Below are 56,669 nucleotides of genomic sequence, written 5' to 3' on the forward strand. Positions count from 1 at the left end.
CGACCGAGAACGACAGACCGCCGTCGACGGACCGCAGCACGGTCCCGGCACCGCCACCGCCCTCGTACCCGGCCACGAGCACGCTGTCCGGCCGCGCCGGATCGGCCGCCAGCGCGGCACCGCGCATCTCCGGGAACAGCCTCCCCTGCCGCCAGCTGCGGCCCCGGTCGTCGGACCGGAACACCTGCTGGCCCGCGCCCGGCAGCACGTAGGCGATCTTCTGGGCGAACGCCAGGTACCCGCCCGCGCCGTTCGGGCCGATGTTGTCCCACCTGGTGGACGGTCCGGCGTGCGCGGACGGAACGACCGCCAGCACCGCGGTCAGCAAGATGATCACGAATCTCACGAGATGCGCCTCCGCTCGACTCTCGAACAGGTCGGCGGCGGAGCACGATCATGGCGTGTCGGAGAGGTGCTCCTCAACCCTTCGCACCTTGGCCGTCAGCTGCCCGGTGTAGCCGGGCCGGATGTCCGCCTTGAGCACGAGCGAGACCCGCGAGGCGCTGGCCTGCACAACCTCCGTCGCGCGCTTGACCACGGCCATCACCTCGTCCCACTCCCCCTCGATCAAGGTGAACATCGCGTTCGTCTCATTGGGCAGGCCGGACTCCCGCACGACCCGGATCGCCTCGGCGACGGCCTTCGCGACGCTTCCGGATTCGTCCGAACCGGACGGAGCAACGCTGAACGCGACAAGCACACGAGCCTCCTGATGATCCTCTGGTGTACTGACTGGTAGCTTCGGGCCTCATGACACCGCTGCCGTTCGATCCGATCGCCCGCGCGGCCGAACTGTGGGACGAGCGCGTTGGTTCGGCCACGTCGATGGCCGCCGTCACGAGCGTCATGCGTGTCCAGCAAATCATCCAGTCCGCCGTGGACGCAGCCCTCAAACCGCACGGGCTCACGTTCGCGCGCTACGAGGCGTTGGTGCTGCTCTTCTTCTCCCGCAAGGGCGCGCTGCCGATGCGTGTGATGGGCGAGCGCCTGCAGTTGCACCCCACGAGCGTGACCAACATCGTCGACCGGCTGGAGAGCGACGGCCTGGTCCGCCGCACCCCGCACCCGACCGACCGCCGCACCACGCTGGTGGAGATCACCGGCGCGGGCCTGCAGCGCCGCGAGGAGGCGACCGCGGCCGTGGTCGACGTCAACCTGGGCCTCAAGGGCCTCACCGACCGGCAGACCGAGCAGCTCACCGACCTGCTCGCCAAGGTCCGCCGGGCCAGCGGCGACTTCGAGGACTGAAATCCGGTTGAGCGCGCCGCGATGATGGTCGCGTGACGGAACGGTCGATCATCGCCCTGGTCAGCGCGCCCAGCGGGTTCGCCGGCCGCACCGAGGCCGTCCCGGTCGGGAGTCCGTGGTGGGCCGACGCCGAACCCGTCAACCAGGCGCTGGAACAGCTGCTGGGCGTGCCCACGAGCGTGCTGCGGCTGGTCTCGGTGGAGGGCGGCGACGCACCCGGCGGTGGCCTGGTCACCTACCACGTCGAGGCGCACGGCGAACCCGACCGGACCCGCCTCCGGCCCGCGGAGGAACCCGAACCCGACGCCCCGCGCAGGCTGCCGTGGGCACGGCTCGGCGGACCGGCCGAGCTGATCGCGTGGGCCGACACCGAGATCGACCGCACCGGACCGGCGGTCCAGGTGAAGACCTGGAACCTGTCCTCGGTGCACCGCCTGCCCACCGCGAACGGCTCCGCGTGGCTGAAGGCCGTCCCGTCGTTCTTCGCCGACGAGGCCGCGGTGATCAGGATGGTCGCCGCGCACGACCCGACGCTGGTGCCCGAGGTGCTCGCCTCCGCGCCGTTCCGCGTCCTGCTCGGCAACGCCGCGGGCAACGACTGCTGGCGCGTCACGCCCGAGCACGTCGATCTGATCGTGCCGCGCTGGGTCGCGGTGCAGGACGCGCTGGCCGGTGAGCCGAGGGTCCGGCCGTCAGCCGTGCCGATGCCGTCCTTCGGGTTGCCGGAGACGTTGGTGCACGGCGACTTCCACCCCGGCAACTGGTTCGACAGCGGTGTGGTCATCGACTGGTCCGACGTCGTGTGGGGCAATCCGGCACTGGACGCGGGCCGGCTGATCGAGTTCTGCCCACCGGAGCTGCGCGACCACATCCGGACGGTGTGGAGCGAGGCGTGGCTGAAACTCCGCCCGGACAGCCGGCCGCTCGACGCACTCGACGCCGCCCGCGGCACCTCGCACCTGCTGAACGCGGTGAAGTACCAGGAGTTCCTGGACAACATCGAGGACTCCGAGCGGATCTACCACCGCGACGACCCGGCGAACGAACTGAGGGCTGCCTTGAAGCTGGTGCTCCGATGACGGGACGAACCGTGATCGCCCTGGTCAGCACGCCCAGCGGGTTCGCGGGCCGGACGGAGTTGTTCCCGGTCGGCTCGTCGGACTGGAACCACGTAGAGCCGGTCAACGAGGCCCTGGAGCAGCTGCTCGGCGTGCCCACGAGCGTGCTGCGGCTGATCTCGGTCAGGGGCGGCGCGATGATGACCGGCGGTCTGGTCACCTACCACGTCGAGGCACACGGCGAACCCGACCGCACGAAGCTCCACCCCGCACGGGAACCCGAGGCGGACGCCCCGAACAGGCTGCCGTACGCGCGGATGGGCGGACCGGCCGAGCTGATCGCGTGGGCCGACACCGAGATCGACCGCACCGGACCGGCGGTCCAGGTCCGCACCTGGAACCTCTCGACCGTCCACCGGTTGCCCACCAGGAACGGTCCGGTGTGGCTGAAGGCCATCCCGTCGTTCTTCGCCGACGAGGGCACTGTGATCAAGATGGTCGCCGCCCACGACCCCGCGCTGGTCCCGGAAGTGATCGCCTCGGCACCACAACGGGTGCTGCTGGGCGACGCACCGGGCGACAAGTGCTGGCCGATCAAGCCCGAGCACGTCGATCTCATCGTGCCGCGCTGGGTCGCCGTGCAGAACGCGCTGGCCGGCGAGCCGCGGATCACCCCGACGACCGTGCCGATGCCGTCGTTCGGGCTACCGGACACGCTGACGCACGGCGACTTCCACCCCGGCAACTGGCGGCAGAGCGGCGAGGTCATCGACTGGTCGGACGCCGTGTGGGGACACCCGGCGCTCGACGCGTGCCGGGTGATGGAGCGCTGCGACGCCGAGATGAGCGACCACGTCCGGAAGGTGTGGAGCGAAGCGTGGCTCGAACACCGTCCGGACAGCCGGCCGCTGGAGGCGCTCGACGTCGCCCGCCGGGCGGGACACCTGCACAACGCGGTGAAGTACCAGGTGTTCCTGGACAACATCGAGCAGTCCGAGCGGATCTACCACGAGGGCGACCCGCAGGACGAGCTCAGAGCTGTTCGGGCGCTGGTGCGGTAGCGGTCTCGTCCAGGCGGTTTGTCTTCGTGGCCCAGCGCTCGAAGATCACCGTGCCGAACGGCGGGATGCTCGACAGCAGGCCGAGCACGAGCGTGCGCACGTCCCACTTGAGCGGCTCCTTCGCCATCAGCGTGACGAGGATGAAGCCCACGAAGATGATGCCGTGGATCGGGCCGAAGATCTTGACCCCGATCTCGTTCTGCACGACCACGTACTTGAAGAACATCCCGAGCAGCAGTCCCGCCCAGGAGATCGCCTCGGCGAGGGCGAAGATGCGGAACCGTCCAGCCGCTGTGGAGAACGTCATGGCTCCCCATCATGAACCGTGACGGGGAGCACACGACTACCGACCCTGTCCTATTCCTCCCATTTGAAGACGCGACTCGCGACGAACCCGACGACGAGCGTGAACCCGACCAGGATCGCCCCCGGTATCGCGAGTGCCTCGATCCCCTTGCCCCGGACCAGCACGTCGAGCATGCCGTCGTTCATGTGCCGCAACGGGAAGATCTTCGACACCGTCTGCAACCACGCCGGTGCCTGGTCGACGGGGAAGAACGTGCCGGACAGGAACGCCATCGGCAGCACCACGATGTTCGCCGCCGCCGAAGCCGACTCCTCGGTCTTCGCGAACGCGCCGACCAGCATGCCGAGCGCGAAGAACGCGAGGGTTCCCAGCAGCAGCAACGGAATCGCGAGCCACCACGACCCGGACAGCCGCAGCCCGAACACCGGCAGCGACGCGATGCCGACGAAGATCGCGCCCTGCACCAGCGCGACCCCGGCGCTGACGAGCAACCGCGACGACAGCACCGAAGTGGCCGAGACGGGTGCCAGCCGGATCCGCCGCAGCACCTGCTTTCGCCGCCACGACACCAAGGTCAGGGCCGAACCGAACACCGCCGACACCGCCACGCCCCAGGACAGGATGCCGGGCGTCAGGAACTGGATCGGCTTGAGCGAGGCGTCCTCGACCTTCTCCGCCGCGAACGTGAACCGCGGCGGCTGGCCGGTCGCGGCGAGGTTCGCCTTGTCCACGAACCCGTTGATGATGCCGAGCACGGTCGCCGACTTGACCTGGTCGCTCTGCGCGAACCGGACGTCGAGCTGCTGGCCGCGGATGATCAGCGCCGCGGGCAGGTCGCCGTCCTTCACCTTCTGCACGGCGGAGTTCTCGTCGTTGTACGGCTCCAGCTCCAGCGCACCGCTGTCGCGCAACGCCGAGACGATCGGGCCGTCACCGACCACCGCGATCCTGGTCTTGTCGGCGCCGACGTCGCGCAGGATCAGGCCGAAGATGATCAGGAACATCAACGGGAACAGAAAGGTGAAGAACAGCGTCACCTTGTCCCGGATGAATCCTTTGAGCATCGCCACCGAGAGCGTCTTGAACGCGGTCATGCGCGGTACTCCCGACCGGTCAGGTTGAGGAAAACGTCTTCCAGGGTGGCCGTGCGGACCTGCAGGCCGTCCAGCGCACCGCGTTCGGCCAGCGCGGACAGCACGGGAGCGGGGCGGCGCGTGGAGATCGTCAGCGACACCTCGTTCTCGCGCGCCTCGTCGACACCGTCCAGTGCGGAAGCGTCCACGACGGACACCACGCCCTTCTGCAGCGTCACGTGGGTCGGCGCGTCCAGGCCGCGCACCAGCACCGCCGGCGGGTCGAGCGCGAGGATCTTGCCGGTGTCCATGATGGCCACGCGGTCGCAGAGGATCTCGGCCTCGTCGAGGTAGTGCGTGGTGTAGACGATGGTCTTGCCGCGCTCCTGGATCGCGCGCAGCACGTCCCAGAGATTGCGGCGCGCCTGCGGGTCGAGCGCCGCGGTCGGTTCGTCCAGGAACACGATGTCCGGGTCGTGCACCAGCGCGCACGCGATCGAGAGCCGCTGCCGCTGACCGCCGGAGAGCTTGCTCTCCTGCTCGTTCGCCTTGTCCGCGAGGCCGACCAGTTCGAGCATGTCGGCCGCGGTCCCGTGGCTCACGCCGTAGAGCGCGCCGAACGTCTGCAGCTGCTCTTTCGCGGTCAGTTTGTCGAAGAACGCCGTGGCCTGCAGCTGCACGCCGATGCGCGGCAGCAGCTTCACGTTGCGCGGCCACGGACTCTCGCCGAACAGCGTCACCTCGCCGCTGTCGGGCTTGCGCAGTCCCTCGATGATCTCGAGCGTGGTGGTCTTGCCGGCGCCGTTGGGCCCCAGGATGCCGAAGAACTCCCCCTCGGCCACGGTGAACGACACCCCGTCCACCGCATTCAGCTGGCCGTAGCTCTTGCGGATGTCCCGCACGACGACCGCCGACCGCTCCTCTGTCATGGCCCGGACGTTAGGTCACCGAGGATTGCTTCGCGTGGCGGAACGACGAAAGTCGGCGCGAAGTCGAGACGTTCGAAGTCAGCTGCCCACAACGAGGAGCGGACACGCGGTGTACACGTCGTTGAGCCGGCGCAGCGCCGCGGCGAACTGTTCGAAACGGGCCCGCGGGACGGCCGCGCGCACCTCACTGATCATCTGCCACAGGTAGTGGTGCTCGGCGGTCTCCATGATCGGCAACGGCTGGTCGTCGCCGACGTCGCCGGCGAACGCGAGCGCCACCGTCGCGGCGCGCAGACAGGCCGTCGCGAGCGTGACGCAGTCCTCGACCAGCGTGCGGTCGTCCTGGGCCCGCACGACGCCGCTCACGGCGAACCGGACGGCCTGCATCAGCGCGAGGTGGAGGCGCTGGCCGGCCTGGGTGCGATCGCAGGGCAGGTGGCCGGTGCCGGGGCCGGGCATCACCACGGTCATGCCGACCTGGGGGCGGCGCAGCACGTGGTCGAAGAGGGCGGTCGGTGCCCAGAGCAGGGTGCGCCAGGAGTCCTCGGAGATCGAGGTGCCCGTCCTGGCCGCGTTCTCCAGCACGTCGAGGTAGGCGATCAGGATGCCGGACAGGAACACGCCACCGCGGTCGCCGCCCACCCGCACGATGCCGAAGCGCTCGTCGTGCTCGGCGCTCCGCACGCCGTAGCCGGGCTTCCACTCGATCACGTCGCTGCTCGCGAGCACCACGCGCGCGAGCCGCTGGTGCACGGGCGGCGCGGACAGCACCGTGTCGTCCAGCCCCATCTGGACGAGCATGGACGCAGCGTGCTGCAGCGACTCGCGTCTTTGCGGCACGAGGTCGGGGTGCAGCAGACGGAACGGTTCCACGTCGCCCCCTCCCCTTCCGTTGGTTGTACCCACAATGAACGTCAGGGGGCGTGAAGTCATCCGGATGAACCGCAGCGTTACGTCTCAGTTGGACCGGACGGCCGGACGTCTCAGTTCGATTGGGCCCACGCCACGAGCTGCGCGCGAGACGAGAGGTTCAACACCGCTTTCACGTTGTGCACGTGGGATTCCACGGTCCGGTGTGAGATCCCGAGTTTGCCCGCGACCTGCGCGTTCGTCATTCCCTGCGCCACCAGTTCGACGACCATGCGCTGCCGGTCGCTGAGCACGCCGTCCCGCACGATCTCCTTGTCCAACGCGGTTTCCAGGGCGTGGCGGACGTCCATCGCCTGGCCCGCGTTCAAAGCTCGCGCGAAAGCCGTGCGGGACAGGGACTCCCGCGCGGCGTCCAGCGCGGCCTCCATCTTCCGCCGCCACCACGGTTCCGCCGGGACGACCCACGCGGTGCGCATCTGCTGACAGGCGGCCAGCAGCCGCACGCCGAGTTCGTGCCGTCCCGACAACATCGCGACCAGGCCACAGCCCTCGACCGACTCCAGCACCGCGCGCGGCAGTTTCGCCGCAATGCGCGCGCTCTCCGCGAATCGGGCACTCGCCGTCGTCAGATCACCGCGTTCCAACGCGATGCAGCCCGACGTGTGCACCGCGATGGCCACGACATCCGGCCGTGCATGTGCCTTCAGCGCCGGCAACGCGCCTTCGACCAGCTCGGCGGCACCGTCGGCGTCGCCCCGAATCAGCAACGCCCAGCCGAGGTTCTGACTGGACACAGCGACACTCACCTCGTTGCCGTTGCGTACGCCGTGCTCGATCGATTGGCGTAACGCCCACAAGGTGCTCGGCACGTCACCCGCACCCTCGTAGGCGCTCGCCAACGTGCGGTACAGCCGGCACATGACCAGGTGTTGCCCGCCTGCCTCAGCGGTCTCGACAGCGGCCATCGCGTACTTCACGGCCTCGTCGTGCCGCTGCTCGCATCCCGCCAGCAGCGACGCGTACTCCAGGGCGAGGGTCCGGTAGCGGGCATCGGCGGACGACTGGTCCAGCACCTGCATCAGCACCGCCCCCGCCTCGGCGTAGTAGCCGCGGTCGAAGCACACCCTCAGCAACATCGTGGCGAGCATCAACCGGCGCTCGTCCTGAAGTGCCACCAGATGGGCGAACGCGTACGCCACGTTGTCGTACTCCCGGTGCAGCGCCTTGAGCTGCTCGGGTGCGAGGATCGACGACGTGACGCCGGGTTCGCCCCGTTCGCACAGCCAAGCGATGATCCGTTCGGCCGTGACGTCGTACCCGTCCTGTTCCCGCAGCCGTTCCTCCGCGTAGAGCCGGACCGATTCGAGCATCCGGAAGCGGCCGTCGTTCTCCCGCACCACCAAAGACTTCGCCTGCAATGCGCTGAGCAGGCCGATCACCGGGCTGCCGTGCACGACCTGGGCGATCTCCAGCCCGAACCCGCCCGGCAGCAGCGCAAGCCGCCGGAACAGCTCCTTCTCCTGCGCGGTCAGCAGGTCGTGGCTCCACGCGATGGCCGCGCGCAGGCTCTGGTGCCGCGCCTGTTCGTCGACGTCGCTGAGCAGGTCGAGCCGGTGGTCCAGCCGGTTCGCGAGTTCGTGCGGCGGTACCGACCTGGAGAGCTTCGCGGCCAGTTCCACCGCGAGCGGCACACCGTCCAGCCGCGCGCAGACCGCCGCGATCGCGTCCTGGTCGCCGGTCGTTCCCGCGCGGTCGGTGAAGAGCCGGACCGCGTCCCCGTCCATGCCGTGCAGCGGGTAGACGGCCTCGCCGACGGCTCTCAGGGCTTCCCGGCTCGTTGCCAGGACCTGCACGTTCGGGCAGCGCGACAAGAGCGCGTCCACGACGTCGCAGCATTCCTCGACGAGGTGCTCACAGTTGTCGACGAGCAACAGGATTCTGCGGTTCGCGAGTTCGTGCAGCAACGTGGTCCTGAGCGCGACACCCGCGTGCTGGTACACCCCAACGGCTTCCGCGAACGCCTGCACCACCTGGTCGGACCGGCTCAGCTTGCCCAGTTCGACCGTGCGGACCTCGGTTCTCCTGGCGCGCAGGGAGACCTCCACCGCGAGCCGCGTCTTCCCCACCCCGGCGGCACCGACGAGTGTGAGCATCCTGTGCTTGCGCAGCAACGAAAGCAGCTCCGCCAGCTCGCGTTCCCTGCCCACGAACGCGTCGTCGTACAGAGGCACCTCGGCGACCACAGTGGACGTACCCGCGGAACGCTGACGATAGGCACGCTGACGGCACGCGTTCGAGCAATACCGCGCCCGCGACGGCAGGGGCGCGAAATCCGTGCCACAGCTCGCGCAGGTGCCCATCGCACGAGCGTACGACCGTTTTGGCGTCTCAATTGGAAACTGTGTGAAGGTCGACCTCGAGCGTGGTCCCCGACTGGAGCTGCGCGAGCTCGATCCGATCCTTCACCTTGTTCCGCCACCCACTCCGAATCCGCTCCACCACCTGCGTCTTCGTGGTGTCCGCGGCCTCGGCCTTGATCACGATGTCCTTGCCGTTCTCCAGGTGGACCACGGCCTTGGTGTAGCGGGGAGCGTGTGACACGAACTCGCCAGTTCCCGGCACGGCGGGGTACATCCCGAGCGCGCTGAACACGTACCAGGCCGACATCGTGCCGAGGTCGTCGTTGCCCGTGACACCCGCGGGTCCGTTGACGAACAACGTCTGCGCGGCACGGACGACCACCGACGTCTTCTCCGGCTTGCCGATCAGCGCGTACATCCACGGCGCGTGCAGGTCCGGCTCGTTGTTCGGGTTGTACCTGAACTGGTTGTAGTAGTCGTAAGGCCCCACAACCCACTTCTCGCGAACCGTCCTCGCGGGATCTTGCAGCAGATCCGCGTAGGCGAAGAAGTCGTCGAGCCGCGCCTCGGCCGCCGCTTTGCCGCCGAGCGCCGTGATCAGGCCGGGCACGTCGTGCTGGGCGAGCCACTGGTACTGCCAGGCAGTGCCCTCGTGGAAACCCTCGGGCCCCTGCGGGGTGAAGGGGTTCAGCCAAGCGCCGTTGCCCAGCTTCGGCCGCGGGAAGCCGGTGAAGCCGCGGTCGGTGACGCTGTGGTCCCAGAGGTTGCGGTGGTTGAGGCCGCGCTTGCGCAGGCGCTCGGCGTCCTCCTTGTGACCGAGCGCTTCAGCCATGATCGCGAGCGTGGCGTCGGCCAGCGCGTACTCGAGGGTCGCCGACGCGCCGTGGTGCGGGTCGGTGTCCTGCCCCTTCTTCGGGAAGCGCTTGTCGTACTGGACGAAGCCGTTCTTGAGGTAGTTCGGGTTGCCGGACCGGCCCTGGAACCTGGAGCTCTCCGGCGGGATGCCGTCCACGTTCTGCAGCAGTGCCCGGTAAGCCTGCTCCTCGAAGCCCTTGAGGTGGCCGAACCGCCACAGGTCCACCAGGAACGGCGTGACCGGGTCGCCGGTCATGCAGTTCGTCTCCTGGTTCGCGTAGGCCCAGCGCGGGAGCCAGCCACCCTGTTCGTGGATGGCGAGAACGCTCCTGGCGATGTCCTTGCTGCGCTGGGTGCGGATCAGCGCCAGCAACTGGTTGTGGGCGCGGTAGGTGTCCCAGAGCGAGTAGTACTCGTAGTACGTCCAGCCGTCGGCCTGGTGGACCTGGTTGTCGAAGCCCCGGTACCGGCCGTCGGCGTCGCTGCCGGTCAACGGCTGGAGCAGCACGTGGTAGAGCGCGGTGTAGAAGACCGCGCGCTCGTCCCAGTCGTCCGTCTCGATCTCGATGCAGCAGAGCTCCCGGCGCCAGGCGTCCTGGGCCTCGTTGCGGATGTCGTCGAAGGACTTGCCCGTGGTTTCCGCGGCCAGGTTGTTCGCCGCGCCCTGCTCGTCCACTTGCGACAGTGCGGTGCACGCGGTGACGGGGCCCGGGGTGAACGTCACCCAGGCACCCCTCAGCCCGGCGCCGCCCGCGGATTCCCGTTGGCCCGGCTTGGGTCCGGCCGGGGTCCAGGTGCCGAACGCCTGGAACGGGCGGTCGAACCTGGTGGTGAAGTGCGTGAGGTAGGGCCGGCCACCGCAGAACGCCTGTGTTTCCACGGTTCCGGTGATGGTGCGGTCGTCGACGACCTTGATGCTGCTGGCCGAGACCGGCTCTTTGTCGTTGGCCTGGCCGACGTTGACCAGGAGCGTGCCCTGGACGTTTTGACCCCAGGTGTACCGCTCGACGCCGCTTCGGGTGGTCGCGGTGCACTCGACGGTGATGTCGCGGTCCAGCTTGACCTTGTAGTAGCCGGGTTTGCCGATCTCGCCGTCGTGCGAGTACCCGGTGGCGTAGCGCCTGTGGTCGAAGCTCGTGGGGAGCTGCGTGACCGGGAGGATCGGGACCAGGCCGCCCTGTTCCCAGCAGCCCGCGCCGGACAGGAAGAAGTGCCCGAAGCCGCGGATCTGCTGGTCGTCGTAGCGGTAGCCCGCGTAGTGGGAGCCGATGGGGCTCGAGTGGGCCTTGCCGAACGGCATGGACGCGCCGGGGAACGTGTTGCCCTCGTCCTTTGTGCCGATGAACGTGTTGACCGACTCAATGGGATCCAGTGCGTCCACGGGTTCCACCCTAGTTGGGATGTGGGGAGTTGCGACGGGGCCGGGCGGGTGGTCGCCAGTTCGGGGGCCTGGGCGTGCGGGTCGGCTTGCGTGGGCTGGTGGCGGTTCCAGCGGAGGGGTCACCTGCCGTGCTCATCTCACCTTGCGATGGTGGTTGCGTGGGCATTACCGGGCGTGGTCACTTGTCGCGACTTCGTCGCGAAGCGATTGGGGCTTGACTTCGGGGCCCTTGCGAGATGCTTGTCGACCTTCAATAGCCGGGCACAAGGAGCCCGGCCGATCCGAACACGGTAGCACCTCGCACCCAAAGTCAAGCCCCAATCGCGCGGTGGTTGTGTCATGACCGCTGCTCAGCGGCGCACAGGTAGCGGGCTCACCCATCGCGGAATCCCGACTGTCCGGCTCGCTTCGCACGGCTTTGTCAGGGCAATCAGGCGGCGACATGAAGAAGGTTGCGCCTGGGTTTGCGTTGCGCGTCGAGCCACTTCGGCGGATAGAAGGTCGGCATGCCGTGCACCATTGTCACGTCCCATTCACTTTGGTGGATGAGCGTGTGGTGATGGCGGCAGAGCAGGACGGCATTGTCGACCGAGGTTTCGCCGCCGTCCGCCCAATGGTGAACATGGTGGGCGTCGCATTGCTTTGGTGGTCGGCCGCATCCGGGAAAAGCGCAGCCGCGATCGCGGGCGACGAGGATTCGACGAATTCCAGCGGGGAAGGTGCGGGTCTTGCGGCCGATGTTCATCGGCTGGGACTTCTCACCCAGGACCAGCGGGATGATGCCCGCGTCGCAGGCGAGCCGGCGGACCTGCTCGGCGGGCACTCGCTCGCGGTTGTCCAGCATGCCCTGGCCGACCTGCTCAGCCAGGTCCTCGTACCGCAGGGTCACGGTGAGCGTGACCGGTTCGCCGCCGTGTTCGGGCAGCTGGTCGGCACGCAGCATCAGGTCGACCAGTTCGGCCAGCGCGTCGCCTTCGCGTTCGGCGCGGGAGCGCAGGCCGGGGCCGTCCTCGGCGGTCTCGGGGCGCGGTTTGGCCAGCGGGTCGAGCAGCGCCTCGTACTTCGCGCCGGTGACCGTGTCCAGGAGCGCCCTGATCTCCAGCTGGCCGTTCTTCCAGCGCATCACGTGCTGGTTGACCTGCGAAGCGGGTTCGGGCTCGGGAGGCTCGGGGTCGTCCTGATAGAGCCGGTAGGCCAGTTCCTTGCCGAACGCGCGCACCGCACTGGGCTCGTGCTCACGAGCAAAGCCCACCACGGAGTCTTCGGCTTCGGCGGGCAACGCCTTCATCACCTCGGCGACCACCGCGACGTGCTCGACCGACAGCACACCCTCGGCCACGGCCTCGGCGGTCACCGGAAGTTCCGGGGCGAGTTCGCTGCCGGTCGGGGTGATGTCGCCACCCAGCAACCCGGCGTTCGCGACCCATTTCCTGGCCGCGCTGAGGTCCCATCGGACCGCGTGCCGCAACACCTGCGGCAAATTCTTGTAACCAAGCTCGCCCGCAGCCCCACGCCGATCCAACTCGGCGATCTTCTGCAAGACGGCATTCTCGCGAACCCGGATCTCCGTCACCTCGTCGACGAGGCTGCGCAGCAGCTCGTCGGTGGAGAGGAGTCGGGTTTCGATCACATGTTCTACTCTACCGCAAGATCACGGCAAGATAACGAATAAATGCAAACACGATAGGGTGAACAAACAAACTCATGATCAACTGCGAAGGCGAAGCCGAGCCGTAAAGGCCTAATCCCGCGCCGGGAAGCGGTATCAAGGTGACCACCGCGCGATTGGGGCTTGACTTCGGGTGCGAGGTGCTACCGTGTTCGGATCGGCCGGGCTCCTTGTGCCCGGCTTTTGAAGGCCGACAAGCATCTCGCAAGGGCCCCGAAGTCAAGCCCCAATCGCAATCGTCGCGAAGCGGCGATGAAATGACCCGTCTCGTCACTGCCTGCGCAACCACCCATGCAAGGCAACATGACCGCCGACCTGAAAGACCGGGTCTGAGCGCCGCCGCCGCCAAGTGATCGGCGCTCAGACCCGGAGCGTGCGGCCCTACCTCTTCGCGCCGAGGAAGATGTTCCCCTCGGTCGACAGGTAGTGGCTGGTGTAGTCGAACCGGCGCGCGTCACCGAAGATCAGCCAGTAGTACTTGAGCTGCTCGGACCACCAGTAACCAGGACAGAAGTCGCCCTTCGCCCCGGTCGTCACGTCCGTCAGGATCGTGTACCCGTAGTTGGTCTTCGAGGTCCGCTTCATCTCCTGGTAGTGCCGGTAGGCGCGTTCGCGGTAGACCTCGTCACGCGTGGCCAGCCACAGGAAGAACGCCCCGTCGGCGTACTCCGGCCGGAGCTGGTTGCCGACCGAGGTCGGCCGCAGCGACGTGTAGTTGATGCCCTCGGGCAGCACGCCGTAGCGGTCCTGAACGGCCGTCCAGGAGTCGTGGTACGACCGGCCGCGCGCGATGTCACCGCTCTCGGCGAACAAGCCGCCGAAGAACGCCGCCAGCTCGCTCTGGGTTCGTGAGTCGCGGCGGCCGGTGAAGGCGTCCACCTGGGAGAACCACAGCCGTCCGCCCACGACGTCCGTCTGGTGCCGCAGGATCGCCCGGAGCAGGACGTCCCACCACTGCTTGAGGTCGCGGTCGCCGAACAGGTGCCAGCCGTCCCACAGGTACTCGTAGTAGGAGTCGGCGGGCGGGCCGATCGTGGCGATGCGGTTGCGCCAGGCGCCGGTTTCGGCGTGCACGTCCCACGGCAGCAGGTCGAAGGACGTGCGACGATCGAAGGTGACCTTGAGTGCCTTCTTCGCGGCGTTGTAGTACTTGCGATCGCCGGTCCACTTCGAGAGCGAGCCGAACTCCGTGATGTACGTGCCCGTTTCGGCGAGGTTCGTCTCGGGTGAGGAGACGGCACCCGTGCGCAGATTGACGTAGCGGTAAGGGATTCCGGTCGGCGACTTGGTGAAGGCGACCAGCAGGCGGTCGCCGAGGTCGCGCGCCAGGGACAACAGGGCCGCGTCGCCGCTGACGTGGTAGGCGGAGAGCAGGCCGCCGAGCATGCGGATGTTGGTCTCGAAGACCTGGAACGACGCGTTCACGTCGAAGTTCAGGTTCGCCTTGACCCAGCGGACTCCTTCGGCGAACTCGGCATCGAGTTCCATGAGCCACAACGTGTCCAGGGCTTCGACGACGGTGAGGCCCATTGGCCTGCCGGGGACGAAGAACTCCTCGAAGCCACCTGACACCGGTTTGATCTGGTCGTGCCCGAACGCCCGGTCCACATAGGACCGCCAGGCCCAGCGGACCTCGTTGCGCACGTCCTCGGCAACGGCCCGCCAGCCACCGGGAGGCGGCGCCAGGGCCTTTGCACCGACGGAAGGAACCGCGCCGCCGTCAGCCGATGGTGGCGGCGCGGATGGAGACGGTTGAGCAGCAGCGACACCAGGAACACTCGCAAGTCCGGCGGCGCCCAGAAGGCCGAGAACGCTACGGCGTGGCAGGTCACGCATGAGCAAGCTCCCCTTTCCGCGATTTCGCGTCGGTCGTCCGGTCACCCCTTCTCGACGGATTCGGCGAAGCCCAATCCGTCGAGAAGGAGTCGGCCGGATGGCCGACTTCTCGGCGAAATCGCCGCTGTGCCGAAGGCACGGCAATAGGCACTGACAACGCTGTCTGTCATCGGATCCTTGCGGAGCGCACACGGTGGTGGTCAAGACCACCCGGGCCACCTGTCTCGTTCAGGACAGCAAGTGCGGAAATGAAGAGCCACTTGACCGGTTCCGGAACGGTTGACAAGGGCGTAAAGGCGAGGTGAGATACGCCCACTATGACAACGTTGTCCCCCATCGGACCGGTAGCCGGTCAGCGCAAGGTGCGGCGCGCGACGATGAACGACGTCGCGCGGCTGGCGGGCGTGAGCATCAAGACCGTCTCGCGCGTGGTCAACGACGAACCGGGCGTGCACCCGTCCACCGCCGAACGCGTGTTGGCAGCCATCGACCAGCTCGGATTCCGGCGGAACCTGAGTGCCCGCAACCTGCGCCGAGGCTCGTCCACCGGCACGATCGGGCTGGTGCTGGAGGACGTCGGCAACCCGTTCTACTCCGGCGTGACCCGCGCTGTCGAGGAAATCGCCCGGTTGCGCGGCAGACAGGTGATCTCGGGGTCGTCGGACGAGGATCCCGGGCGGGAACGCGAGCTGGCGCTGGAGTTCTGCAGCCGCCGGGTCGACGGGCTGCTCATCGTGCCCGCCGGGTTGCAGCACAGCTACCTGGTGCCGGAGATGCGCGCGGGCACGCCCGTGGTGTTCCTGGACCGGCCCGCCGGCGACGTCGTGGCGGACACCGTGCTGGTGGACAACATCGGCGGCACCGTGGAAGCGGTCACCCATCTGGCTGCACATGGGCACCGCCGCATCGCGTTCCTCGGGGACGCGCCGGACATCTTCACCGCCAACGAGCGCTTGCGCGGCTACCGCGAGGGCTGTGTGCGTGCGGGCATCGGCTACCACGAGGAACTCGTGGCGATGGGACCGCACGACGAGAGCAGCGTGGCCACCACGTTGCAACGGCTGCAAAGCATGCGCGAGCCCGCTACGGCGGTCGTGGCCGGCAACAACCGCATCACCGTGCACATCCTGCGCGCGCTCGCCGGTTCCGCCGAACGTCCCGCTCTGGTGGGCTTCGACGACTTCGAGCTCGCCGACCTGTTGTCGCCGCCGGTGACCGTGATCGCGCACGACGCGAGCGCGCTCGGCAAGGCGGCCACGGATTTGTTGTTCGCCCGCTTGGACGGCGACAACTCGCCACCGCGCCGCGTCGTGCTGCCGGTGCGTTTGGTGCCACGAGGATCCGGGGAGGTCCACGCGTGAGTTCTGGTGTTCTCCACCAGCCTGTCAACTTGCCCGCCAACCAGCCGAAGCAGTTCTACCGCGGTGGTGAGGCGATCGCCGCACTGCGCGGTGGCACCAGCGGCGACTTCGGCCCGGAGGACTGGGTGGCGTCGACGACAACGCTGTACGGACGCAGTGACGCGGGGTTGACAACGTTGCCCAACGGCGTGCTGCTGCGCGACGCGGTGGCGGCGGACCCGACCGGATGGCTCGGCCCCGACCACGCGGCGAAGTTCGGCGCGGACACGGCGTTGCTGGTGAAGCTGCTCGACGCGGGCCAGCGCCTGCCCGTGCACTGCCACCCGTCGAACGCCTTCGCGGCCTCGCACCTGAACTGCCGGCACGGCAAGACGGAGGCGTGGATCGTCGTCGGCACGACCGGCTCGGACCCCACCGTCTACATCGGATTCCGCGACGACGTGCCCGCCGAGACGGTCGCCGACTGGGTCGCCACGCAGAACACCGCGGCGATGCTGGACGCGCTGAACCCGGTCTGCGTCCGGGCCGGTGACACGGTTTTCGTGCCCGCCGGTGTGCCGCACGCGATCGGCGAAGGTGTGTTCATCGTCGAACTGCAGCAGCCGACGGACTTCTCGGTGACGCTGGAGTGGCAGGGCTTCCTGGCCAACGGCGACATCGGCCACCTCGGCCTCGGCTACGACGTCGCGCTCGACTGCGTCGACCGGCAGGGCTGGGCGGGCCAGCTGGACAAGCTGGTGCGCCAGACGTCCGAGAAGTGGGCGCCGTCGGTCGATCTGCTCGGCCCCGACGCGGACCCGTTCTTCCAGGCCGACCGCCTGCACGTGGAGGGTTCCTTCGCACTGGAGCCGTCGTTCGCCGTGCTGGTGGTGCTGGAGGGTGCCGGCCAGCTCGGTGAGCTGGAGGTGCACAAGGGCAGCACCGTCGTCGTGCCGCACGCGGCCGGCGAGATCGGGCTGACCGGTGACCTGGTGGCGATCCGCTGCCGACCGCCCGTTCTATCCACAGTGGAGGATGTGTCGCCATGAGCCAGCCGTTGCTGGAGGCTCGTGATCTCACGAAGAACTACGGCACCGTGGAGGCTCTCCGCGGTGCCGCGTTCAGCGCCTATCCCGGCGAGGTCGTGTCGCTCATCGGCGACAACGGCGCGGGCAAGTCCACCCTGGTGAAGTGCCTGTCCGGGGTGGAGCAGCCGACCAGCGGAACCCTGCTGTTCGACGGCAAGCCCCTCGTCCTGAGCTCCCCCAACGACGCCCGCGACCGGGGCATCGAGACGGTGTTCCAGGACCTCGCGGTCGCGCCGGACCTCGACCCGGCCGCGAACATGTTCCTGGGCAGGGAGATCCTCAGGTCCGGCCCGCTCGGCTGGCTCGGCGTGCTGGACAAGAAGGCCATGCGCCGGCAGGCCGCCGAGCACTTCAGCCGGTTCGGCGCGACGCTGCAGAGCATCGACGTGCCGATCGCGGCGCTGTCCGGTGGTCAGCGCCAGTCCGTCGCGGTCGCGCGCTCGGTGGCGTGGGCGTCGAAGCTCGTGTTCATGGACGAACCCACGGCCGCACTCGGTGTGGTGCAACGGGAACGCGTGCTGGAAGTGATCAAGCGGGTGCGTGACGAGGGCATCGCGGTGGTGCTGATCTCGCACAACATGCCCGAGGTGCTGTCGGTGTCCGACCGCGTCGAGGTGCTGCGCCTCGGTCGTCGCGTGGCCCGTTTCAAGGCCGCGGACACCAGCGTGGAAGAGCTTGTCGGCGCGATGACCGGCGCGCTGACCCAGGAGGACGCGGCGTAATGACGACCGATGAGAAGACAACGTTGTCTAGCTCTTTGTCGGACGAGCGGCGCACCCCGCTGCTGAAGCGTCTGACCGGTGCGAACACGCTGTGGATCGGCCTGGTGCTGCTGGTGCTGGTCGCCGCGTTCGGCGCGATCCGCCCGGACGCGATCTTCCAGGTGACCACGCTGCAGTTCCTGCTCGCGGAAACCGCTGTGCTGCTGGTGCTCTCGGTCGGCATGACGTTCGTGATCATCACGTCCGGCATCGACCTGTCCGTCGGCTCGGTCCTGGTGTTCGCGTCAGTCTCCTCCGCGATGGCGATGAACTCGGTGTCCGGCGGCGACGCGACGAACGCGGGCTGGGGCGTGATCGCGTTCGGCCTGCTGGTCGCCGTCGTCAGCGGAGCGGCGTGGGGACTGCTCAACGGTTTGCTGATCTCCCGTGCGAAGATCCCGCCGCTGATCGTGACCCTGGGTTCGTTCGGCGCGGCGCAGGGCGCGGCCCTGTTGCTGAACAACGGTTCCAACGTGTCCGGCATCCCGGACAAGCTGAACACCACCTTCGGCTCCGGCACGTGGTTCGGCATCCCGAACATCGTGATCGTGGCCGTGATCGTCACCGCCCTCGGCGCGTTGCTGCTGACCACCACGCGCTTCGGCCGCTACACCTACGCGGTCGGTTCCAACGAGGAGGCGGCCCGGCGCGTCGGCATCTCGGTGCGCGGCCACCTGACGAAGGTGTACCTGCTCGCGGGCACCCTGGCGGGTCTCGCGGGCTTCATGGGCAACGCGTTCTTCCGCGTCGCGGTCGTCACCGGCCACGAGACGGACAACCTGAACGCGATCGCCGCCGTCGTCCTGGGTGGGACGAGCATCTTCGGCGGCATGGGTTCGGTGCTGGGCACGGTCTTCGGCGTGTTCATCCCGGCCGTCCTGGAGAAGGGCCTCGTGATCATCGGGGTCAAGGAGTTCTGGCAGCCGATCGCCGTGGCGATCGTGCTGGTGGCCGCCGTGTGGCTGGACCAGACACGGCGGCGGGCGCGCAACCAACGTTAGGAAAGGTGCTGGACCAATGAAGATCCGCTCCGCAGTGGCAATCACCGCCGCTTTCCTGCTCACCGCGTGTGGCGGAGGCGGGCAGATCGGTGACTCGAATTCGGGCAACTCCGCCGCGAACAAGAAGCTGGTGCTCATCCCCGGCATCACGGCGGAACCGTTCTACATCTCGATGCAGTGCGGCTTCCAGGACGCGGCCAAGGCGGCGGGCTACGAGTTCGACACGCAGGCCCCCGCCAAGTTCGACGCGGCCCAGCAGACCCCGATCGTCACGGGCATCCTCGCCTCCAAGCCGGCCGCCGTGCTGATCGCGCCGACCGACGACAAGGCCATGGCCGGGCCGATGAAGCAGCTCAAGGACGCGGGCATCAAGGTCGTCGAGGTCGACACCAAGCTCCAGGACACCTCGATCGGCGTCTCCTCCATCTCGTCCAACAACGAGCAGGGCGGCAAGCTGGCCGCCGAGACGCTCAACAAGCTCGCGGCCGGCAAGACCGGTTCGGTGCTGGTGCTGAACACCAAGGCGGGCACGTCCACGACGGACGCCCGCGCCAAGGGGTTCGAGGACGCCATCAAGGCCTTCCCGAACCTCAAGTACATCGGCCAGCAGTACACCGACAACGAGCCCGCCACCGCGGCCTCGAAGGTGACCGCGACCCTGGCCGCGAACCCGGACCTGATCGGCGTGTTCGCGACCAACCTGAACACCGGTGAGGGTGCCGCGACCGGCCTGCGCAACGCCGGCAAGACCGGTGCGGTGAACCTGGTCGGGTTCGACGCCTCGCCGAAGCAGGTGCAGGACCTGCAGGCCGGCACCGTGCAGGCGCTGATCGCCCAGGACCCCGGCACGATCGGCAAGCAGGGTGTCGAGCAGGCCCTGGCCGCGATCGACGGCAAGGAGACCAAGCGCAACATCGAGACGGACCTGGTCGCGATCACGAAGGACGACGCGGCGGCCAACTCGAAGTACTTCTACAAGCAGTCCTGCTGATCCACCTCTGACGCCGAAGGGCCGTTCCCACCCCGGGGGACGGCCCTTCGGCCGTTCGGAGCCTTGATGACGCATGTCATGGCCGCTTGGCCGCGTTGGGCTAAGACCAGAGTTGTACGAGCCATCACCCTTCAGCCGATGTTCAGGATCGCCAAAAGCGATGAGCTGGTGGCACGCTGAAGGGGGATCAACCAATGCATCGCAGGAAAGTCGCGACGGCACTAGCCGTCGTCACCGCAACGTCGCTGCTCATCGCACCACAGGCCCAGGCGGCGCCCACCCAGCAGATCCAGTGGCAGAAGTGCTTCGACACGCCGCCGCCCGGCTTCCCGGCGGGTTCGGAACGGCTGGAGTGCGGCAGCTTCACCGCGCCGATGGACTGGAACAACCCGGACAACGGCAAGACCATCACCATCGCGGTCAGCCGGCTCAAGCCGCTGAACGGCACCGCGAAGAGCACCGTCTTCACCAACCCCGGCGGGCCGGGCGGGCCCGGTCGCACGTTGCCGATCGTCTACCTGGACCGGCCGAAGCTCAGCGAGAACGCCGAGATCATCGGCATCGACGTGCGCGGCACCGGCGCGAGCAGCAACGTCACCTGCGGGAACTCCAACGCCGACAGCACCGCCGATCCGCGTGACCGCGGCAAGGCGAACCTCGACCTGATCTACGGCACGATGGAGCTGCACGCCAAGTTCTGCCAGACCAAGTCCGGCGAGTTCGGCAGGTACGTGACCACCGACCAGACCGTGAAGGACCTGGACCTGTTGCGCCAGGTGCTCGGCAAGAAGAAGGTCAGCTGGCTCGGGTACTCCGGCGGCAGCTGGATGGGCGCCTACTACGCCACGTACTTCCCCAAGACGCTCGACAGGATCGTGCTCGACTCCAACGTCGACTTCACCGGGCCGTGGCAGCCGATCTTCGACGACTGGGGCATGGGCTTCGAGCGCCGGTTCCGCGTCGACTTCCTGCCGTGGGTGGCGAAGTACGACAGCGTCTACCACCTCGGCAAGACCGGCGAGGAGGTCCGCCAGTCCTACGAACGCACGCGCGCGAAGCTCGGCGAGCAGCCCGTCACGCGGCCGGAGGGCACGTACTACGCGGTGACGCTCGACTTCCTGTTGCGGGGCGCGATGTACAGCAAGGACGCCTTCGCCGGTGCGGCACAGACCATGGCCGAGCTCGCGGGCACGGCGCAGCCGCGGCTGACGGCACAGGCCAGCTACCCGGACGCGCAGACCGGCACGGCCTACTCGATCATCTGCAACGACACGCCGTACCACGGCAACAGGAAGTTCCTGGAGCGCGAGGCCGCGGTCAACGGCGCGAAGTGGCCGCTCGTCGGCTACACCCAGATCATGGGCCCCTGCGCGTTCTGGGACCGGCCGAACGTGAACCTCAAGCACCCCAACGGTGTCGGTGTCGCGCCGACGTTGATGGTGCAGTCGGTGCGCGACCCTGCGACGCCGCTCGAAGGCGCCCAGCAGGCGCACAAGAACTTCAGGAACTCGGTCCTGCTCACCGTCGAGGACGAGGGTGACCACGGCATCTACGGGTTCGGCAACAAGTGCGTCAACGACGTCGTCGAGGGCTACCTCGTCGACGGCGTCACGCCCGCGAAGGACCTGAAGTGCCCAGGGGTTCCGCTGCCCGCGCCCGGTGAGGCCGCGCAGAACCCGCTCGCGAAGGCACGTCAGCTCGCCACCCAGCTCGGTTGGTAGAAGAGGGGGAACCGATGCAGCGCAAGAGAATCGCGGCGGCGTTAGCGGTCGTCACGGCAACGTCACCGCTGATGGCACCACCCGCACAAGCCCAGAACAGTCTGGCCAGCCAGGAAATCACGTGGCAGAGGTGTTTCGACCCGGTCCCGCCCGGCTTCCCGCCCGGCGCCGAACGGTTGCAGTGCGGCAGCTTCACCGCGCCGATGGACTGGAACAACCCGCACAACGGCAAGACCATCACGATCGCGGTCAGCCGCACGGTTCCGTTGAACGGCAATGCGAAGACGACGGTCTTCACCAACCCGGGCGGACCGGGTGGCGCCGGACGCACGTTGCCGCTGATCTACCTCAACCGCCCGAAGCTGAGCGAGAACGCCGAGATCGTCGGCATCGACGTCCGCGGCACGGGCGGCAGCGACAACGTCACGTGTGGCAACTACCAGCACCGGCTCGCGACCGACTGGCGCGACCGGAGCAAGGCCAACCTCGACCTGATCTACGGCGGCATGGAGTTGCAGGCCAGGTTCTGCCAGACCAAGTCCGGCGAACTCGGCCGCTACATCACGACCGAGCAGACCGTGCGCGACCTCGACCTGCTCCGCCAGGTCATGGGCCGCGAGAAGGTCAGCTGGCTAGGGTACTCCGGCGGCAGTTGGATGGGCGCTTACTACGCCACCTACTTCCCCAGGACGCTCGACAAGATCGTGCTGGATTCCAACACCGAGTTCACCGAGTCGTGGCAGAAGGTCTTCGACAACCTCCCGGCCGGGGCCGAGCGCCGGTTCCGCGTCGACTACCTGCCGTGGGTGGCGAAGTACGACAACGTGTTCCACCTCGGCAAGACCGCGGAGGAGGTGCGCCAGAAGTACGAGACGACGCGCGCTCGGCTGGCCGAACAACCCGTCACCCTGCCGGACGGCACCGTCGTGACCCCGGTCCTGCTGGACGCCCTGTTCTTCACCGGCCTGTACGACAAGGACGCGTTCGAGGCCACGACAGTGCTCTTCGCGCAGATCGCCGGCGTCCCGCCCGCCGCACTGGCCAAGGCTCAGCCGCCCAAGCAGTACCCGGACGCGCTGATGGGCACGCAGATGTCGATCCTGTGCAACGACACGCCGTTCCGCGGCGACCGCAGGACACTGGAACGCGAGGGCGACAGGAGCGTCCGGAAGTACTCGCTCGTCGGCGGCTACCAGATCACCGGCCCGTGCGCCTGGTGGGACCGCCCTGATGTGAACCTCAAGCGCCCCAACGGCGTCGGCATGGACTCAGCGCTGATGGTGCAGTCGGTGCGCGACCCGGCGACGCCGCTCGAAGGCGCGCGACGGGCGCACCGGAAGTTCGCGAACTCGCGGCTGCTCACCGTGCAGGACGAGGGCGACCACGGCATCTACGGGTTCAGCAACGACTGCGTCAGCGGTGTCGTCGAGAGCTACCTCGTCGACGGCGTGGTGCCGGCGAAGGACCTGAGCTGTCCCGGCGAGCCACTGCCCGCGCCCGGTGAGGGCACGGGCAACCCGCTCACCAAGGCGCGCGAGCTGGCGGTTCAGCTCGGCTGGTGAACCTCCAGCACCGCCTCGGACAAGGTGGTGTACCAGGGACTCTCGGTGAACCGGGGGCCGGTCTCCTCGCCCAGATAGAGGTCGATGTGCCGGTCCCCGCCCAGCCCCGGCGTGAACTCGTCGGTGATCTCCCACGACGAGGACGCGAGCTTCTGACAGACGGCGAAGTCGACGTTCGCACCCTCAGGCGTCTGTCCACACGAGACGAGCTTGATCCGTGAGCCGGTCTTCAGCCCGTCGGCGGCCGCCGAAACGAACGGCTTCAACGGCTTGCCGAACGAGTCGCGCGGCTCCGAGTCGAGCCAGTAGCCCTTGTCGTGCGACCAGTTGAGGTACCGCCCGGAAGCGGTCCGCCCGGTACCTTCGTCCTTCACCGCCTTCGCGAACGACTGCGGAAACGTGCCGAGCAGGTCCTTGCCGTTCTCACAGTCGATGACCAGGCATCCCCGCACGGGCACCGACGGTCCACTGTGGAACGACTCGACCGCCGTGTAGTAGACGGTGACCTGCCAGCCCTCGTCCGTGCCACCGGGTGCGGGTGGGCCGACCTGACCGGCGGAACATCCGGCCAGGACCAGCACCACCCACAACCAGCGCACCAGACCTCCTGTCAACCGGCCATCACCGTGGCGACGGACGCGAACGTGTAGCCCGCGCTCTTCAGCCCGTTGACGGTGTCCCGCAGGTGCCCGGTACCGAGGTACGGGTGGTAGAAGAAGCTCGCGACACCATCATCGACCACCTTGAGCTGGTTCGCCGTCTTGACCAGGTCGGCCGGCAGGCGGGCGGGGTGGTTGTTGAACGGCTCGGGCTCGACGTTGCCCACCGCTTCCGGCGCCACGACGGAGCCGTAGATGTCGCGGACCAGGTACGGGAAGTACTGGCCGTAGATCTTGTCGTACTGCGGCGCACCGGCGCCGCACGCGCCGCCCGGGCAGTACCCGCCGAAGTACAGGCCGCGGTCGTAGCGCTTGCCGAAGTTCTGCTGGATGACCTGGTAGTCCACGGCCGACGCGGCGTAGTGCGGCGGCTCGAAGATGGTCGGGCGGGGGAAGCCCGCCAGCGCGAGCGCCGTCGACGCCGAGTTGATCCTGCCCTGCATCCACGACGCCGAGTCACCGGGGACCGGGCCGTCGTAGATCACGCTGTCGTTCTCGTTGACGTGGGCCATGTAGAACTCGAAGTCGTTGCCGCTGCGGCCGTCGTACGGGTTGATCGCCTTGCCGAACTGGTGCGTGTAGCCGTGCATCAGGATCGTGCCGCCGCGCTGGGTCATGTACCGCAGTGCGTTCACGACCTGCGGCCTCTGCGCCAGGTTCGCCGCCTCGGGCACGCCGTTGTTGTCGGCGCCCAGCGGGTTCTCGAAGCGCGGGTAGACCGCGATGCTGAACGGGATCTTCTGCGCGTACAGGTAGTCGGCGATCGCGCGCAGCTCGTTCGGGTCGGCGTCGGGGCCGACGTCCTCGATGCGCACCAGCGCCCGCTTGCGGTCGGCCATCGTCGGGTTCGACACGCGTGAGATCAGGTCGGCGGCGGCCAGGTAGCGGTCGCCGTGGTCGACGTAGCTGAACGGGATCTCGCCGATGTAGGTCAGGTTCTTGGCCTTGGTGGCCCAGTTGATCGGGCCGGCGGCGGAACCGTTCGCGATCGCCGGTGCCGACGCGATCGCCGGGTCGGTGATCGAGGTGATCATCAGGCCGGACGGGGTCGCGAGGGCGTTGCGGCCCAGGTCGGTGTTCTCGTACCGGACCGTGGTCGCGGCACCGAAGTCGTACTGCACCCAGTTCCAGCCGTAGGTCGTCTGGAAGCTCGGCGCACGGGCGGTGAGCTGCCAGATGTTGCTCGCCATCCACAACACCGGCTTGGTGGTCGCCAGCACGTCGTCGAGGAACGCCACCGGGATCGGCTCGTCGTAGGTCGAGCCGATGTAGATCACGCCGGTGTAGCCGGAGATCTCCCCGGCCGTGTAGGCCCCGACCGGGTGCATGACGTACGAGCTGCCGTGCGAGACGAGGTTGCCGGCCTGCACCGCGTACGCCTCACCGAGCCACGCCCACGGGCCGGTGTTGTCGTAGAGGACCAATGTCTTCTGCGTCGACTTCGCGCCGGGCGCACCGCCGCCGTTCGTGCCGGTCGCGGCGGCCTGGGCGGTCGCGGACAGGCCGAGCGTGCCGAGCACCGTCGAGATCACGCCTGGCTGCGTCGTGCGCTTGGCGATCCGGGTGCTCGTCGCCGAAGGCGTCGTGGGCGGCTTTGGCGGAGCGGGCAGCACGTTGTCGATGAGCTCACCAACGTTGTCGACGAGGGAGAGCGGCGCCGCCTGAGCGGGCGCGGGAACCATGGCGACCGCGAGGGCGACCCCGACGGCCAACTTGAACAGTCTGGCCTTCATGCAACATCCACCTCTCCCGACAGGCGCACAGTCGCGCTGCCGGCGTACGGAGCAAACTCAACGGGTCGCTGCTGCTGAAGGCCCAGCAGCCAGGCCAACGCCTGTTCGGTGCGCACGGACGCGAGACCATCGCCGAACGGATTGCCTTCGGCGGTCATGACTTCGCGTGCGGCGGGGTTGTCGAGCAGCTGGACGGTGAGCGACGTGATCCGCTCGCGGTCGGTGCCGACGAGCACGGCGCAGCCCGCGTTGACGGCCTCCATCCGCTCGGTCACGTCCCGCAGCACCAGGGCCGGGACGCCGAACGACGGCGCCTCCTCCTGGATGCCGCCCGAGTCGGACAGCACCAGCGTGCACTGCGCGAGCAGCCGTGCCATCTGCGCGTACGGCAACGGGTCGGTGATCGTCACGCGGGCGACTCCGCCCAGCACGTCCATCACCTGCTGCCGCACGGCCGGGTTCGGGTGGGCCGGCAGCACGATCTCGACGTCGGGCCTGGCCTCGACGATGTCGGCCACCGCCCGCAGCACGCGGTCGAGCGGCTCGCCCCACGACTCGCGGCGGTGCGTGGTGACCAGCACCAGACGCGATTGTCCGCTGTGGACCCGGTTCTCGATCTCCTGCAGCCGGGCGTCGCCGTAGGGGGCACGGCGGGCGGCCACGTCGAGCACGGCGTCCACCACGGTGTTGCCGATGGTCAGCACGTTGTTGCCCTGCAACGACTCCGCGGCGAGGTGCGCGGCGGAGTCAGCGGTCGGCGCGAGGTGCAGCGACGCGAGCTGGCCGACCATCTTGCGGTTCCCCTCCTCGGGGAACGGCGAGGTCAGGTCGTGCGAGCGCAGGCCTGCCTCCAGGTGCACGACCGGGATCTGCTGCCAGAACGCGGCGAGCGCGCCTGCCAGCGTCGTCGTCGTGTCGCCCTGGACGAGCACGGCGGCCGGCGAGCGTTCGGTGAACAGCCGGTCGAGCTCCTCGATCAGCTGGCTGGTCAGCTCCGCCTGGCCGCCCGTGACGCGGTTCAGCTTGAGTCTGACGTCGGCCGCGAAGCCGAACGACTCCAGGGCCTGGTCGACCATTTCCGGGTGCTGCCCGGAGTTCACCACCACGGGCCGGAGGCGCCCGCCCGCGAACATCGCGGCAGCGACCGGCGCCATCTTCACGGCTTCCGGGCGCGTTCCGGCGACCAGGAAAACCTCGGGAACCTCGCCCCGGTCGAACTGCCGAGGGCCGGGCACCAGGGCACTTAGTCCCATCTTTTACCTCTTTGTACTCTTCAGGCACGCGCGGCGAACGTGCGCCATCACATGTAGCGACTAGATGGTCGCTCACAATCAATTGGTACCCGCCCCGCGCAGGTACCGCCATATCGGTGATTAGCTTGACGAACTTCGTGTAACGAAGGTGCATTCATCCCCGATATGGCCGGTTGACGCTCCGCTTCACCAGCCTCTAGTCTCGCCTCGAACACCAGCTCCCGGCCTTGCTGTCTGGTATTTCGCACCGGCCCAGCGCATCGTTACCAGGAGCAGCAATGCCTCAACTTCACATCCGGTTGGCTGTTGTTGCCAGTACAACCGCTTTTGTAGACAGGTTTGTGTCATGACCGACACGACACAATTCGCGACGTTCATGCTCGTCCTGCTCGTGTTTTGGCCCAGTTACAACCTGGTGCTCGCACTGTTCGTCTGGTGGCGCCCGAAACCGGGTGGACCAGAAGTTCCGTCACGGCATCCGTTGCAGTACTGGATCATCATTCCGGCGTTGAACGAGGAACGTGTTGTAGCCAACACAGTGCGTTCCGCACTCGCGTTGGACGGCGCGCGCACACCCGTTCAAGTAGTCGTTGTGGACGACGGCTCGGACGACCGCACGCCGCACGTGCTGGCGGAGATCGACGACCATCGGCTGCACGTGCTGAGACGCAATCCGCCGGAGGCCCGAAAGGGCAAGGGTGAGGCGCTGAACCACGCGTTCCGGTACATCCGCGGCATCGCCGAGGAGGCCGGCACCGTGCACCGCACGATCGTCGGTGTGATCGACGGCGACGGCCGTGGCGAGCCCGGCATGCTGTCCGAGATCACGGCGTACTTCGCGCAGCGCGCTGTGGGGGCCGTGCAGTGCCGGGTCCGCATTCACAACCGGACCAACCTGCTGGCGTTCCTGCAGGACCTGGAGTTCAGCTGTGTCGTGGACGCCTCGCAGTCGTTGCGCGACGTCGTCGGCACGGTCGGCCTCGGCGGCAACGGCCAGTTCGTGCGGCTGTCGGCGTTGATCGGCCTCGGCGACGCGCCCTGGTCCGCCTGCCTGGTCGAGGACCTGGAGCTGGGCCTGCGCGTGCACCTGACCGGCCAGCGCATCCGCTACGCCACGCACGCGACGATCACCCAGCAGGGGCTGACCGACGTACAACGGCTGCTGCGCCAGCGAACCCGATGGGGTCAGGGCAACCTGCAGTGCCTCGGGTACGTGCCGAAGCTGATCAGGGCCAAGCACGTGGGATCCGTCGCGCTGCTGGAGTTCCTGCAGTACCTGCTGACGCCGTGGCTGGTCGCGCCCATGACGTTGCTCATCACCGCGTTGGTGGGCTTCAACTTCTACGCTCAGGTCAGCGGCCACGACTTCGGCGGGGCCACCGCCAACACTTCGAACACCCTGCTGGCGCTGGGGATCTGGTTGGTGGCACTGGTGCTGCCCGGCCTGATCTGGGGCGTGGTGCACCGGCTCAAGCACGGTGACGAGCCGCTGTTGCGGTGCCTCGCGGTCGGCTTGGCCTATCCGCTGTTCCTGATCCTGGGCTCGATCTCCACGTTGCGCGCGCTGTACCGGCACTTCGCGGGGCGCAACGCGTGGGCGAAGACGGAACGGCTGGCGGAGAAGGAAGTTCCGTCCCTCAGCGCGCAGCCGGTTCCGAAGATCGCTTAGCCGGAAGGTCTGCTAGAACGTGCCGGGGTGGGTGCGTCTGCGCCGGGCCGCGTAGACGCCCGCCTCGGTACGGCGGTCGAAGCCGAGCTTGTGCAGCAACGACGACACGTAGTTCTTCACCGTCTTCTCCGCGAGGAACAGCCGGTTCGCGATCTGCCGGTTCGTCATGCCCTCAGCGATGAGATCGAGGATGCGGCGCTCCTGCGGGCTCAACGCGGCATAGCGCGGGTCTTCCTCGGGTCCGCCGCGGAGCCGTTGCAGGACGGTCGCCGTGACCCCGGCGTGCAGCAGTGACCCGCCGGAGGCGAGCGTGCGGACGGCAGCGACGAGATCGTTGCCGGAGACCTCTTTCAGCATGTACCCGGACGCGCCCGCCATGATCGCGCCGAACAACGCCTCGTCGTCCGAATAGGACGTGAGCATCAGGCAGGCCGGCGGCGGCTGCACCGAACTGCGGATCTCCCGGCAGACGGTGACCCCGTCGCCGTCGGGCAGCCGGACGTCGATGATCGCCACGTCGGGTCTGAGACGTGGCGCCTGGGCCACCGCCGCGGCCGCACTGTCCGCCTGCCCCACAACGTTGATGTCGTCTGCCTGCGCCAGCAACTGCACCAGCCCGCGCCGCACGATCTCGTGGTCGTCCACCACCAGCACCGCTATCGCCATCTCGCCTCCTGCAGCACCAGCGGGGCGAACCAGGTGATGCCCACACCCGCACCGGGGATCGAGTCCACAGCGCAGTCGCCGTGATGACGCCGCGCACGCGCCGCCATGTTGGCGAGTCCGCCGGCGTGATGGGGCACGCCGGCGGAATCGTCAGCCAACGGCAAGCCTCTGCCGTCGTCCTTGACCGTGAGCTCCAGCCGGGTCATCGTGCGGTTCACGCTCACGGCGACAGCGACGTGCTTCGCCCTAGCGTGACGCACGACGTTCGTGAGCGCCTCCCGAAGCGTGGCCAGCAGATCGGGCCTGAGCTGGTCCGGCACCACCGAGTCCAGCGGCCCCTCCAGCGACACGTCGGGCTCGAACCCCAGCAACCGCGCCGACTCGTGCACCGCGTTGAGGATCTGCCCGCGCAGGCTCGTGCCCCCGGACGGCGGTTCCTGCAGGGAGAAGATGGTCCTGCGGATCTCGCGGATCGTGTGGTCGACCTCCTCCACGAACCCGCTGATCCGTTCGGAGAGCTGAGGCCTGGCGGTCATCCCGGTCAGCCCCTGCAACCCGAGCCCGAGCCCGAACAGCCGCTGGATGACCAGGTCGTGCAGGTCCCGCGCGATGCGATCCCGATCCTCGAGCACCGCCAGCCGTTCGGTGTCGCCCTGTGCCCGCGTGAACTCCAGGACCAGCGCGGCCTGGGCGGCGAAGGCCGCGATCAGCTCGGGGTCGTCGAAGCTGGGCCCGTTCTTCGGTCTCGCCACGATCAGCACGCCGATGGTGCGTTCGCCCACCGCCAGCGGCACGACCGCACACGGCCCGGGCACCGTTGGCACCGTGCCCTCGTCGTGGCACTCGGCCTGGCCGGACTCGTAGACGCGGTAGCTCACCGTGCCTTCCTTCGGCACGCGCATGCCCTCGGCGTCGAACGTGCCGCCATCGGTGACCTCGATGACCAGGTCGCCGTTGTGGTCGGGGAGCACCACCGCGCTGAAGTCGGCGTTGGCGGTTCTTCGTGCAGTCTTCGCGACCAGGTAGAGCGCGTCTCTACCGTTCGTGCCCGTCAGGAGGTTGGTGGTCACCTCGGCGGCGGCGCGGAGCCATACCTCACGCTTGCGAGTCTGCTCATAGCGGTCCAAGTGACCAACTGCCGATCCCGCGGCTGTCGCCAGTGCGGTGAGGATGTCCCGGTCCTGGTCGGTGAACTGGTCCTTGCCCGCCAGGAAGAGGTTGCCGAAGGTCTCGTCGTGGACCTTGACGGGCGCGCCGAGGAAGTCCGCTACGCCGATCGAGCGCGGGTCACCGGCTGTGATGTGCGTCTGGCCGTCGTGCTGGGTGAACTCGAGGAGCTCCTTGTGCCCGTTGATCACGGCCAGGGCACCGTACGGGGCTCCTACCAGGTCACATGCCGACTCGACCACGTGGCGCAGGAGGTCGGGGAGGGTGTCGTCTTCGGCGAACGACAGCACGACGTCCAGCACCCGCTGTTCCGTGCTCACGTTGCCGCCCACGGCTTCACCCCTTGGGGGGATAAAAGTGACACCGTACGAACGACCGAGGGTAACTCCCCAGCGTAGTCAAGGGGGAGACCATCACTGCAAACAGTGAAAATGGGGACTACTCAGAGTAGAGGCTGGTCTCAATTGGTGGCCGGCGGGCGATGGGAACTGCGGTTGGTCACCGCCGTGCACGGGAGCGTGACGAACGGGGTCGGCCGGGCGAGTGGATCGGTTGCGCGAGTGGGGTGCGACCGCGCCGGTGGGCTTGTGCCGGCCGGGCGAGTGGGCTTGGACGCGTCAGCTGGTCGCGTTCCACAGCTCCACGAGGTGCCCGGCGGGTGGCTCAGTGCAGGCCGACGCTGAAGCCCTCGTCGATCACGCCGCGGTAGATCTGCGGCGCGAACGTCCGCAGCCCCTGATCGATCGGCCCGATGAACCCCGCCGAGTCCCCCAACGGCAGCCGGTACCCGTTCTGCACGCGGTGGAACTCCCACAGGGGCTCCATCGTCGGGTGCGCCGGGCGGAACCGCTGCGGGTCGCGCGGGTGCAGATCGACGCGGACCAGCGTCCGCCGGACCAGCGCGTCGGCCAGTTGGACGGCGCGTTCCTGGGTTCGGGAGATCGAGATGGCGCCCAGCTCCTGCCAGCCGACGGCCCACGGCATGCCCTGCGGGTCGTCCAGGCGGATGCCCTGTTGCTCGATGATCAGTTTGCGCGGGCGGGAGATGGTCTTCCACTTCACGACGGCCATCACGCCGATGAAGGTGAACGCGATGCCGATGATCGCCGCGATGGTCCCGCCGACGGGTTCGCCGTCGATGAAGGCGGTCACGGCGCCGATCAGGGCGAGGACGCCCAGCACGCCGGCGACCGAGCCGCCTGTCAGCACCTTGCGGGTGTCGCTCTTGCCGAGGTCGATGACAACAGGTGGAGGTGCTCCCCAAGCGGTCATGGCCGCAGATTACCGCTGATCAACTGCTCCGCGGCGGCGAACGGGTCCAGCTCGCCCTCGACCACGCGCTTGGCCAGTTGGTCCACCGGGCCGAAGCGGGTGCGCACGCGTTCGACGGCGATCGCCTCGATTTCGGCGCCGGCGCGGCGCAGGCGGCGCTCGGTCAGTTCGCCGTGCTCGGCCATCCACGCCTGGTGTGAGGCGATGGCCTCTACCACGCGGTCGAGGCCTTCCATGCGGGCGGCCACGGTCTTCACCACCGGCACGCGCCACAGCGGGCCTTCGCGGTCGCGGCGGCCCAGGGAGATCATGTACTTGAGGTCGCGCGCTGTCTGGTCGGCGCCGTCGCGGTCGGCCTTGTTGACGACGAAGACGTCGGCGATCTCCAGGATGCCCGCTTTGGCCGCCTGGATGCCGTCGCCCATGCCCGGTGCCAGCAGCACCAGAGTCGTGTCGGCCAGCGCCACGATCTCGACCTCGGACTGACCGACACCGACGGTCTCCACGAGGATCACGTCGAAGCCGGCGGCGTCGAGCACGCGCAACGCCTGCGGGGTGGCCCAGGACAGGCCACCGAGGTGGCCGCGGGTGGCCATCGAGCGGATGAAGACGCCGGGGTCGGTCGCGTGGTCGCCCATCCGCACGCGGTCGCCGAGCAGCGCGCCGCCGGAGAACGGGCTGGACGGGTCGACGGCGATGACCGCCACGCGCTTGCCGTCCGCGCGGAAAGCACGCACCAGGGCGTTGGTGGACGTCGACTTGCCGACACCAGGTGCGCCGGTCAGGCCGATGACCTGAGCGTTGCCCGTGTGCGGAGCGAGGGCCGCGGCCACCAGAGGCAGCTGTGCACTCCCCTGCTCCACCAGGGAGATCAGCCTGGCGACCGCGCGCGGTTCGCCGTCACGCGCGCGGTCGACCAGTCCTGCTACGTCAACGACCTTGGCCACAGCCAAAGACACTAGGCCTTGGCAGGCACGCGGATGATCAGAGCGTCGCCCTGACCACCACCACCGCACAGAGCGGCCGCACCCACGCCGCCGCCGCGTCGCTGCAGCTCGAGAGCGAGGTGCAGGGCGATGCGGGCGCCGGACATGCCGATCGGGTGGCCCAGCGCGATGGCGCCGCCGTTGACGTTGACCTTGTCCTCGGACACGCCGAGCTGACGGGCCGACACGATGCCGACCGCCGCGAACGCCTCGTTGATCTCGACCAGGTCGAGGTCGGCGGGCTCGATGCCCTCCTTGGCGCAGGCGGCCTTGATCGCGTTGGACGGCTGCTCGTGCAGCGAGGCGTCCGGACCGGCGACGACGCCGTGCGCGCCGATCTCCGCGATCCACTCCAGGCCCAGTTCCTCGGCCTTGGCCTTGCTCATCACGACGACGGCGGCAGCACCGTCGGAGATCTGCGACGCCGAACCCGCGGTGATGGTGCCGTCCGCGGCGAACGCGGGACGGAGCTTGCCCAGCGTCTCCGAGGTCGTGTCGCCACGAACACCCTCGTCGGTGCTGAACAGGATCGGGTCGCCCTTGCGCTGCGGGATCGCGACCGGCGCGATCTCCTGCTCGAAGACGCCGTTCCCGGCGGCCTTCGCGGCGAGCTGGTGCGAACGCGCGGAGAACGCGTCCTGCTCCCCACGCGTGACGCCGTAACGGGCGTTGTACTTCTCCGTGGAGACACCCATCGCGACCTGGTCGAACGCGCAGAACAGGCCGTCGTTCGCCATGTGGTCCTGGAGCTGCACGTCGCCGTACTTGAACCCGCTGCGCGACTTGGGCAGCAGGTGCGGCGCCTGCGTCATCGACTCCTGGCCACCGGCCACGACGACGTCGAACTCACCGGCGCGGATCAGCTGGTCGGCCAGCGCGATCGCGTCGATGCCGGAGAGGCACACCTTGTTGATGGTCAGCGCCGGAACGCTCATCGGAATCCCCGCGGCGACCGCGGCCTGGCGCGCCGGAATCTGGCCGGCGCCGGCGGTGAGCACCTGACCCATGATCACGTACTGAACCTGCTCGGGAGCCACGCCCGCGCGTTCCAGTGCCGCCTTGATCGCGACGCCACCGAGCTGGGCGCCGGAGAAGTCCTTGAGCGATCCGAGCAGTCGACCCATCGGGGTGCGCGCCCCGGCGACGATGACGGAACCGGACACAGCTGCCTCCATGGAAGAGCGAACGGTCGTTAACTAGGCACCATACCCGTGGCTACTGGGCGGTAATCGTGTGAGCCCACGCACAGACGCACCTGCACCGATCAGGTAGTTACCCTTGCCCGCTATGAACGCAGACCTCGCTCGATTCGTGACCGCGATCGACCACGTGGGCATCGCCGTGCCCGATCTGGACGTGGCGATCGCGTTCTACCGCGACAACTTCGGCCTTGAGGTTGCTCACGTTGAGGTGAACGAGGAGCAGGGCGTTCGTGAAGCGATGCTGCACGCGCCCGGCGACCACGACGGCACCGCGATCCAGCTGCTGGCGCCGCTGAACGAGGACTCGACGATCGCCAAGTTCATCGGCCGCTCCGGCCCCGGCCTGCAGCAGCTCGCCTACCGGGTGTCCGATGTGGACGTCGCGGCGGACGCGCTGCGGAACAAGGGCCTGCGCCTGCTCTACGACCAGGCGCGGCGCGGCACGTCGAACAGCCGCGTCAACTTCGTGCACCCCAAGGACGCCGGCGGTGTGCTCATTGAGCTGGTCGAACCTGCGGCTGGCCCAACGCACTAGCCACGAACGACAGCTCGCGATCGATCGGGTCCTCCTCGTCGCTGTGCCGCGCCACCGAGTGCCGGTAGCTCACGGCCAGCGCGAGGAGAGCCGCGGCCGCTTCGACGTCCTTGAGCGCCACCGCCGCCCCGCCCGCGGCGAGGATCACCTGCTTGATCTGCGCCGCGACGTTGTCGTAGCGCGCCTGCATCGCGTCACGCACCGCTGAATGCGTATCCGCTTCACGCCACAGCAGGTGCGACAGCAGCGGTGAGGCGTTCAAGCGCGCGTCGAGTGCCGCGACGAGCCTGCGCAACGACTCCGCGATGTCTCCCACGACGACGACCCTGCGGTGGTCAACCGTGCTGTCCGGGAGCCGTGCGACCAGTGCGGCCAGCAGGTCCCGCTTGCGGTTGAAGTAGTAGTGCACCAGGCCCTTGGGCACGCCGGCGCGTTCGGCGATGCGCGAGGTCGGGGTGGCGTCGAAGCCCGAGTCGGCGAACAGCTCCTCGGCCGCGGCCAGGATGCGCTCCTTGGCCGAATCCTCCACGCTTTCCTCCACGAGTGTGTGGGCCCAAGAACTCTCCTGGGCCCACAGGTTTCCGGCTGATCAGTGCGGCTGAGCCGCTGCCGAGTGTGCGGCGTTCGCGGCGGGCATTGCGAGCGCCCCCGCGGCCACGGTGAGCACGCCACCGACCCAGGACGCCCACGAGGCCGCCATCATGTCGGTGTAGCTCATCACCCACGGCGAGATGAACAGCAGTGCTCCGAGCACCATCTGCACGTACTCCCCGTAGATCATCGCGGGCATGGCGAGGTCGACGAGTCCGTCGATCGCGATGAGCGCGCCGAGCACGATCATCGTCCACATGGCCGCGTTCGAGGTGTCCACGACGAGCGGAGACAGCAGCACCAGCACGCCGATCGCTACTTCGGCCCAGTCCTGCCACCTGGTCCACGCCTTGGTCATCTCCACCACCTCCTCCTTCTCGGACAGTCTCGATGCTCCTCTTGGTTGGCCGCCCGGTCAACTCTTCTGAGTGGAATCCCTCACAAGCGGGATTCTGAATCGGTTACTACTGAGTAACCTCCGGCAACCTGCGACTATCCCTCACTTGGGAAGGAATGCCGCCGTGCAGAAGATCCTTGACGCGATCCTGGCCGATGAGCTGGACGCGATCGGTTCCTTGGACGTTCCGGAGAGCTATCGGGGCGTGACCGTGCACGCGGACGAGGCCGACATGTTCTCAGGCCTTGAGACGCGGGACAAAGACCCGCGCAAGTCGCTGCACGTCGACGAGGTCGCCACGCCCGAACTCGGTCCGGGCGAGGCGCTGGTCGCCGTCATGGCGTCCGCGATCAACTACAACACCGTGTGGACCTCGATCTTCGAGCCGGTGTCGACGTTCGGCTTCCTCAAGAAGCTGGGCGGCCGCCACAACCTGCCGTACCACGTCGTGGGATCGGACCTGGCCGGCGTCGTCGTGCGCACCGGTCCCGGCGTCACCGCGTGGAAGCCGGGCGATCGGGTCGTGGCGCACTGTCTGGACGTGCCGCTGGAGGCGCCGGACGGGCACAACGACACGATGCTCGACCCGCAGCAGCGGATCTGGGGCTTCGAGACGAACTTCGGTGGTCTCGCGGACCTGGCGCTGGTGAAGTCGAACCAGCTGATGCCGATGCCCAAGCACCTCACGTGGGAGGAGGCGGCGTCGCCGGGCCTGGTGAACTCCACCGCGTACCGGCAGCTGGTGTCCACCAACGGCGCCAACATGAAGCAGGGCGACACGGTCCTGATCTGGGGTGCGTCCGGCGGACTCGGTTCGTACGCCACGCAGTTCGCGCTGAACGGTGGCGCGACGCCGATTTGCGTCGTCTCCTCGCCGGAAAAGGCGGAGATCGTTCGTTCCATGGGTGCCGAACTGATCATCGACAGGTCCGCGGAGGGCTACAAGTTCTGGAAGGACGAGCACGAGCAGGACCCGCGCGAGTGGAAGCGGTTCGGCGCGCGCATCCGTGAGCTCACCGGCGGCGAGGACCCGGACATCGTGTTCGAGCACCCCGGCCGCGAGACGTTCGGCGCGTCCGTTTTCGTGGCGCGCAAGGGCGGCAAGATCGTGACGTGCGCGTCGACCTCCGGGTACATGCACCAGTACGACAACCGCTACCTGTGGATGAACCTGAAGAGCATCATCTCCTCGCACTTCGCGAACTACCGCGAGGCGTGGGAGGCGAACCGCTTGGTCGCAAAGGGAAAGATCCACCCGACGGTGTCCAAGGTGTACTCAATGGACGAAACGGGCCAGGCCGCGCACGACGTGCACCGCAACGCGCACCAGGGCAAGGTCGGCGTGCTCTGCCTTGCCCCGGAAGAGGGTCTTGGTGTGCTGGATCACGAACTGCGCGCGCAACACCTCACGGCCATCAACCGATTCCGGGGTGTGTGACCTTCTGGGGTTACCCGAACGGGTAGCGTGAGGGGCATGGGCCTCGCCGACGACCGTGACCTCGTCCCACTGGGATCCGGCTTCGACATCGTCAAGCGCGGTTATGACCGCGCCCAGGTCGAGGATCATCTCGAACGCCTCGACTCGGACCTGCGGCTGCTGGCCGCGGACCGCGATGCCGCCGTCTCCCAGACGTCTGATCTGGCGCGCCAGCTGGAAGCCGCCCGTTCGGAGATGTCCGAACTGCGCAACCAGGTCGAGCGCCTGTCACTGCCGCCGACGACGCTGGAGGGGCTCTCCGAGCGCCTCCAGCGCATGCTGCGGCTGGCCCAGGACGAGGCCAACGAGATCAAGGCCCGTGCCGAAGCGGAGGGCGGGCACATCCGCGCCAAGGCGGAAGCCGACGCGGGTGTGCTGCGCCAGCGCTACGAAACGCTGATCGCGGAACTGGACGAGCGCCGCGCCGCGATGGAGGCCGAGCACAAGGGCGTCCTGGAAACCGCGCGCAACGAGGCCGAGAAGATCGTCTCCGAGGCCGAGGCCGCCGCCCGCAAGATCAACGACGAGTCCGAGCAGCGCCGCGTGACCGTCGAAGAGGACTTCGAGATCGCGATGGCCGCCCGCCGCTCCGAGGCCATGGCCACCCTGGCCACCCAGGAGGCGTCCTCCAAGGCCGAGGCGGACCGCCGCGTCCGCGAAGCCACCGAGGAAGCCGCTCGGGTCCGCGCCGCCATCGCCCAGGAACAGGCCACCTCGAAGGCCGACGCCGAACGCCGCGTGCGCGAAGCCACCGAAGAGGCCAACCGCCGCCGCCACGACTCGGTCACCGAGGCGACCGCCCGCATCCAGGAAGCCACGGAGGAGTCGAACCGCCGAGTCCGCGAGGCCACCGAGGAAGCCAACCGCCGCACCACCGCCGCCACGCAGCGCGTCGACCAGCTCCGCAACCTCCGCAACCGCCTCTCGCACCAGCTCCACAACGTGCGGACGGCGCTGCAGGAGGTCGTGCCGCTGCTCGACCCGGTGGAGGCGGAGAAGGAGCCCGCGGACGGTCCCGCGGACGGCGGCTCGCAGGTGCCGGCCCAGTCCGCGCCCGCTCAGTCCGCGCCCGCCCAGCCCGCGCCACAGGCTCAGCCTGCCCAGGCGCCTCAGGCTCCTGCCGCACCGCAGCAGGGTTCGGCGCAGCCCGCGCCCCAGGCACAGGCGGCGCAGGCTCCTGCCTCACCGAACAAGCCCGCCCAGACCCCTCAGGTCGACGGGCCGACCGCCAAGCTCACGCGGCCGAAGCCGGTCAAGAAGTACTGACCTCGTAGATCGCCGGCATCGGCATCGCCCGGCAGCTCTCCCAGTCCGCGTGGCGCCCCGCCGCGATCAACGCACGCGACGCGAACGTCCCGTGCGAGCCCACCAGCACGGTCGCGCCGGGGTGTTCGTCAGCCATGCGCGCCAACGCTTTCCCCGCCCGCACGGTCAGCGCGTCGAGGCTCTCCCCCGCCCCGTGCGCAAGACCGGGATGAGCCCAGCTGTAGGCGTACCGCGTCTCCCAGTCCGCGCTCGGCAGCAGCCCCGACTCCCACTCCCGCAGCTCGGGCCAGGTCGTCACGGCAAGCCCCAGCGCGGCAGCGGTCGGCGCGACGGTCTGCACAGCGCGCGACTGCGGGCTCGACAGCACCGCCACCGGCGAGAACCCCACGAGACGCGACACCAGCGACTCCGCCGCGGCCAACCCCGCGGCGGTCAACGGCCGTTGGTCGTAGTCAGGCGCACCGAGCCGTGGTGGGACGGACTGCGCATGGCGCACTAATACGATTCGGGTAGGCACACCACTCATCATGGGGGAAATGATGTTCGTGAGGTCGTTGGGCGACGGGGCCGAGCTGAGGCCGTTGGAACCGTGGCAGGCCGAGGAGTTCTTCACGCACATGGAGCGCGGCAGGGAGTTCATCGGCACGCACATCGGGTTCGCGGACGCCGCGAAAGACCTTGAGGGCGCGCGGAGTCTGTTGCAGCGCTACGCCGACAACACCGCCAACGACACCGCGCGCATCTACGGGATCTGGCTCGACGACAAGCTGGTCGGCGGCGTTTTGTTCCGCGAGATGAACATCCCGCAGGGGCGAGCCGAGGTCGGGTGCTGGCTTGAACCGGCGGCGACCGGCAAGGGGTTGATCACGCGGGCGGCGCGGATCCTGATCGACTGGGCGATTCGCGAGCGCGGCGTGCATCGGGTTGAGTGGATGGTGTCGTCGAAGAACGCGGCCAGCATCGCGGTCGCGCGGCGGCTCGGGATGACCAAGGACGGGGTGCTGCGCTCGTACCACGTGCATCGCGGGGTTCGGCAGGATCTCGAGGTGTGGTCGTTGCTGGCACCGGAGTGGGAGAGCTGATGAACGACCTGGTGCTGTTGCACGCCTTTCCGCTCGACTCGCGGATGTGGGACGTGCCGGACGCGTTCACGCCCTCGTTGCGCGGCAGCGGAGAGCCGGACCTCGACACGGTCGCGTCCGGCGTGCTGGCCGAGCTCGACGCGCGCAACCTCGACCAGGTCGTGCTCGGCGGTTGTTCGATGGGCGGCTACGTCGCGATGGCGTTGCTCAGGCGTGCTCCGGAACGGGTGAAGGGCCTCGTTTTCGTCGACACCAAGCACAGCGCGGACGCACCGGAGGCCGTCGAAACGCGGCTCGCGATGGCGGAACGGGTGGAGCGCGAGGGCGTTGGCGAGTGGCTCGCGGACGCGATGCTGCCGAACCTGCTCGGCCCGAACGCCTCCGACACCGCACGGGCGTTGGTGCGCACCATGATTCTGGAGCAGCAGGCCGAGGACGTGGCGTGGTGGCAACGCGCGATGGCGAAGCGGCCGGACTCCACGGAGGTGCTGGAGAAGGTGGACGTGCCCTCGCTGGTGCTCGTGGGCGAGCACGACAAGCTCACGCCTCCCGACGTGGCCGCGAAGCTCGCGGTCACGCTGCGGCACGCGACGAGCGAACGCATCGAGGACTCGGGACATCTACCGCCGGTCGAGCAACCCGAAGAGTTCCGCGCGCGGCTCGAACGGTGGCGCGTTCAGGTCGGGCTCTAACTCACCAACGACGCGAGGTCGGGCCACGGCGGCCGCGAGAGTCCCAGCAGGACTGGTGCCAGTGGCGGCGTTCCTCGACCGAGCCGGTGTCCTCGGCGGGCCACGCGACGACGTGCGGCGTGCCGGGACGGATCTCGTGGTCGCAGCCGGGACACCGGTAGGTCTTCTGCGCCTGCGCGCCCGAGATGGCGCGGACCAGGTAGTCACCGTCAGGGCCCGGCTCGGCGCGCGCCCAGCCGACGCCGCCACCAACGGGTCGGGGATCTTCTGGCTTGGGGCTGTTACGACGTGGCACCACCAAACGGTAACCGCTCGTAGAATCAGGCCGTGCCGACCTACGAGTTCCGTTGCCGAACCTGTGACGACACCTTCGAGTTGCAGCGCCCGATGAGCGAGTCGTCCTCGCCGGCGAGCTGCCCCGACGGTCATCCGGACACGGTCAAGTTGCTGTCCATGGCCGGGATCGGCGGCACCCAGCAGCAGCCCGCCGGTGGTGGCGGCGGCGGTTGTTGCGGTGGAGGTTGCTGCGGCTAGCGCCGGATCCGGAAGAGGTAGACCACGCTGGCGACGAGCAGCGCGGCGGCGAGCGGAACGTGCAACGCCGTGAGGTGGAACACGCCGATGTACACCTGAGCGGTGATCAGCGCGAGAAAGCCTGCCGCGTACCAGATGGGCTGAGGTGACCCGCCGCCCGGACGCCACGCGAGAACCGCGACGACGAGGTGAACGACCGTCACGACCCACAACGTGTACGAGCCGGCGCTGTGCAGGACGTGCCCGTACGGGAGGGTCATCATCAGCCCCGCGGTGACGGACTGAAGGAAGACGGCAGCTGTCTGCAGCACGACGGTGGTGTGCAGGAGCTTGAGGTTGGCGGGTTTCGCCGTGGTTTGCGTGGCCATGACAGTCCGACGACGCAGCGGCTGAAAATGTGAGGCGGGGGGACCTTGGCTGATCCTGGTGTGCACGCGATCGTGAGCGAACAGCGGCAACTGCTGAACCTCGCCTACCGCCTGCTGGGTTCGCTGGCCGATGCCGAGGACGTGCTGCAGGAGACCTACGCGCGGTGGTACGCCCTGTCACCGGACCAGCGGGACACCATCGAGTCCCCAGGAGCGTGGCTGACCAGGGTGGCCGGTCGCATCTGCCTGGACCTGCTGGGTTCGGCCAGGGTCAGGCGGGAGCGCTACGTGGGCGAGTGGATCCCGGAGCCGCTCCCGGACCGGGCGGAATGGGGCGGCGGACCCGATCCGGCGGACCGCGTCACCCTGGACGAGTCGGTCACCATGGCGTTCCTGGTGGTGCTGGAGCAGATGACCCCGGCGGAGCGGGTGAGCTTCGTGCTGCACGACGTCTACCGCTTCCCGTTCGCCGAGGTCGCGGACATCGTCGGCAGGAGCCCAGCGGCGTGCCGGCAACTGGCCACGTCCGCGCGGCGGCGGATCCGCGCATCGCGGCGCGACGAGATCCCGGCCGCGCGGCAGGCGGACGTCGTGCGAGATTTCAAGCAAGCCTGGGAAGCACAGGACATCCAGGCCCTGATCGCCCTGCTGGACCCGGCGGCCGTCATGGTCGCCGACGGCGGCGGCCAGGTCGGCACGGTGCTGAAGCCGGTGGAAGGCCGCGAGCAGATCGCCCGCTACCTCATCGGCATCGGGAAGATCGCGCCGGATCTGACGATCATCGCCAGGACGGTCAACGGCAGGCCGGGCCTGGTGGCGACCCTTCGCGGTGTCGCGGTGACGGTGGCGGCCTTCGAGGTGGAGAACGACCAGATCACCAGGATCTGGGCGGTGCGGAACCCGGAAAAGCTGAAGCCCTGGCGAGCCGCGGGACAGGACCAGGACTAGGACGTCTCGCGGTCGATCATCACTTCGGCGACCTTGCGGCCCTGGTCGCAGACGGTGCCGAACTTGCCGGACGAGTCGATGATGATGATTCCGAGCCCACCACCGTCGTAGGGCACGACCAGCACGCACGAGGGTTCGACGCCCTCTTCGCTGGAGCGGTCGAGGTAGCTGACCTTGCGGCCCTTGACGTCCCAGTCACCGGTGGTGCGCTCGATCGTGATCTGCTTGCCCTCGCGGAACCGCAGGGAGACACCGACCTCGACGTTGTCGATCTTCGTCGTCCACCGGCACGACTGTTCGAACGTCGAGTCGTAGTTGATCTGGGTGGGCGGCGTCTCGGCCTTCGCGCCTGGGTACGGCAGGTCCGTCCACTTGAGCTTCGCGCACACGCCCTGCACCTCGCCGTCGATCGGCGCGGTCTCGGGGTCCGGCTCCTCGGAGGCGCTCGGGTCCGTCGAGCCCTCCTGGCCGAACGGCGACTCGGCGTCGAGCGGTGACTGCGCGACAGGACTGCCCCCGACGGTCGTCCGGGCACAGCCGGGAGCGAGCACGAGGACAGCCAACAGGAGCACCAGTCGCCGCATGCCACCACCATGCCAGACGAGACATGGTGCCCCTGTTAGCGGCTCACCTCACGTCCGTCACGAGTAGTCGCGGAAGCCCTTGCCGGTCTTGCGGCCGAGGCGACCGGCCGTGACCAGGTGCTCCAGCAGCGGCGCCGGTGCGAAACCGGGCTCGCGGAACTCGTTGAAGAGCGTCCGCTGGATCGCCAGCGACACGTCCAGACCCACGACGTCGAGCAGCGCGAACGGTCCCATCGGCAGACCACAGCCGACCTTCATCGCGTTGTCGATGTCGTCGGCCTCCGCGTAGTGGGCCTCCAGCATCTTCACCGCGTCGTTGAGGTACGGGAAGAGCAGCGCGTTGACGATGAAGCCGGCCACGTCACCGCAGTGCACCGGGTGCTTGCCGAGGTCGAGGCAGATCTTGCGAGCCGTCGCGACCACATCGGCGCCCGTGGAGATCGTCTCGACGATCTCGACCAGCTTCATGACCTGCGCGGGGTTGAAGAAGTGCAGGCCGACGACGTCAGCGGGCCTGCTCGTGGCCGCCGCGACCTCGATGACGGGCAGCGAGGACGTGGTCGTCGCGAGCACGGCGCCGGGCTTGCACACCTCGTCGAGCGCCGCGAAGACCTCCTTCTTGATCCCGATCTCCTCGGCCACCGCCTCGACGACCAGATCGCAGTCCGCGAGCTCGACGAACTCGACGGCCGGCGTGATCCGCTGCAGCGTCGCGTCCCTGTCGGCCTCCGCGAGCCTGCCCTTGGCGACCGCCCGGTCCAGCGACTTGCGCACCGCGCCGATCGCCGTCTCGGCCTTCTCCAGGCTGCGGGCGCGCAACACCACGTCGTACCCGCGCTTCGCGAAGACCTCCGCGATGCCGGTCGCCATGGTGCCGGTGCCGATGACGCCGACCCGCTGGACTTCCCGGGTCTGCGTGTTGGTGTCCACTTCGGACGGTGTCTGCGCGTCCTCGACGATGACCGGCGAGTCCGGCGCGTCGTAGGTGTAGAAGCCGCGCCCGGTCTTCCGTCCCAGCAGGTTCGCCGTGATCATCTGCTTGAGCAGCGGCGCCGGGGCGTGCAGCCGGTTGCGCGACTGGTGGTACATCGTGTCGAGGATCTCGTACGCGGTGTCGAGACCTATGAGATCCAACAGCGCCAACGGCCCCATCGGATAACCGCAGCCGTACCGCATGGCAGCGTCCAGGTCCTCACGCGTCGCGTACCGCGACTCCAGCATCTTGACCGCGTGGTTGAGGTACGGGAACAACAGCGCGTTCGCGATGAAGCCCGCCCGGTCACCGATCACGACCGGCGACTTACCCAGCCGCTCGACGAACGCCACCACGTCGGTGATCACGTCCGGCTCCGTGACGACCGTGCGCACGACCTCGACCAGCTTCAACACCTGCGTGGGGTTGAAGAAGTGCAGGCCGACGACCTTGCCGGGCCGCTTGGTGACCACACCGATCTCGGTGATCGACAGCGACGACGTGTTGGACGCGATGATCGCCTCGGGCTCGAGGATCTGGTCCAGCTCCTTGAGGATCCGCACCTTCAGCTCAAGACTCTCCGGCACCGCCTCGACGACCAGATCGCACCCGGCAAGGCTCTGCAGCTCAAGGCTCGTTTCAACCCTGCCGTGCAGCGCCGTGTTCTCTTCCTCGGTCAACTTCTCCCGCCGGACGGCCCGCTTCGTGGAGTGCTCGAGGTGCCCGAGACCGCGCTCGACCCCGGCCGCGTCGACTTCCACCACCTTCACCGAGAGCCCGGTGCGCGCGAGTACCTCCACGATGCCCGCGCCCATGGTTCCGAAGCCGACGACTCCGACGGTGTTGATTTCGCGCGCCACTGCAGACCTCCCATGCGGGGTAAAGCGTGGGCTACCAAGGAGTAACTTGCGGGCGACTATGCCACTCCCCGGCGGGACGGGCGCCGTGAGCTTCGCCATCAGGATCGAAACAGTTATCGGTCTAGCAAACGCCTAGACCCGGCGTTGTGCCTGATGAACCCATGTGGGGCAACGCGAAGTTGCGCCATCTGGGGTGGGAGCGGGTCTCGGCCGCGAGCAGCACGGCTTGAGCCGGCTCGGTGACGAGTGCGCGGGAGCACCAAGGCACGAGTCGGTTCGGTCACGGGTGCGCGGGGTGCGGCACGGCTTGAGCCGGCTCGGCGACAGCGGCGCCCTGCACGACTCGAACCGACTCAGCGACAGAGGCGCGAAGCCGCCACCGGGCAACGCACGACCACGGCACGGATCAGCGCCCGGCCACGGGCACGCTGCACGATGGCGCGGCTCAATCATGGGCGAGTCGGGTCGGCGACACGATCGTGCTCCGGCCCGGTCACAAGCCCGCCAGGACCGCGCGGGATGCGCTCGGCCTGGTCACGGACGCGGCGCAGGCCCCAGCCTGCATCGCCGGGCCGTCGCAGCCGTGCCAGGCCCCGCCATCGGCTGCGCTTGACGCTGGTTGGCCGGACAACCCCACATCGCGTCGCAGCCCCATCGCCTTTCCCGCGCCGCAGCGCGGCACCGGGGCGTCTAGTCGTCGAACCCCCTCTCCGCCAGCTCCTCGATCCGCCGCACCGCCTCCTCGGCGTCCTTCCCCGTAGCCACCACGGTGATCGACTTCCCGCCGGGCGCGCTGAGCCCCATCAACGCCAGCACGCTCGCCGCGTTGGCTTCCTCGTCGCCGTACCGCACAACGACATCGGCATCGAGCTCAGCCACCGTCCGCGCCAGCAACGCAGCCGGGCGCGCGTGCAGCCCTACCTCGTTGGTCAGCATCACTTCCGCGGACACCGCATCCGGCACGAGGTGCAGGGCGGGCCGGGTCGGTGCGGCCACCGGAGCCTCGCCTGAGGCGCCCTCGGCGGCGGCCGCGACGTCGGCCAGCGAGGCACCTCCTTGTGCGGCGACGGCGGCAGCTACCGCGCCTTCCACCAGCGGAGCGTCGACAACGGCGTAGCGGGACGGATCGTCTGCGGACTCCACGGCCATCTCGGCGGTCATCTTGGCGCTGCCCAGGTCGTAGAGGACCACGACGCCCGCGCCGGAGTCGGCGTCCGCCAGGGCTTCGACCACGGAGGCGTAGTCGGTGCCGAGGGTGCCCTCGTCCGTGCCGCCGACGGGTAGCACGGAGACGTCGGGCGCCATTTGGGCGGCGAGTTCGGCCAGGCCGTTCGCCAGCATGTCGCTGTGGGAGACGACTACCAGCCCTACGCGGCCGGGGTCCGATGCCGCGGTCATGCCTTGGCCGCCGCGTCTGCGAAGGCGCGCAACAGCAAGGCGGTCGAGCGTGATCCTGGGTCCAGGTGGCCTGCGCTGCGCTCACCCAGGTATGACGCGCGGCCCTTGCGCGCGACCATCGGCACTGTCGACTCGGCGCCTTCCTCGGCTGCGTCGGCCGCTGCCGACAGGACTGCGGCCACCGAGCCGTTCACGGAGGCGGCGGCGGCCACGGCGGGGGTCAGGGCGTCGACCATCGTCTTGTCGCCCACCACGGCCTTGCCGCGGGCCACCACGCCGTCCAGGGCGGCCTGCAGAGCGCGTGCCACCGCGTCGCAGTCCAGCTCCTCCAGGTCACCCACCGCGGCCGACGCGCGCAGGAAGGCCGTGCCGTACAACGGACCCGCGGCGCCGCCCACTGTTGAGATCAGGGTTGTGGCCACCAGCTTGAGCACTTTGCCCGGAGTGGCCGGCTCCTCGGTGTCCAGCCGGGACAGCACGGCGGTGAAGCCTCGCCGCATGTTCTCGCCGTGGTCGGCGTCGCCGATCGCCTGGTCGAGGCGCACCAGTTCGTCGCGGTGCTCCTGCACCACAAGAGCGGCCGCCCGCAGGGCCGCGACGACGTCGGATGCCGTGCACCCCACCTCAGACTCCCCACCGGAGTGCGGCCGTGTGCACCGGCGCGTCCCACAGGGAGATCATCTCGTCGTCGAGCCGCAGCAGCGTGAGACTCATGCCCTGCATTTCCAGACTGGTGATGTACGGGCCGACGAGCCTGCGTTCCACCGTGATCCCCCGATCAGCCAGCAGCTGTTCCGCGATGCCGTGCGCCAAGTAGAGCTCCAACAACGGAGTTCCGCCCATCGAGTTCGTGAACAGCAGCACCCGGTCGCCCGAAGCGAACGGCAGGTCCTCCAGGATCGGCTCGAGCAACGCCGACACTATCTCGGACGCCGAACTGACCGGCACCCGGTGGCGGCCAGGCTCGCCGTGGATGCCGATGCCGATCTCCATCTCGTCATCGGCCAGCTCGAACGACGGCGAACCCACGTGCGGCACCGTGCACGAGGTCAGGGCGAGCCCCATCGACCGCACCGACGAGATGACCCGCTGGGACAGCGCCTCACAGGACGCGAGATCGTCGCCGCGCTCCGCCGCCGCGCCCACGATCTTCTCCAGCAGCACCGTGCCGCCGACGCCGCGCCGGCCCGCCGTGTACAGCGAGTCCTTCACCGCCACGTCGTCGTCGATCACGACGCTGCGCACCTCGGACTCCGCGAGCTCCGCGGCCATCTCGAAGTTCAGCACGTCGCCGGTGTAGTTCTTCACGATCAGCAACGCGCCCGCGCCGCCGTCCGTCCGTGCGACCGCGTCGACGACCTGGTCCGACGTCGGTGAGGTGAAGACCGGGCCGGGGCAGGCCGCGTCGAGCATGCCGCGCCCGACGAACCCACCGTGCAACGGTTCGTGGCCGGACCCGCCACCAGAGATGATCGCGACCTTGCCCTGCACCGGGGCGTCCGCGCGCACGACGACCGCTGGGTCGTGATGCACGGTCAGCAGATCGGCATGGGCAGCCTGCATGCCCCGCAGCGCGTCCTGCACCACGGTTTCCGGATCGTTGATGATCTTCTTCATCGAACTGCCCTCCCGATCGGCGGTGACCGTGTTCCTTCTTACTCCGGGGGTCTGACACTCGGAACGGGCAAACGACCCCGGTACCGTTAGGCCGCCCTAACAACCGCTGGTCAACATCACGTTCCGTAGTGGAGGAACAACGTCGTGTCGAAGAGAGCAGCGCTGCTCGTCGCAGTCGCCCTGACCCTGGCCGCCTGCTCCAGTGCGCCGGACAAACCGACCGTCGCCCAGGGTGGCGAGGACTTCGGCAAGGCCTACGAGCTGAGCAACGGGTTCGGCACGACCTCGAAGCCCGGCGAGTACCCCCGCACCGTCAAGCACGCGATGGGTGAGACCAAGCTCGAGAAGAAACCCGAACGGGTGATCGTGCTCGACACCGGCGAACTCGACAACGTCGTCGCGCTCGGCATCAAGCCCGTCGGCATCGCGTACACCGACGGTTCGCCGACGATGCCCAGCTACATCGGCGACAAGGGCGGCACGCCGGAGAACGTCGGCACGACCAACAACCTCAACCTCGAAGCGATCACCAAGCTGAACCCGGACCTGATCCTGGGTTCACAGCTGCGCGCGGAAGCCCTCTACCCGAAGCTCTCGGCGATCGCCCCCACCGTCTTCTCGGTGCGCCCCGGCTACGTGTGGAAGGAGAACTTCCTCCTCAACGCCGCCGCGCTCGACCGCCAGGCCGACGCCGCGAAGATGCTCGAGGACTACACGAAGAAGGCCACCGAGACGGGTGACGCCATCGAGAAGAAGCTCGGCGTGCGCCCGACGGTGACGGCACTGCGCTTCATGCCGGGCCGCATCCGCCTGTACGCCAAGAAGTCCTTCATCGGCACGATCCTGATCGACGCCAAGATCGGGCAGCCGACGCCGTCCCAGGTGGACGACCTGGCCGCCGAGGTGAGCGCGGAGCAGATCGGCAAGGCCGACGGCGACTTCATCCTCTACTCCACCTACGGCGACCCGGCCAAGACCGCGACGGCCTCGGTGGTCGGCGGTCCGCTGTGGACCGGCCTGAACGCCGTCAAGACCGGCAAGGCCAAGCCGGTGCTCGACGAGACCTACTTCCTCGGCCTCGGCGTGCTCGCCGCGAACGTGGTCCTGGACGACATGAAGAAGCAGCTCGGCGTGTAAGGCTCCCGGCCGCGCGGGTGCTCAGCGTCCGAAGAGCATCCGCGCGAGCCGCAGCATCTGCTTGCCCGCCATGGAGGACCGGTCGAACGTCGCCATGTTGATCAGCGACGCGAACTTCAGCTTCGTCACGGCCTTGGCGTAAGCGAACTCGCGCAGCCCGTCGTCACCGTGGATGCGCCCGAAACCGGAGTCACCGACGCCACCGAACGGCAGCCCCGGAATCGCCGCGTAGGTGAGCACCGAGTTGATCGACACCATGCCGACCCGCAGCTCCGCCGCCAGTTCCTCGCCGCGCGACTTCGAGAACACGGCGGCGCCCAGCCCGTACTTCGACTGGTTCGCCAGCCGCACGCCCTCCAGCGCGTTCGGCACGCGCTTGATCACCACGGTCGGCCCGAAGGTCTCCTCGGTGACGGCCAGCGAGTCCTCCGGCACGTCCGTCAGCACGACCGGCTCGACGTACGGCGGCCTGATCGAGTCCGGCCCGCCCACCAGCGCCTTGCCACCGCGGTCCAGCGCGTCCTGCACGTGCTCGCGGATGATCTCCACCTGCGCCGGCATCGTGATCGGCCCGAGGTTCGCGTTCGGCTCGCCGCCCGGCTTGAGCTTCTTCGCCCGCTTCACCACTATCTCGACGAACTCGTCGGCGACGTCCTCAGCCACGTAGATCCGCTCCACGCCCGCGCACGTCTGGCCGGCGTTCGACACCGCACCCCAGATCGCAGCCTCGGCGGCGGCGGTCAGGTCGGCGTCCGAGTCGACGATCAACGCGTCCTTGCCGCCGCACTCGACCAGCACCGGCGTCAGCGTCGTCGCACACGCGGCCATGACCTTCTTGCCGGTCCGCGTGGAGCCCGTGAACGCGATCTTGTCGACGCCCGAGGCGCACAACGCGGCGCCCGTCTCGCCGAAGCCGGTGACCACCTGGAACACCGGGTACTCCGGTACCGCCTCGGCGAACGTGGACGCGAGGAACGTGCCCACACCCGGAGTGAACTCCGACGGCTTGAACACCACGGCGTTGCCGGCGGCCAGCGCGTAGGAGATCGACCCCATCGGCGTGTGCGCCGGGTAGTTCCACGGCCCGATGACGCCGATGACGCCCAACGGCCGGTACTCGAGCGTCGCGCCGTGGTTGACCATCAGCATGCCCGAGGACACCCGTCGCTTGCCCAGCACGCGCCCGGCCTGCCGTGCGGCCCAGTGCAGGTGGTCCATGACGAGCGCGATCTCCACGCGGGAGTCGTCGGCGGGCTTGCCGGTCTCCGCGCTGATCAACGTGATGAACTCGTCCGAGCGCTGCGACAGGACCCTGCGCCACGCGTCGAGCTTGGTCTTGCGTCCTTCGAAACCGAGGCCCGCCCACCACGCCGCGGCGTCCCGCGCCGAGGACACCGCGTCATCGACCTCGGCCGCCGTGTGGATCGGGTGATGCGCGACGACCTCGCCCGTACGCGGGTCCAGTGATGCGAACCGCCGCTGCTCGCCATCGGCCGACAGCGCGCTGTCGGAAGCGGTCTGCGTCATGAGGGCCCTCCAGGTACTCGCCAGTAACCTCGACACTAACGCGTACTCACACAACTTTCAGCCCCCGCCTGGCCCCGTCACATCCCCGGGCCAGGTCACCGTCACGCGGCGGGGAGGCTGGGCAGCACTGCCTTGCCGAACGTCTGGACCGCGGCACAGCGGTCCAGCTCCTTGTCCTTCGAAGCTCCCAGCTGGAACTCCACGATCTCACCGGCGTCGCTCGCGTCCTTCGTGCGGACGACGACCAGCTCGCAGGTCGGGAACGGTCCGTCCTTGAGCGCCTGGTAGCCCTTGACCCCGTTGCCGAGATCCACCTCGACGGACTTGGAGTCGAACTTGCCGTCCTTCGGGATGCGGGCCGTCTTGAACTCGATCTGCATCTCCGCGCCCTGTCCCGACCACGAGCACTGGTGCAGGCCGAAGGCGAGCTGCCGCGGCGAGGCACCGAGCACCGGCGCGAGGGTCGACTTCTCGACGATCGTGCACGGGTCGACCTCGACCGGCGAACCCTTCGGCGGGTTGTACTTCTGCGGGTTGCCCCGGAGCTTGCGCACCGCACCTTCGAGCACCTTGCGCGCCGGCTCGCACGCGTCGCCGCCGTCACTGCCGGTGCCCACCGAGATCCGGGCCGCCTGCGCCGGGTTCTCCTGCGTCACCGCCGCGATCGCGCACGAGGTCGTCAGCTTCTGCTCGCTGCTCTTCAGCCCCGCGAGCTGCTTGGTCGCGTTCTTCAGCTCGGTGGACGTCACGGAGTAGCCGATGTCCATCGTGATGTTGAGCGTCTTGCCGGCCTTGTCCTTCATGTAGTTCGTGCAGCGCGTGTAGCTGCTGCTGGAGTACTTCGACGGCGTGCCGACCGTCTGCAGCACGTCCTTCTCGATCAACGCGCACGGGTTGACCAGCCGCAGCCGTTCCGCGGCGAACGCCGGCTCGACCGGTTTGTTCGGCTGTGCGGACGACTTGGTCGACGGGTCGGTCGAGGTCGCGTCGGCGCCCGCCTGCACGGTGCGGCGCGGCGAGTTGGTCTTCGCCAGACCAGGACCGGTGGCGCAACCGGCCATCAGCAACGCAGCGGCGGCGACCACGGCGGCGGCACGAAAACGAGGCACGACGTGCACGGTAGCGACCTTTGCGTGCGCTCGTGGGCGGTACCCCGAGTTACCCCGTGGCACATGTCACCCAGCGCTACGGGAACGATTCAGAAGATCAACGCGCTGTACTGGGTGAAGACCCCGACAGAAGGAGAGACGTGCGAAACCGAATTCGCCGCGCATTCAACTGGCTCGACGCGTGGACGATCGAGGCCTTCAACCCTGTTTACCCTGGTCGTCCCCAGTCATAGCTCCTTGAGCGGCTGCTTGTCCGTGTCCGCGAACTGAGGGCGCAGCATCGCCCACGCGGCGAACAACGCCGCCAGCACCACCATGGCGATGCCGGCCCACAGGTTGATGTTGACCCCTTCGGCCTTCTTCAGGTCGTCGTCGGACGTGAACCCGAACCCGATGACGACCAGTACGACGCCGTACAGGCCGAAGAGGAAAGCGATGATCAATCGCAGGTCGAACAACCTCACAGCGGCCTCCCTCAGCCGAACAAGAAGTAGAGAACGGTCGTCAGCGCCAGCACTCCGCCGCCGAGCAGGGCGGGCGAGCGGTACCAGCCGGCGTCCTCACCGGTGGTGGAGTGCGACCTGTCCTTCTTGGGCGTCAGGCTGTAGACCAGCCCGACCAGTTCGCTGTCCGGCTTCGGCCGCGTGACCAGGCTGACCCCGACGCTCACGACGACGTCGACCACGAACGCGAGGCCCGCGCCGAGGAAACTCGCGCCCTGACCCGGCAGCTCCAGCAGCTCGATGCCGAACGACGGCTCCGAGATCGCGTAGATGAACATCGCGGTGAACGTGCCCGCGAGCAGACCGACCCAACCGGCGGTCGGCGTCATCCGCTTCCAGAACATGCCGACGATGAACGTCGCGAACAGCGGTGCGTTGAAGAACGAGAACAGCGCCTGGATGTAGTCCATGATGTTGGACCCGCCGAGCGCCGCCGCGATGAACGCCGTGCCGATCGCGAGCACACACGCGCCGACCGTGGCGAGACGCCCGATGCGCAGGTAGTACTCGTCCGGCCGGTCCTTCTTGATGTAGTCCTGCCACAGGTCGTACGTGAAGACGGTGTTGAACGAGCTGACGTTCGCCGCGACACCGGCCATGAAGCTCGCCAGCAGACCCGTGATCGCGATGCCGAGAATGCCGTTGGGCAACAGGTCGCGCATGAGCAGCGGGAGCACGTCGTTGTAGGCCACGCCACCGCTCGTGTCACCGGCTTTGAGCTGCGCCATCTCCGGCACGATCACCGCGGCGATGATGCCGGGGATGATGATGATCGCCGGGATGAGCGCCTTCGGGTACGCACCGATGATCGGCGTGCGCTTGGCCGCCGACATCGACTTGGCGCTCATCGCGCGCTGCACCTCGGCGAAGTTCGTCGTCCAGTAACCGAACGACAACACGAAGCCCAGACCGAACACCAATCCGATGACACTCCACACCGGGCTGTTGATCCCGGTGAGTTCCGTCGCGGGCCAGGCACTCAGTTGCTCCTGGTCCGTCACCTTCTCGACGAGCCCCTGCCAGCCGCCGACCTTGATCAGACCGACGATCGTCAACGGCGCCAGCGCGGCCACGATGACGAAGAACTGCAGCACCTCGTTGTAGATGGCGGCACTCAGGCCGCCGAGCGTCGTGTACGCGAGCACCACCAGCGCCGCGACGCAGATGGACACCGGCAACGGCCACCCGAGCAGCGCGTCGATGATCACCGCGAGCGCGAACAGGTTGATGCCCGCGATCAGGATCTGCGCGACGGCGAAGCTGATGGCGTTGACCAGGTGGGCGGGTTTGCCGAACCGGCGGCGCATGAACTCGGGAACGCTGCGCACTTTCGAGCCGTAGTAGAACGGCATCATCACCAGACCGAGGAACACCATCGCGGGGATGGCGCCGATCCAGTAGTAGTGCACGGTCGCCATGCCGTACTGCGCGCCGTTGGCCGTCATGCCCATCAGCTCGAGCGCGCCGAGGTTCGCCGAGATGAACGCGAGCCCGGTGACCCACGCCGGCAACGACCGCCCGGACAGCAGGAAGTCGAGGCTGGAGGAGACGGATCGTCGCGCCATCACGCCGATGCCGAGCACCACCACGAAGTAGATGACGAGCAACGCGTAGTCGATCGGTCCCGCGTCCAGCCGCAGGTCCGCCTCGGCCAACACCGACACCGCCCACCTCCAAGACTTTCAACAAAGTCGAACATCATCGACCAGGAGAGGACAGTACTCCAGGTGCGCGACTTCTTACCCCGTGTGCATGATCACGAAACCACGACCCGATCTGGGGCGCTCACTGAAGTCCGCGGCGTGCGAAAACGTGGTGCGGACGGAGGTTCGTTCACCGAGACTCGCGGCATGACCGGGTTCGACTCGCGCGCCGAAGCGCACGACACGGCGGCACTCGCGTTGTTGGAGTCGCTGTCCGACGAAACGCTCGCGGAACTCATGGATCTGGTAGTCGCGGGCAAACCGATGCGGGCGGTCAAACTCGCGCACGAAACTTCAGGCCCGGATCACTCGCTCACAGCGGCGATCCAGGCCATCGGCATGTTCGGCAGCGGTTGATCAGAACAGGCGGAACTCGTCCGGCTCGATCCCGCGCAACGCGTCGTAGTCCAGCACCACGCACCGGATCCCGCGGTCCTCTGCCAGCACCCGAGCCTGCGGCTTGATCTGCTGCGCCGCGAACACGCCCTGCACCGGCGCCAGCAGCGGGTCGCGGTTGAGCAGCTCCAGGTACCGGGTCAGCTGCTCGACGCCGTCGATCTCGCCGCGCCGCTTGATCTCCACGGCGACCGACTTGCCGGAGGAGTCCCGGCACATCAGGTCGACCGGGCCGATCGGGGTCGGGAACTCGCGGCGCACCAGGGACCAGCCGTCGCCCAGGGTGGTGACGTGCTCGGCGAGCAGCTTCTGCAGGTCGGCTTCCACGCCGTCCTTCTGCAGGCCGGGCTCCGGGCCGAGCTCGTGCTTGGAGTCGTGCATGATCTCTTCGAGGGTGATGATCAGCTTCTCCCCCGCCTTGTTCTGCACGGTCCAGATGTCCGGGTCCTCGATCAGCCAGCAGGGCGGGCTCATCCAGTTCAACGGCTTGTAGGCGCGGTCGTCGGAGTGGATCGACACCGAGCCGTCGGCCTTGATCAGCAGCAGGCGCTGAGCCATGGGCAGATGGGCGGTGAGTCGGCCTACGTAGTCGACCTGGCAGCGAGCGATGACGAGACGCACCGCGACAGGCTACGGGGTGTGTCCAGAATCAGGACGTTAGGTACGGTCCGTGGCGTGGAAAGCCTCGGCACCCGTCAGGTGTACGCAAACCCGTGGATGACCGTTCGCGAAGATCCGATCCGCCGCGCGGACGGTACTGACGGCATCTACGGCGTGGTGGACAAGCCCGACTACGCACTGGTCATCCCGCTCGACGGCGAGCGCATTCGTCTCGTCGAGCAGTTCCGCTACCCGCTCGGGCTGCGCCGCTGGGAGTTCCCCCAGGGCACCGCGCCCGACCGCGCCGACTCCGATCCGCTGGAGCTGGCCGGCCGCGAGCTGCGCGAGGAGACGGGGTTGCGCGCCGGCAAGATGATCGAGCTCGGTCTGCTCGACGTCGCGCCGGGCATGACGTCGCAGCGCGGTCGCGTGTTCCTCGCCACCCAGCTCACCGAAGGCTTTCACGAGCGGGAGCTGGAGGAGCAGGACATGCGCTCGGCGTGGTTCCCGCGCGCGGAGTTCGAGGCGATGATCGCGAAGGGCGAGATCACCGACGCCCAGTCGATCGCCGCCTACACGCTTCTGCTGCTGCACGAACATTCTCAACCCTGAAAAGCCGCCCGGTAGGCGTTCGGTGAGGTCCCGGCGATCCGCTTGAACCTGTCGCGGAACGCCGTGGCCGAGCCGAACCCGACCCTGCTCGCGATCAGCTCGACCGAGTCCTTCGTCGTCTCCAGCAGGTGCTGCGCCTGGCGCACGCGCGCCCGGTGCAGCCACTGCAACGGCGTCGTCCCGGTCTGCTCGCGGAACCGGCGGTTCAACGTCCGCGTGCTCATTCCCGCCTGCCGCGCCAAATCCTCCAACGTGAGATCGCAGGCGGTGTTGACCTCCATCCACCGCAGCACGGGTTCGAGCTCGGCACCCTGAGGCGCCACCGGCGGCGTCACGATGAACTGCGCCTGCCCGCCTTCTCTCTCGAGCGGCATCACGGCCAACCGCGCCGCATCGGCCGCCACCGCCGACCCGTGGTCACGCCGGATCATGTGCAGGCACAGGTCAAGGCCCGCCGCGGCACCCGCGGACGTGAGGAACTGCCCGTTGTCCACGTAAAGCACGTCCGGGTCGACCTCGACCGCCGGGAACCTCGCGGCCAGTTCCTCCGCCGCCAGCCAGTGCGTGGTGACCCTGAGCCCGTCCAGCAACCCGGTCGCCGCGAACACGAAGGCGCCCGAGCAGATCGACGCGATTCGCGTGCCCCTCGCCGCGGCCTGCCGCAGCGCCTCGATCACCTGCTTCGGGACGACCAGGTCCGGTTCGTGGCCGGGCAGCACAATCGTGTCCACTTCGGACAACAACTCCAAGCCGTGCGGCACTTTCAGTTCGAACAGCTCGGCCTTGACCGTCCTCTTCGGACCGCAGACCCGGACCCGGTACCGCCCGGTCCAGTTGAACCCGTCGACCGCCACGGCGAAGTCGAACGGGACCACGCTGTCCATCGCTACTACGGCAACCTCGTGCACGTCAACCACCATAGCTGGCGAGAATCCGTTGGAACATGGCATTCCAGCCAGTTCTACACCCGCCGGAACCCTCCTACCGTCGTGATCACCGACGAAGGAGTCAGCGCAGTGAGAGCTCAAGTGGTGTTGTTCGACGGCTTCGACCCGTTGGACGTGATCGGCCCCTACGAAACGCTGGCCGCGGGCGGCATCCGGGCCGAACTGGTGACGGTGGAGGGAGCCCGCGAGGTCCCCGCGGGCCTGAACCTGTTGTCCCTCACCGCCACCGGCCGGCTGACCCCGAACGAGGCCGGCCTCGTCGTGGTCCCCGGAGCAGCGGCGCTCGACGAGACCACGACGCTGGCCCTGCTCAACGCGGCCGCCGCCACCGTCGGTCCCGCGTTGAAGGAGACCAACGCGCTCATCGCGACCGTGTGCGGCGGATCGCTGGTGCTGGCCATGGCCGGTCTGATCAAGGGCCGCAACGCCACCACCAACCACCTCGGCCTGCACGCACTGGAATCCATGGGCGTGCACGCCGTCCGCGCCCGCATCGTCGACGACGGCGACCTGGTCACCGCCGCCGGCGTCACCTCGGGTGTCGATCTGGGCCTCTACCTGGTCGAACGCGAGATCGGCGCCCAGCAGGCACTCGAAGTGGAGAACCTGTTCTCACACGAGCGCCGCGGCACCGTGTGGAGGGCCGCGTGAGCAAGCTGTTCCTCTCGCTGCACGTCCTGGCCGCGATCATCGCGATCGGCCCGGTGACGGTCGCCGCCAGCATGTTCCCGAAAGCCGTCACGACCAGCGGCAATCCCGAGCTGCTGCACCGGATCTGCCGCGTCTACGCCCTGATCGGCATCTCGGTGCCGGTCTTCGGGTTCGCGACGGCCGGCGTGATGGGCGTGACCGGCCACCCGTGGGTGATCGTGTCGATCGCGCTCACCACCGCCGCCGCGTTCGTGCTGGCCCTCAAGATCCTTCCCGGTCAGGAGAAGGCCATCAAAACCAAGGACATCAAGCACCTCGCCATGTACACCGGTGTCTTCAACCTCTTGTGGGCCGCGGTGACGGTGCTGATGATCCTCAGGCCCGGCTCGACGACCGGCGCCTAGCGCTGGGACACCGGCCGCACCACGATCTCGTTCACGTCGA

58 protein-coding genes (2 of these 58 cut by a window edge) are annotated in these 56,669 nt (G+C 68.3%); 23 read left to right on the top strand and 35 right to left on the bottom strand.

The features are described from left to right. Together SK803_RS11655 and SK803_RS11660 are read right to left on the bottom strand one after the other, a co-directional pair. Positions 1-337: the beginning of a WD40/YVTN/BNR-like repeat-containing protein gene (locus tag SK803_RS11655; RefSeq protein ID WP_319965910.1), read on the bottom strand. Its footprint begins 1,460 nt before the window's first position; only the first 337 of its 1,797 coding nucleotides appear in the window; the start codon lies at positions 335-337; the stop codon falls past the left edge of the window. A 57-nt stretch (positions 338-394) separates the two neighbouring features. After that, positions 395-700: an MTH1187 family thiamine-binding protein gene (locus SK803_RS11660; RefSeq protein ID WP_319965911.1), complete on the bottom strand. Its 306-nt coding sequence runs from the start codon at positions 698-700 to the stop codon at positions 395-397. Positions 701-750: 50 nt separating this feature from the next. Between SK803_RS11660 and SK803_RS11665 the strand changes: the two genes are divergently transcribed. Genes SK803_RS11665 through SK803_RS11675 form a run of 3 tightly spaced genes read left to right on the top strand, consistent with a single transcriptional unit; the run spans position 751 to position 3,367 of the window. After that, positions 751-1,248, top strand: coding sequence for a MarR family winged helix-turn-helix transcriptional regulator (locus SK803_RS11665; protein WP_319965912.1), 498 nt, complete (start codon positions 751-753; stop codon positions 1,246-1,248). Between the two features lie 32 nt (positions 1,249-1,280). Further along, positions 1,281-2,327 carry a phosphotransferase gene (locus tag SK803_RS11670; protein WP_319965913.1) on the top strand — a complete coding sequence of 349 codons (1,047 nt, stop codon included), beginning with the start codon at positions 1,281-1,283 and terminating at the stop codon, positions 2,325-2,327. After that, entirely contained in the window at positions 2,324-3,367 is a 1,044-nt protein-coding gene (locus tag SK803_RS11675; RefSeq protein ID WP_319965914.1) for a phosphotransferase, read from the top strand. The genes SK803_RS11670 and SK803_RS11675 overlap by 4 nt, the downstream gene beginning before the upstream one ends. On the opposite strand, the gene SK803_RS11680 is transcribed toward SK803_RS11675, so the two are convergent. From SK803_RS11680 to SK803_RS11715, 8 genes are all read right to left on the bottom strand, one after another. After that, positions 3,339-3,674: a DUF3817 domain-containing protein gene (locus tag SK803_RS11680; RefSeq protein WP_319965916.1), complete on the bottom strand. Its 336-nt coding sequence runs from the start codon at positions 3,672-3,674 to the stop codon at positions 3,339-3,341. The genes SK803_RS11675 and SK803_RS11680 overlap by 29 nt on opposite strands. Positions 3,675-3,724: 50 nt before the next feature. Next, entirely contained in the window at positions 3,725-4,768 is a 1,044-nt protein-coding gene (locus SK803_RS11685; RefSeq protein ID WP_319965918.1) for an ABC transporter permease, read from the bottom strand. Continuing rightward, on the bottom strand, positions 4,765-5,676 hold the full coding sequence (locus tag SK803_RS11690) for an ABC transporter ATP-binding protein (protein WP_319965919.1): 912 nt from the start codon (positions 5,674-5,676) through the stop codon (positions 4,765-4,767). The genes SK803_RS11685 and SK803_RS11690 overlap by 4 nt, the downstream gene beginning before the upstream one ends. Positions 5,677-5,754: 78 nt before the next feature. After that, positions 5,755-6,549, bottom strand: coding sequence for a hypothetical protein (locus tag SK803_RS11695; RefSeq protein WP_319965920.1), 795 nt, complete (start codon positions 6,547-6,549; stop codon positions 5,755-5,757). Positions 6,550-6,659: 110 nt separating this feature from the next. Then, positions 6,660-8,777 carry a helix-turn-helix transcriptional regulator gene (locus SK803_RS11700; RefSeq protein WP_319965921.1) on the bottom strand — a complete coding sequence of 706 codons (2,118 nt, stop codon included), beginning with the start codon at positions 8,775-8,777 and terminating at the stop codon, positions 6,660-6,662. Positions 8,778-8,934: 157 nt separating this feature from the next. Beyond that, positions 8,935-11,142 carry a GH92 family glycosyl hydrolase gene (locus SK803_RS11705; RefSeq protein WP_319965922.1) on the bottom strand — a complete coding sequence of 736 codons (2,208 nt, stop codon included), beginning with the start codon at positions 11,140-11,142 and terminating at the stop codon, positions 8,935-8,937. 430 nt (positions 11,143-11,572) lie between these two features. Continuing rightward, the gene (locus SK803_RS11710) at positions 11,573-12,772 is read right to left on the bottom strand and encodes an HNH endonuclease signature motif containing protein (protein ID WP_319965923.1); all 1,200 of its coding nucleotides are present in this window, start codon (positions 12,770-12,772) and stop codon (positions 11,573-11,575) included. Between the two features lie 420 nt (positions 12,773-13,192). Beyond that, positions 13,193-14,647, bottom strand: a complete 1,455-nt coding sequence (locus tag SK803_RS11715) for a glycoside hydrolase family 47 protein (protein WP_319965924.1) — start codon at positions 14,645-14,647, stop codon at positions 13,193-13,195. A 377-nt stretch (positions 14,648-15,024) separates the two neighbouring features. Between SK803_RS11715 and SK803_RS11720 the strand changes: the two genes are divergently transcribed. The 7 genes from SK803_RS11720 to SK803_RS11750 all read left to right on the top strand — a co-directional run bounded on the left by SK803_RS11720 (position 15,025) and on the right by SK803_RS11750 (position 23,111). Beyond that, entirely contained in the window at positions 15,025-16,008 is a 984-nt protein-coding gene (locus tag SK803_RS11720) for a LacI family DNA-binding transcriptional regulator (protein WP_319966085.1), read from the top strand. Between the two features lie 29 nt (positions 16,009-16,037). Then, on the top strand, positions 16,038-17,036 hold the full coding sequence (locus SK803_RS11725) for a class I mannose-6-phosphate isomerase (protein WP_319965926.1): 999 nt from the start codon (positions 16,038-16,040) through the stop codon (positions 17,034-17,036). Beyond that, positions 17,033-17,797 (top strand): ATP-binding cassette domain-containing protein, encoded by a 765-nt coding sequence (locus SK803_RS11730; RefSeq protein WP_319965927.1) that lies wholly within the window; start codon positions 17,033-17,035, stop codon positions 17,795-17,797. Before SK803_RS11725 ends, SK803_RS11730 begins: the two co-directional genes overlap by 4 nt. Then, a complete protein-coding gene (locus SK803_RS11735; RefSeq protein ID WP_319965928.1) occupies positions 17,797-18,837 on the top strand; it encodes an ABC transporter permease in 1,041 nt (346 codons plus the stop codon). Before SK803_RS11730 ends, SK803_RS11735 begins: the two co-directional genes overlap by 1 nt. A 16-nt stretch (positions 18,838-18,853) precedes the next feature. Further along, the gene (locus SK803_RS11740; protein WP_319965930.1) at positions 18,854-19,828 is read left to right on the top strand and encodes an ABC transporter substrate-binding protein; all 975 of its coding nucleotides are present in this window, start codon (positions 18,854-18,856) and stop codon (positions 19,826-19,828) included. A gap of 194 nt (positions 19,829-20,022) precedes the next feature. Beyond that, positions 20,023-21,549 (top strand): alpha/beta hydrolase, encoded by a 1,527-nt coding sequence (locus SK803_RS11745; RefSeq protein WP_319965932.1) that lies wholly within the window; start codon positions 20,023-20,025, stop codon positions 21,547-21,549. A gap of 14 nt (positions 21,550-21,563) precedes the next feature. Further along, positions 21,564-23,111 (top strand): alpha/beta hydrolase, encoded by a 1,548-nt coding sequence (locus SK803_RS11750; RefSeq protein ID WP_319965934.1) that lies wholly within the window; start codon positions 21,564-21,566, stop codon positions 23,109-23,111. Here the strand turns inward: SK803_RS11750 and SK803_RS11755 are convergent. The 3 genes from SK803_RS11755 to wecB are packed head-to-tail and all read right to left on the bottom strand — an operon-like array spanning position 23,096 to position 26,756. Further along, a complete protein-coding gene (locus SK803_RS11755) occupies positions 23,096-23,710 on the bottom strand; it encodes a hypothetical protein (RefSeq protein ID WP_319965935.1) in 615 nt (204 codons plus the stop codon). The genes SK803_RS11750 and SK803_RS11755 overlap by 16 nt on opposite strands. Positions 23,711-23,721: 11 nt before the next feature. Beyond that, on the bottom strand, positions 23,722-25,503 hold the full coding sequence (locus SK803_RS11760; protein ID WP_319965936.1) for a polysaccharide deacetylase family protein: 1,782 nt from the start codon (positions 25,501-25,503) through the stop codon (positions 23,722-23,724). Continuing rightward, complete coding sequence (gene wecB, locus SK803_RS11765; RefSeq protein WP_319965937.1) at positions 25,500-26,756, bottom strand: non-hydrolyzing UDP-N-acetylglucosamine 2-epimerase; 1,257 nt, start codon at positions 26,754-26,756, stop codon at positions 25,500-25,502. Before wecB ends, SK803_RS11760 begins: the two co-directional genes overlap by 4 nt. Before the next feature lie 346 nt (positions 26,757-27,102). Between wecB and SK803_RS11770 the strand changes: the two genes are divergently transcribed. Continuing rightward, positions 27,103-28,425 (top strand): glycosyltransferase family 2 protein, encoded by a 1,323-nt coding sequence (locus SK803_RS11770; RefSeq protein ID WP_319965938.1) that lies wholly within the window; start codon positions 27,103-27,105, stop codon positions 28,423-28,425. A 12-nt stretch (positions 28,426-28,437) separates the two neighbouring features. On the opposite strand, the gene SK803_RS11775 is transcribed toward SK803_RS11770, so the two are convergent. The 5 genes from SK803_RS11775 to SK803_RS11795 form a co-directional block, all read right to left on the bottom strand. Continuing rightward, positions 28,438-29,091, bottom strand: a complete 654-nt coding sequence (locus SK803_RS11775) for a response regulator transcription factor (protein ID WP_319965940.1) — start codon at positions 29,089-29,091, stop codon at positions 28,438-28,440. Next, positions 29,082-30,590 (bottom strand): sensor histidine kinase, encoded by a 1,509-nt coding sequence (locus SK803_RS11780; RefSeq protein ID WP_319965942.1) that lies wholly within the window; start codon positions 30,588-30,590, stop codon positions 29,082-29,084. The genes SK803_RS11775 and SK803_RS11780 overlap by 10 nt, the downstream gene beginning before the upstream one ends. 331 nt (positions 30,591-30,921) lie before the next feature. After that, positions 30,922-31,530 (bottom strand): hypothetical protein, encoded by a 609-nt coding sequence (locus tag SK803_RS11785; RefSeq protein ID WP_319965944.1) that lies wholly within the window; start codon positions 31,528-31,530, stop codon positions 30,922-30,924. Continuing rightward, a complete protein-coding gene (gene meaB, locus SK803_RS11790; RefSeq protein WP_319965945.1) occupies positions 31,527-32,477 on the bottom strand; it encodes a methylmalonyl Co-A mutase-associated GTPase MeaB in 951 nt (316 codons plus the stop codon). Before meaB ends, SK803_RS11785 begins: the two co-directional genes overlap by 4 nt. Before the next feature lie 11 nt (positions 32,478-32,488). Continuing rightward, complete coding sequence (locus SK803_RS11795; RefSeq protein ID WP_319965946.1) at positions 32,489-33,679, bottom strand: acetyl-CoA C-acetyltransferase; 1,191 nt, start codon at positions 33,677-33,679, stop codon at positions 32,489-32,491. A 124-nt stretch (positions 33,680-33,803) separates the two neighbouring features. On the opposite strand from SK803_RS11795, the gene mce reads away from it, so the two are divergent. Further along, a complete protein-coding gene (gene mce / locus SK803_RS11800) occupies positions 33,804-34,253 on the top strand; it encodes a methylmalonyl-CoA epimerase (protein ID WP_319965947.1) in 450 nt (149 codons plus the stop codon). On the opposite strand, the gene SK803_RS11805 is transcribed toward mce, so the two are convergent. Both SK803_RS11805 and SK803_RS11810 read right to left on the bottom strand, forming a co-directional pair. Then, entirely contained in the window at positions 34,213-34,782 is a 570-nt protein-coding gene (locus tag SK803_RS11805; RefSeq protein WP_319965948.1) for a TetR/AcrR family transcriptional regulator, read from the bottom strand. The genes mce and SK803_RS11805 overlap by 41 nt on opposite strands. Before the next feature lie 60 nt (positions 34,783-34,842). Then, positions 34,843-35,202 carry an SPW repeat domain-containing protein gene (locus SK803_RS11810; RefSeq protein ID WP_086663831.1) on the bottom strand — a complete coding sequence of 120 codons (360 nt, stop codon included), beginning with the start codon at positions 35,200-35,202 and terminating at the stop codon, positions 34,843-34,845. A 163-nt stretch (positions 35,203-35,365) separates the two neighbouring features. Between SK803_RS11810 and ccrA the strand changes: the two genes are divergently transcribed. Together ccrA and SK803_RS11820 are read left to right on the top strand one after the other, a co-directional pair. Continuing rightward, the gene (ccrA, locus tag SK803_RS11815; RefSeq protein ID WP_086663801.1) at positions 35,366-36,679 is read left to right on the top strand and encodes a crotonyl-CoA carboxylase/reductase; all 1,314 of its coding nucleotides are present in this window, start codon (positions 35,366-35,368) and stop codon (positions 36,677-36,679) included. A gap of 36 nt (positions 36,680-36,715) precedes the next feature. Next, positions 36,716-37,984, top strand: coding sequence for a chromosome segregation protein (locus SK803_RS11820; protein WP_319965950.1), 1,269 nt, complete (start codon positions 36,716-36,718; stop codon positions 37,982-37,984). Here the strand turns inward: SK803_RS11820 and SK803_RS11825 are convergent. Then, the gene (locus tag SK803_RS11825) at positions 37,971-38,501 is read right to left on the bottom strand and encodes a histidine phosphatase family protein (RefSeq protein ID WP_319965951.1); all 531 of its coding nucleotides are present in this window, start codon (positions 38,499-38,501) and stop codon (positions 37,971-37,973) included. The two genes, SK803_RS11820 and SK803_RS11825, sit on opposite strands and share 14 nt — an antisense overlap. Positions 38,502-38,520: 19 nt before the next feature. Here SK803_RS11825 and SK803_RS11830 point away from each other — a divergent pair, with 19 nt between their 5' ends. Then, positions 38,521-39,066, top strand: a complete 546-nt coding sequence (locus SK803_RS11830; protein WP_319965952.1) for a GNAT family N-acetyltransferase — start codon at positions 38,521-38,523, stop codon at positions 39,064-39,066. Beyond that, positions 39,066-39,758 carry an alpha/beta fold hydrolase gene (locus tag SK803_RS11835; protein ID WP_319965953.1) on the top strand — a complete coding sequence of 231 codons (693 nt, stop codon included), beginning with the start codon at positions 39,066-39,068 and terminating at the stop codon, positions 39,756-39,758. Before SK803_RS11830 ends, SK803_RS11835 begins: the two co-directional genes overlap by 1 nt. 1 nt (position 39,759) lies before the next feature. Here the strand turns inward: SK803_RS11835 and SK803_RS11840 are convergent, their stop codons facing one another. Continuing rightward, positions 39,760-40,053: a hypothetical protein gene (locus tag SK803_RS11840; protein WP_319965954.1), complete on the bottom strand. Its 294-nt coding sequence runs from the start codon at positions 40,051-40,053 to the stop codon at positions 39,760-39,762. Positions 40,054-40,085: 32 nt separating this feature from the next. Here SK803_RS11840 and SK803_RS11845 point away from each other — a divergent pair, with 32 nt between their 5' ends. Then, on the top strand, positions 40,086-40,292 hold the full coding sequence (locus tag SK803_RS11845) for an FmdB family zinc ribbon protein (protein WP_319965956.1): 207 nt from the start codon (positions 40,086-40,088) through the stop codon (positions 40,290-40,292). On the opposite strand, the gene SK803_RS11850 is transcribed toward SK803_RS11845, so the two are convergent. Then, positions 40,289-40,660: a hypothetical protein gene (locus tag SK803_RS11850; protein ID WP_319965957.1), complete on the bottom strand. Its 372-nt coding sequence runs from the start codon at positions 40,658-40,660 to the stop codon at positions 40,289-40,291. The two genes, SK803_RS11845 and SK803_RS11850, sit on opposite strands and share 4 nt — an antisense overlap. Before the next feature lie 45 nt (positions 40,661-40,705). Here SK803_RS11850 and sigJ point away from each other — a divergent pair, with 45 nt between their 5' ends. Further along, positions 40,706-41,608, top strand: a complete 903-nt coding sequence (sigJ, locus tag SK803_RS11855; protein WP_319965958.1) for an RNA polymerase sigma factor SigJ — start codon at positions 40,706-40,708, stop codon at positions 41,606-41,608. Here the strand turns inward: sigJ and SK803_RS11860 are convergent. The 5 genes from SK803_RS11860 to dhaK all read right to left on the bottom strand — a co-directional run bounded on the left by SK803_RS11860 (position 41,605) and on the right by dhaK (position 47,040). Next, positions 41,605-42,192 (bottom strand): DUF3558 domain-containing protein, encoded by a 588-nt coding sequence (locus SK803_RS11860; protein ID WP_319965959.1) that lies wholly within the window; start codon positions 42,190-42,192, stop codon positions 41,605-41,607. The two genes, sigJ and SK803_RS11860, sit on opposite strands and share 4 nt — an antisense overlap. A 57-nt stretch (positions 42,193-42,249) precedes the next feature. Then, positions 42,250-44,025, bottom strand: a complete 1,776-nt coding sequence (locus SK803_RS11865) for a 3-hydroxyacyl-CoA dehydrogenase family protein (RefSeq protein WP_319965960.1) — start codon at positions 44,023-44,025, stop codon at positions 42,250-42,252. 690 nt (positions 44,026-44,715) lie between these two features. Further along, positions 44,716-45,423, bottom strand: coding sequence for a dihydroxyacetone kinase phosphoryl donor subunit DhaM (gene dhaM / locus SK803_RS11870; protein WP_319965961.1), 708 nt, complete (start codon positions 45,421-45,423; stop codon positions 44,716-44,718). Continuing rightward, positions 45,420-46,046, bottom strand: coding sequence for a dihydroxyacetone kinase subunit DhaL (gene dhaL, locus SK803_RS11875; RefSeq protein ID WP_319965962.1), 627 nt, complete (start codon positions 46,044-46,046; stop codon positions 45,420-45,422). Before dhaL ends, dhaM begins: the two co-directional genes overlap by 4 nt. A gap of 1 nt (position 46,047) precedes the next feature. Continuing rightward, complete coding sequence (dhaK, locus tag SK803_RS11880) at positions 46,048-47,040, bottom strand: dihydroxyacetone kinase subunit DhaK (RefSeq protein ID WP_319965963.1); 993 nt, start codon at positions 47,038-47,040, stop codon at positions 46,048-46,050. 144 nt (positions 47,041-47,184) lie between these two features. Between dhaK and SK803_RS11885 the strand changes: the two genes are divergently transcribed. Next, the gene (locus tag SK803_RS11885) at positions 47,185-48,177 is read left to right on the top strand and encodes an ABC transporter substrate-binding protein (RefSeq protein WP_319965964.1); all 993 of its coding nucleotides are present in this window, start codon (positions 47,185-47,187) and stop codon (positions 48,175-48,177) included. Between the two features lie 21 nt (positions 48,178-48,198). On the opposite strand, the gene SK803_RS11890 is transcribed toward SK803_RS11885, so the two are convergent. The 4 genes from SK803_RS11890 to SK803_RS11905 form a co-directional block, all read right to left on the bottom strand. After that, a complete protein-coding gene (locus SK803_RS11890) occupies positions 48,199-49,704 on the bottom strand; it encodes an aldehyde dehydrogenase family protein (protein ID WP_319965965.1) in 1,506 nt (501 codons plus the stop codon). 101 nt (positions 49,705-49,805) lie between these two features. Further along, complete coding sequence (locus tag SK803_RS11895; protein WP_319965966.1) at positions 49,806-50,813, bottom strand: DUF3558 domain-containing protein; 1,008 nt, start codon at positions 50,811-50,813, stop codon at positions 49,806-49,808. Positions 50,814-51,040: 227 nt separating this feature from the next. Continuing rightward, positions 51,041-51,277 (bottom strand): hypothetical protein, encoded by a 237-nt coding sequence (locus SK803_RS11900; protein ID WP_319965967.1) that lies wholly within the window; start codon positions 51,275-51,277, stop codon positions 51,041-51,043. Positions 51,278-51,288: 11 nt separating this feature from the next. Beyond that, positions 51,289-52,980 carry a sodium:solute symporter family protein gene (locus tag SK803_RS11905; RefSeq protein ID WP_319965968.1) on the bottom strand — a complete coding sequence of 564 codons (1,692 nt, stop codon included), beginning with the start codon at positions 52,978-52,980 and terminating at the stop codon, positions 51,289-51,291. Between the two features lie 186 nt (positions 52,981-53,166). Between SK803_RS11905 and SK803_RS11910 the strand changes: the two genes are divergently transcribed. Beyond that, positions 53,167-53,376: a hypothetical protein gene (locus tag SK803_RS11910; protein WP_319965969.1), complete on the top strand. Its 210-nt coding sequence runs from the start codon at positions 53,167-53,169 to the stop codon at positions 53,374-53,376. Here SK803_RS11910 and nucS read toward each other — a convergent pair whose 3' ends face one another. Next, on the bottom strand, positions 53,377-54,036 hold the full coding sequence (nucS, locus tag SK803_RS11915; RefSeq protein WP_319965970.1) for an endonuclease NucS: 660 nt from the start codon (positions 54,034-54,036) through the stop codon (positions 53,377-53,379). A 54-nt stretch (positions 54,037-54,090) separates the two neighbouring features. Between nucS and SK803_RS11920 the strand changes: the two genes are divergently transcribed. Continuing rightward, entirely contained in the window at positions 54,091-54,627 is a 537-nt protein-coding gene (locus tag SK803_RS11920) for an NUDIX hydrolase (RefSeq protein WP_319965971.1), read from the top strand. On the opposite strand, the gene SK803_RS11925 is transcribed toward SK803_RS11920, so the two are convergent. Continuing rightward, complete coding sequence (locus SK803_RS11925) at positions 54,618-55,535, bottom strand: GlxA family transcriptional regulator (protein ID WP_319965972.1); 918 nt, start codon at positions 55,533-55,535, stop codon at positions 54,618-54,620. The two genes, SK803_RS11920 and SK803_RS11925, sit on opposite strands and share 10 nt — an antisense overlap. Positions 55,536-55,643: 108 nt before the next feature. Here SK803_RS11925 and SK803_RS11930 point away from each other — a divergent pair, with 108 nt between their 5' ends. Together SK803_RS11930 and SK803_RS11935 are read left to right on the top strand one after the other, a co-directional pair. Then, entirely contained in the window at positions 55,644-56,225 is a 582-nt protein-coding gene (locus tag SK803_RS11930) for a DJ-1/PfpI family protein (RefSeq protein WP_319965974.1), read from the top strand. Next, complete coding sequence (locus SK803_RS11935) at positions 56,222-56,629, top strand: hypothetical protein (RefSeq protein WP_319965975.1); 408 nt, start codon at positions 56,222-56,224, stop codon at positions 56,627-56,629. Before SK803_RS11930 ends, SK803_RS11935 begins: the two co-directional genes overlap by 4 nt. Here SK803_RS11935 and SK803_RS11940 read toward each other — a convergent pair. Beyond that, on the bottom strand, positions 56,626-56,669 hold the 3' end of the coding sequence (locus SK803_RS11940; RefSeq protein WP_319966086.1) for an SDR family oxidoreductase. 655 nt of this gene lie beyond the right edge of the window; only the last 44 of its 699 coding nucleotides appear in the window; its start codon lies off the right edge, out of view — the gene reads right to left on this strand; the stop codon is at positions 56,626-56,628. The two genes, SK803_RS11935 and SK803_RS11940, sit on opposite strands and share 4 nt — an antisense overlap.

It is taken from the genome of Lentzea miocenica (assembly GCF_033949945.1).
Lineage (GTDB): Bacteria > Actinomycetota > Actinomycetes > Mycobacteriales > Pseudonocardiaceae > Lentzea > Lentzea miocenica.

What these genes read in the sequence shown, in the direction of transcription:
- SK803_RS11730 (WP_319965927.1), top strand. Translation starts at nt 17,033, where the DNA reads ATGAGCCAGCCGTTGCTGGAGGCTCGTGATCTCACGAAGAACTACGGC.
- SK803_RS11745 (WP_319965932.1), top strand. Translation starts at nt 20,023, where the DNA reads ATGCATCGCAGGAAAGTCGCGACGGCACTAGCCGTCGTCACCGCAACG.
- SK803_RS11680 (WP_319965916.1), bottom strand. Translation starts at nt 3,674, where the DNA reads ATGACGTTCTCCACAGCGGCTGGACGGTTCCGCATCTTCGCCCTCGCC.
- SK803_RS11675 (WP_319965914.1), top strand. Translation starts at nt 2,324, where the DNA reads ATGACGGGACGAACCGTGATCGCCCTGGTCAGCACGCCCAGCGGGTTC.
- SK803_RS11720 (WP_319966085.1), top strand. Translation starts at nt 15,025, where the DNA reads ATGAACGACGTCGCGCGGCTGGCGGGCGTGAGCATCAAGACCGTCTCG.
- SK803_RS11860 (WP_319965959.1), bottom strand. Translation starts at nt 42,192, where the DNA reads ATGCGGCGACTGGTGCTCCTGTTGGCTGTCCTCGTGCTCGCTCCCGGC.
- wecB (WP_319965937.1), bottom strand. Translation starts at nt 26,756, where the DNA reads ATGGGACTAAGTGCCCTGGTGCCCGGCCCTCGGCAGTTCGACCGGGGC.
- SK803_RS11775 (WP_319965940.1), bottom strand. Translation starts at nt 29,091, where the DNA reads ATGGCGATAGCGGTGCTGGTGGTGGACGACCACGAGATCGTGCGGCGC.
- SK803_RS11735 (WP_319965928.1), top strand. Translation starts at nt 17,797, where the DNA reads ATGACGACCGATGAGAAGACAACGTTGTCTAGCTCTTTGTCGGACGAG.
- dhaM (WP_319965961.1), bottom strand. Translation starts at nt 45,423, where the DNA reads ATGACCGCGGCATCGGACCCCGGCCGCGTAGGGCTGGTAGTCGTCTCC.
- SK803_RS11910 (WP_319965969.1), top strand. Translation starts at nt 53,167, where the DNA reads ATGACCGGGTTCGACTCGCGCGCCGAAGCGCACGACACGGCGGCACTC.
- SK803_RS11820 (WP_319965950.1), top strand. Translation starts at nt 36,716, where the DNA reads ATGGGCCTCGCCGACGACCGTGACCTCGTCCCACTGGGATCCGGCTTC.
- SK803_RS11770 (WP_319965938.1), top strand. Translation starts at nt 27,103, where the DNA reads ATGACCGACACGACACAATTCGCGACGTTCATGCTCGTCCTGCTCGTG.
- SK803_RS11890 (WP_319965965.1), bottom strand. Translation starts at nt 49,704, where the DNA reads ATGACGCAGACCGCTTCCGACAGCGCGCTGTCGGCCGATGGCGAGCAG.
- SK803_RS11690 (WP_319965919.1), bottom strand. Translation starts at nt 5,676, where the DNA reads ATGACAGAGGAGCGGTCGGCGGTCGTCGTGCGGGACATCCGCAAGAGC.
- SK803_RS11760 (WP_319965936.1), bottom strand. Translation starts at nt 25,503, where the DNA reads ATGAAGGCCAGACTGTTCAAGTTGGCCGTCGGGGTCGCCCTCGCGGTC.
- SK803_RS11740 (WP_319965930.1), top strand. Translation starts at nt 18,854, where the DNA reads ATGAAGATCCGCTCCGCAGTGGCAATCACCGCCGCTTTCCTGCTCACC.
- SK803_RS11715 (WP_319965924.1), bottom strand. Translation starts at nt 14,647, where the DNA reads ATGCGTGACCTGCCACGCCGTAGCGTTCTCGGCCTTCTGGGCGCCGCC.
- SK803_RS11685 (WP_319965918.1), bottom strand. Translation starts at nt 4,768, where the DNA reads ATGACCGCGTTCAAGACGCTCTCGGTGGCGATGCTCAAAGGATTCATC.
- SK803_RS11835 (WP_319965953.1), top strand. Translation starts at nt 39,066, where the DNA reads ATGAACGACCTGGTGCTGTTGCACGCCTTTCCGCTCGACTCGCGGATG.
- mce (WP_319965947.1), top strand. Translation starts at nt 33,804, where the DNA reads ATGAACGCAGACCTCGCTCGATTCGTGACCGCGATCGACCACGTGGGC.
- SK803_RS11785 (WP_319965944.1), bottom strand. Translation starts at nt 31,530, where the DNA reads ATGACCGCTTGGGGAGCACCTCCACCTGTTGTCATCGACCTCGGCAAG.
- dhaK (WP_319965963.1), bottom strand. Translation starts at nt 47,040, where the DNA reads ATGAAGAAGATCATCAACGATCCGGAAACCGTGGTGCAGGACGCGCTG.
- SK803_RS11830 (WP_319965952.1), top strand. Translation starts at nt 38,521, where the DNA reads ATGATGTTCGTGAGGTCGTTGGGCGACGGGGCCGAGCTGAGGCCGTTG.
- SK803_RS11810 (WP_086663831.1), bottom strand. Translation starts at nt 35,202, where the DNA reads ATGACCAAGGCGTGGACCAGGTGGCAGGACTGGGCCGAAGTAGCGATC.
- SK803_RS11750 (WP_319965934.1), top strand. Translation starts at nt 21,564, where the DNA reads ATGCAGCGCAAGAGAATCGCGGCGGCGTTAGCGGTCGTCACGGCAACG.
- SK803_RS11850 (WP_319965957.1), bottom strand. Translation starts at nt 40,660, where the DNA reads ATGGCCACGCAAACCACGGCGAAACCCGCCAACCTCAAGCTCCTGCAC.
- SK803_RS11665 (WP_319965912.1), top strand. Translation starts at nt 751, where the DNA reads ATGACACCGCTGCCGTTCGATCCGATCGCCCGCGCGGCCGAACTGTGG.